At 67.2% G+C, this 57,671-nt stretch carries 45 protein-coding genes, 3 tRNA genes and 1 pseudogene (1 of these 49 running past the window's edge); 30 read left to right on the top strand and 19 right to left on the bottom strand.

Annotated elements, in window-relative coordinates; genetic code table 11:
* From QO259_RS14125 to eno, 4 genes are all read left to right on the top strand, one after another.
* Nucleotides 1-1,010, top strand: the 3' portion of a protein-coding gene (locus QO259_RS14125) for a solute carrier family 23 protein (RefSeq protein ID WP_285950435.1). The gene continues 301 nt to the left of window position 1, outside the view; the window shows 1,010 of its 1,311 coding nt (coding positions 302-1,311); the start codon falls outside the window, past its left edge; the stop codon is at nt 1,008-1,010.
* A 73-nt stretch (nt 1,011-1,083) separates the two neighbouring features.
* Entirely contained in the window at nt 1,084-1,791 is a 708-nt protein-coding gene (locus tag QO259_RS14120) for a gamma-glutamylcyclotransferase (protein WP_285950434.1), read from the top strand.
* Between the two features lie 138 nt (nt 1,792-1,929).
* On the top strand, nt 1,930-3,588 hold the full coding sequence (gene pyrG / locus QO259_RS14115) for a CTP synthase (RefSeq protein ID WP_285950433.1): 1,659 nt from the start codon (nt 1,930-1,932) through the stop codon (nt 3,586-3,588).
* Nucleotides 3,589-3,926: 338 nt separating this feature from the next.
* Entirely contained in the window at nt 3,927-5,219 is a 1,293-nt protein-coding gene (gene eno / locus QO259_RS14110) for a phosphopyruvate hydratase (protein WP_035475640.1), read from the top strand.
* A gap of 270 nt (nt 5,220-5,489) precedes the next feature.
* Here eno and fdxA read toward each other — a convergent pair whose 3' ends face one another.
* Together fdxA and mutS are read right to left on the bottom strand one after the other, a co-directional pair.
* The gene (gene fdxA, locus QO259_RS14105) at nt 5,490-5,813 is read right to left on the bottom strand and encodes a ferredoxin FdxA (protein ID WP_285950432.1); all 324 of its coding nucleotides are present in this window, start codon (nt 5,811-5,813) and stop codon (nt 5,490-5,492) included.
* Between the two features lie 287 nt (nt 5,814-6,100).
* Complete coding sequence (mutS, locus tag QO259_RS14100) at nt 6,101-8,683, bottom strand: DNA mismatch repair protein MutS (protein WP_285950431.1); 2,583 nt, start codon at nt 8,681-8,683, stop codon at nt 6,101-6,103.
* Between the two features lie 258 nt (nt 8,684-8,941).
* Here mutS and QO259_RS14095 point away from each other — a divergent pair, with 258 nt between their 5' ends.
* The 10 genes from QO259_RS14095 to QO259_RS14050 all read left to right on the top strand — a co-directional run bounded on the left by QO259_RS14095 (nt 8,942) and on the right by QO259_RS14050 (nt 17,229).
* Nucleotides 8,942-9,127, top strand: coding sequence for a hypothetical protein (locus QO259_RS14095; protein WP_285950430.1), 186 nt, complete (start codon nt 8,942-8,944; stop codon nt 9,125-9,127).
* A 167-nt stretch (nt 9,128-9,294) separates the two neighbouring features.
* The gene (locus QO259_RS14090; protein WP_285950429.1) at nt 9,295-9,822 is read left to right on the top strand and encodes a CinA family protein; all 528 of its coding nucleotides are present in this window, start codon (nt 9,295-9,297) and stop codon (nt 9,820-9,822) included.
* 268 nt (nt 9,823-10,090) lie between these two features.
* Nucleotides 10,091-11,161, top strand: coding sequence for a recombinase RecA (gene recA / locus QO259_RS14085; RefSeq protein WP_285950428.1), 1,071 nt, complete (start codon nt 10,091-10,093; stop codon nt 11,159-11,161).
* A gap of 73 nt (nt 11,162-11,234) precedes the next feature.
* Nucleotides 11,235-11,690 carry a regulatory protein RecX gene (locus QO259_RS14080; protein WP_285950427.1) on the top strand — a complete coding sequence of 152 codons (456 nt, stop codon included), beginning with the start codon at nt 11,235-11,237 and terminating at the stop codon, nt 11,688-11,690.
* 562 nt (nt 11,691-12,252) lie between these two features.
* The gene (gene alaS, locus QO259_RS14075) at nt 12,253-14,856 is read left to right on the top strand and encodes an alanine--tRNA ligase (RefSeq protein WP_207033024.1); all 2,604 of its coding nucleotides are present in this window, start codon (nt 12,253-12,255) and stop codon (nt 14,854-14,856) included.
* Nucleotides 14,857-14,943: 87 nt separating this feature from the next.
* Nucleotides 14,944-16,188, top strand: a complete 1,245-nt coding sequence (locus QO259_RS14070) for an aspartate kinase (RefSeq protein ID WP_035475539.1) — start codon at nt 14,944-14,946, stop codon at nt 16,186-16,188.
* Between the two features lie 229 nt (nt 16,189-16,417).
* Nucleotides 16,418-16,615, top strand: a complete 198-nt coding sequence (gene csrA, locus QO259_RS14065; protein ID WP_035475538.1) for a carbon storage regulator CsrA — start codon at nt 16,418-16,420, stop codon at nt 16,613-16,615.
* Between the two features lie 212 nt (nt 16,616-16,827).
* Nucleotides 16,828-16,920 (top strand) — tRNA-Ser (locus QO259_RS14060).
* A gap of 96 nt (nt 16,921-17,016) precedes the next feature.
* Nucleotides 17,017-17,093 (top strand) — tRNA-Arg (locus QO259_RS14055).
* Nucleotides 17,094-17,152: 59 nt separating this feature from the next.
* Nucleotides 17,153-17,229: transfer RNA gene (locus QO259_RS14050), tRNA-Arg, on the top strand.
* A gap of 140 nt (nt 17,230-17,369) precedes the next feature.
* Here the strand turns inward: QO259_RS14050 and QO259_RS14045 are convergent.
* The 7 genes from QO259_RS14045 to QO259_RS14015 all read right to left on the bottom strand — a co-directional run bounded on the left by QO259_RS14045 (nt 17,370) and on the right by QO259_RS14015 (nt 24,466).
* Nucleotides 17,370-18,353, bottom strand: a complete 984-nt coding sequence (locus QO259_RS14045) for a tRNA dihydrouridine synthase (protein WP_285952782.1) — start codon at nt 18,351-18,353, stop codon at nt 17,370-17,372.
* A 195-nt stretch (nt 18,354-18,548) separates the two neighbouring features.
* A complete protein-coding gene (locus tag QO259_RS14040; RefSeq protein WP_285950426.1) occupies nt 18,549-20,057 on the bottom strand; it encodes a tripartite tricarboxylate transporter permease in 1,509 nt (502 codons plus the stop codon).
* A gap of 22 nt (nt 20,058-20,079) precedes the next feature.
* A complete protein-coding gene (locus tag QO259_RS14035) occupies nt 20,080-20,610 on the bottom strand; it encodes a tripartite tricarboxylate transporter TctB family protein (RefSeq protein WP_285950425.1) in 531 nt (176 codons plus the stop codon).
* Nucleotides 20,607-21,629, bottom strand: coding sequence for a Bug family tripartite tricarboxylate transporter substrate binding protein (locus tag QO259_RS14030; RefSeq protein WP_285950424.1), 1,023 nt, complete (start codon nt 21,627-21,629; stop codon nt 20,607-20,609). The genes QO259_RS14035 and QO259_RS14030 overlap by 4 nt, the downstream gene beginning before the upstream one ends.
* A gap of 100 nt (nt 21,630-21,729) precedes the next feature.
* On the bottom strand, nt 21,730-22,260 hold the full coding sequence (locus tag QO259_RS14025) for a chromate transporter (RefSeq protein WP_035472583.1): 531 nt from the start codon (nt 22,258-22,260) through the stop codon (nt 21,730-21,732).
* Nucleotides 22,257-22,835 carry a chromate transporter gene (locus tag QO259_RS14020; protein WP_285952781.1) on the bottom strand — a complete coding sequence of 193 codons (579 nt, stop codon included), beginning with the start codon at nt 22,833-22,835 and terminating at the stop codon, nt 22,257-22,259. The genes QO259_RS14025 and QO259_RS14020 overlap by 4 nt, the downstream gene beginning before the upstream one ends.
* 2 nt (nt 22,836-22,837) lie before the next feature.
* The gene (locus QO259_RS14015) at nt 22,838-24,466 is read right to left on the bottom strand and encodes a gamma-glutamyltransferase family protein (protein WP_285950423.1); all 1,629 of its coding nucleotides are present in this window, start codon (nt 24,464-24,466) and stop codon (nt 22,838-22,840) included.
* A 212-nt stretch (nt 24,467-24,678) separates the two neighbouring features.
* Between QO259_RS14015 and QO259_RS14010 the strand changes: the two genes are divergently transcribed.
* Nucleotides 24,679-25,347, top strand: a complete 669-nt coding sequence (locus QO259_RS14010) for a GntR family transcriptional regulator (protein ID WP_502949152.1) — start codon at nt 24,679-24,681, stop codon at nt 25,345-25,347.
* 112 nt (nt 25,348-25,459) lie between these two features.
* Here QO259_RS14010 and QO259_RS14005 read toward each other — a convergent pair whose 3' ends face one another.
* Both QO259_RS14005 and QO259_RS14000 read right to left on the bottom strand, forming a co-directional pair.
* Nucleotides 25,460-26,077: an IMPACT family protein gene (locus QO259_RS14005; RefSeq protein ID WP_285950421.1), complete on the bottom strand. Its 618-nt coding sequence runs from the start codon at nt 26,075-26,077 to the stop codon at nt 25,460-25,462.
* Nucleotides 26,077-26,550, bottom strand: a complete 474-nt coding sequence (locus tag QO259_RS14000) for a LexA family protein (RefSeq protein ID WP_106419501.1) — start codon at nt 26,548-26,550, stop codon at nt 26,077-26,079. Before QO259_RS14000 ends, QO259_RS14005 begins: the two co-directional genes overlap by 1 nt.
* A 320-nt stretch (nt 26,551-26,870) precedes the next feature.
* Between QO259_RS14000 and smc the strand changes: the two genes are divergently transcribed.
* The 4 genes and pseudogenes from smc (at nt 26,871) to QO259_RS13980 (ending at nt 34,379) form a co-directional block, all read left to right on the top strand.
* Nucleotides 26,871-30,377, top strand: a complete 3,507-nt coding sequence (smc, locus tag QO259_RS13995; RefSeq protein ID WP_285950420.1) for a chromosome segregation protein SMC — start codon at nt 26,871-26,873, stop codon at nt 30,375-30,377.
* A gap of 210 nt (nt 30,378-30,587) precedes the next feature.
* The gene (zipA, locus tag QO259_RS13990) at nt 30,588-31,868 is read left to right on the top strand and encodes a cell division protein ZipA (protein WP_285950419.1); all 1,281 of its coding nucleotides are present in this window, start codon (nt 30,588-30,590) and stop codon (nt 31,866-31,868) included.
* A 104-nt stretch (nt 31,869-31,972) separates the two neighbouring features.
* Nucleotides 31,973-34,099, top strand: a pseudogene (gene ligA, locus QO259_RS13985) (NAD-dependent DNA ligase LigA); the annotation flags it as partial.
* Nucleotides 34,100-34,106: 7 nt separating this feature from the next.
* Nucleotides 34,107-34,379 (top strand): YheU family protein, encoded by a 273-nt coding sequence (locus QO259_RS13980; RefSeq protein WP_035476976.1) that lies wholly within the window; start codon nt 34,107-34,109, stop codon nt 34,377-34,379.
* 78 nt (nt 34,380-34,457) lie between these two features.
* On the opposite strand, the gene QO259_RS13975 is transcribed toward QO259_RS13980, so the two are convergent.
* On the bottom strand, nt 34,458-35,771 hold the full coding sequence (locus tag QO259_RS13975; protein WP_035476978.1) for a 2-hydroxycarboxylate transporter family protein: 1,314 nt from the start codon (nt 35,769-35,771) through the stop codon (nt 34,458-34,460).
* A 239-nt stretch (nt 35,772-36,010) separates the two neighbouring features.
* Between QO259_RS13975 and QO259_RS13970 the strand changes: the two genes are divergently transcribed.
* Both QO259_RS13970 and QO259_RS13965 read left to right on the top strand, forming a co-directional pair.
* Nucleotides 36,011-37,699 carry an ATP-binding protein gene (locus QO259_RS13970; protein WP_285950418.1) on the top strand — a complete coding sequence of 563 codons (1,689 nt, stop codon included), beginning with the start codon at nt 36,011-36,013 and terminating at the stop codon, nt 37,697-37,699.
* On the top strand, nt 37,696-38,430 hold the full coding sequence (locus tag QO259_RS13965) for a response regulator (protein ID WP_233076571.1): 735 nt from the start codon (nt 37,696-37,698) through the stop codon (nt 38,428-38,430). The genes QO259_RS13970 and QO259_RS13965 overlap by 4 nt, the downstream gene beginning before the upstream one ends.
* 105 nt (nt 38,431-38,535) lie before the next feature.
* Here QO259_RS13965 and mnmC read toward each other — a convergent pair whose 3' ends face one another.
* From mnmC to QO259_RS13950, 3 genes are all read right to left on the bottom strand, one after another.
* Entirely contained in the window at nt 38,536-40,548 is a 2,013-nt protein-coding gene (gene mnmC / locus QO259_RS13960; RefSeq protein ID WP_285950417.1) for a bifunctional tRNA (5-methylaminomethyl-2-thiouridine)(34)-methyltransferase MnmC2/FAD-dependent 5-carboxymethylaminomethyl-2-thiouridine(34) oxidoreductase MnmC1, read from the bottom strand.
* A 178-nt stretch (nt 40,549-40,726) separates the two neighbouring features.
* Nucleotides 40,727-41,026, bottom strand: a complete 300-nt coding sequence (locus tag QO259_RS13955) for a YciI family protein (protein WP_285950416.1) — start codon at nt 41,024-41,026, stop codon at nt 40,727-40,729.
* A complete protein-coding gene (locus tag QO259_RS13950; protein WP_035476989.1) occupies nt 41,026-41,577 on the bottom strand; it encodes a septation protein A in 552 nt (183 codons plus the stop codon). Before QO259_RS13950 ends, QO259_RS13955 begins: the two co-directional genes overlap by 1 nt.
* 101 nt (nt 41,578-41,678) lie before the next feature.
* Here QO259_RS13950 and QO259_RS13945 point away from each other — a divergent pair, with 101 nt between their 5' ends.
* Both QO259_RS13945 and QO259_RS13940 read left to right on the top strand, forming a co-directional pair.
* Nucleotides 41,679-42,620, top strand: a complete 942-nt coding sequence (locus tag QO259_RS13945; RefSeq protein WP_285950415.1) for a PHP domain-containing protein — start codon at nt 41,679-41,681, stop codon at nt 42,618-42,620.
* Between the two features lie 341 nt (nt 42,621-42,961).
* Nucleotides 42,962-43,582 (top strand): L-threonylcarbamoyladenylate synthase, encoded by a 621-nt coding sequence (locus QO259_RS13940; protein ID WP_207032988.1) that lies wholly within the window; start codon nt 42,962-42,964, stop codon nt 43,580-43,582.
* A 141-nt stretch (nt 43,583-43,723) separates the two neighbouring features.
* Here the strand turns inward: QO259_RS13940 and QO259_RS13935 are convergent, their stop codons facing one another.
* The 3 genes from QO259_RS13935 to QO259_RS13925 form a co-directional block, all read right to left on the bottom strand.
* Nucleotides 43,724-44,512 carry an HAD family acid phosphatase gene (locus tag QO259_RS13935; protein ID WP_285950414.1) on the bottom strand — a complete coding sequence of 263 codons (789 nt, stop codon included), beginning with the start codon at nt 44,510-44,512 and terminating at the stop codon, nt 43,724-43,726.
* A gap of 246 nt (nt 44,513-44,758) precedes the next feature.
* On the bottom strand, nt 44,759-46,447 hold the full coding sequence (locus QO259_RS13930; protein WP_285950413.1) for a methyl-accepting chemotaxis protein: 1,689 nt from the start codon (nt 46,445-46,447) through the stop codon (nt 44,759-44,761).
* 88 nt (nt 46,448-46,535) lie between these two features.
* Nucleotides 46,536-47,405, bottom strand: a complete 870-nt coding sequence (locus QO259_RS13925; RefSeq protein ID WP_207032977.1) for an ion transporter — start codon at nt 47,403-47,405, stop codon at nt 46,536-46,538.
* A 214-nt stretch (nt 47,406-47,619) separates the two neighbouring features.
* Here QO259_RS13925 and QO259_RS13920 point away from each other — a divergent pair, with 214 nt between their 5' ends.
* Together QO259_RS13920 and QO259_RS13915 are read left to right on the top strand one after the other, a co-directional pair.
* Nucleotides 47,620-48,183, top strand: a complete 564-nt coding sequence (locus QO259_RS13920) for a heme NO-binding domain-containing protein (RefSeq protein WP_285950412.1) — start codon at nt 47,620-47,622, stop codon at nt 48,181-48,183.
* Nucleotides 48,180-50,108, top strand: coding sequence for a GGDEF domain-containing phosphodiesterase (locus QO259_RS13915; RefSeq protein ID WP_285950411.1), 1,929 nt, complete (start codon nt 48,180-48,182; stop codon nt 50,106-50,108). The genes QO259_RS13920 and QO259_RS13915 overlap by 4 nt, the downstream gene beginning before the upstream one ends.
* An 87-nt stretch (nt 50,109-50,195) precedes the next feature.
* Here the strand turns inward: QO259_RS13915 and QO259_RS13910 are convergent, their stop codons facing one another.
* A complete protein-coding gene (locus QO259_RS13910) occupies nt 50,196-51,056 on the bottom strand; it encodes a CYTH domain-containing protein (protein WP_285950410.1) in 861 nt (286 codons plus the stop codon).
* Between the two features lie 128 nt (nt 51,057-51,184).
* Between QO259_RS13910 and QO259_RS13905 the strand changes: the two genes are divergently transcribed.
* From QO259_RS13905 to QO259_RS13885, 5 genes are all read left to right on the top strand, one after another.
* Nucleotides 51,185-51,865 (top strand): TIGR00153 family protein, encoded by a 681-nt coding sequence (locus tag QO259_RS13905; RefSeq protein WP_207032973.1) that lies wholly within the window; start codon nt 51,185-51,187, stop codon nt 51,863-51,865.
* 154 nt (nt 51,866-52,019) lie between these two features.
* Nucleotides 52,020-53,186 carry an inorganic phosphate transporter gene (locus QO259_RS13900; protein ID WP_502949112.1) on the top strand — a complete coding sequence of 389 codons (1,167 nt, stop codon included), beginning with the start codon at nt 52,020-52,022 and terminating at the stop codon, nt 53,184-53,186.
* A gap of 109 nt (nt 53,187-53,295) precedes the next feature.
* Nucleotides 53,296-54,606, top strand: coding sequence for an amino-acid N-acetyltransferase (argA, locus tag QO259_RS13895; RefSeq protein WP_035471346.1), 1,311 nt, complete (start codon nt 53,296-53,298; stop codon nt 54,604-54,606).
* Between the two features lie 981 nt (nt 54,607-55,587).
* Nucleotides 55,588-57,084: a sensor histidine kinase gene (locus tag QO259_RS13890; RefSeq protein WP_285950409.1), complete on the top strand. Its 1,497-nt coding sequence runs from the start codon at nt 55,588-55,590 to the stop codon at nt 57,082-57,084.
* A complete protein-coding gene (locus QO259_RS13885; protein ID WP_285950408.1) occupies nt 57,081-57,617 on the top strand; it encodes a hypothetical protein in 537 nt (178 codons plus the stop codon). Before QO259_RS13890 ends, QO259_RS13885 begins: the two co-directional genes overlap by 4 nt.
* Nucleotides 57,618-57,671: the final 54 nt, after the last annotated feature.

The raw sequence follows: 57,671 nt of genomic DNA, 5'->3' as shown, positions 1-57,671 counted from the left end.
GCGGCGCCAACCCCAATATCGGCGTGGCGCTGGGCGGTATCATCGCCTGCGGGGCGCTCTACGCCCTGGTCGGGCTGGTGGTGATGGCGCTGGGCACGCGCTGGATCGACGTGCTGCTGCCGCCGGTGGTGACCGGCGCCATCGTCATGACCATCGGGCTCAACCTGGCCCCGGTGGCGGTGTCCAGCGTCGCCGGCTCCACCTTCGATTCGCTCATGGCGCTGGTGACCGTGCTGTGCATCGGCCTGGCGGCGGTGCTCACCCGGGGCATGCTGCAGCGGCTGCTGATCCTGATCGGGCTGATCGCCGCCTATGCGATCTATGCCCTGGTCACCAACGGTTTCGGCTGGGGCACGCCGATCGACTTCTCGGTGATCAATGCCGCCCCCTGGCTGGGGCTGCCGACCTTCAGCGCGCCGCAGTTCGACCCCCACGCCATGGTCCTGATCGCGCCGGTGGCGGTGATCCTGGTGGCCGAGAACCTGGGCCATATCAAGGCGGTGGGCGCGATGACCGGGCGCGATCTCGACCCCTACATCGGGCGCGCCTTCTTCGCCGACGGCGTGGCTACCGTGGTCTCGGGCAGCGCCGGGGGCACCGGCGTCACCACCTACGCCGAGAACATCGGGGTGATGGCGGTGACCAAGGTCTACTCGACGCTGATCTTCGTCGCCGCCGCCGGCTTCGCCATCCTGCTCGGTTTCTCGCCGCGCTTCGGCGCGCTGATCCAGACCATCCCGGGGCCGGTGCTGGCCGGGGCCTCGATCGTGGTGTTCGGGCTGATCGCGGTGGCCGGCGCGCGCATCTGGGTGCAGAACGCGGTCGATCTGGGCGATACCACCAATCTGATCGTGGTGGCGGTGACGCTGGTGCTGGGCGCGGGCAACTTCTCGCTGGCCCTGGGGGGCTTTACCCTGGACGGCATCGGGACCGCCACCTTCGGCGCCATCGCCCTGCATGCGCTGTTGCGCTATGGCGTGGGCAGACGCCAGCCCGACGCCCAGTCCTAGAATTGGTACGCCAAGCCGGCCCGCTGCGGCCGCCCTGTCGGCGGCCGCTCGATCACTGCCAGGGGTGACCCGCATGAGAGATTCCCAAGCCAGCGACCCGCAGTCCGGCGAGCAGTCGCTCGCGATGACCCGCGAGGTGCTCGAACAGGACCGCCTGCGGCGCTACTTCGAGCGCACCTATCCCGAGGTGCCGCTGACCTCGCCGGCGGCGCTCGACGCCTCCGTGCGCGAGATGCTGGCGAACGTGCCCGAGCCCGCCCGCGATCTCGATGGCGTCTATCTGTTCGCCTACGGCTCGCTGATCTGGAACCCCTGCGTCGAGGTCGCCGAGCGCCATACCTGCCGGCTCTACGGCTACCACCGCGACTTCTGCCTCAAGCTGGAGCACGGACGCGGCACCCCCGACTCGCCGGGGCTGATGCTGGCACTGGCGCCGGGTGGTTCGTGCCGCGGGGTGGCGCTGCGGGTACCGGCGGCCAATCTCGAGCGCGAGCTGACCCTGGTGTGGCGCCGTGAGATGCTCACCGGGGCCTATCAGCCGCGCTGGGTGCGCCTGAGCAGCGATATCGGCGCGCTGTGGGGCATCGCTTTCGTGATCAATCCGGCCCACGACCGTTACATCGGGCGTCAGTCGGACGAGACGGTGATCCGGCTCCTGCGTACCGGCCGCGGCGTGCTCGGCTCGTGCCGCGAGTATCTCGACAACACGGTCAGCGATCTCCACGCCCTGGGCATTCGCGATCATCGTCTGGAGCGGCTGCAGCGGGCGGTGCACGGCTGAGCGCTGCGGTGGCCGCGCTTTCGCGCAGCGCAAATTGAGCCGCGGGCCGCTCTCTGGTAGTCTGGCGTCCCATCCTGGCCCGACTTTCTCCCCCGGGTCTTTCTCACGGCTTTACGACCACGATTCGACAGGTTTTCCATGACACGATATATCTTCGTGACCGGCGGCGTTGTGTCCTCCTTGGGCAAGGGCATTGCGGCGGCCTCGCTGGCGGCCATTCTCGAGGCCCGCGGCCTCAAGGTGACCATTCTCAAGCTGGATCCGTACATCAACGTCGATCCGGGCACCATGAGCCCGTTCCAGCATGGCGAGGTGTTCGTCACCGAGGATGGCGCGGAAACCGACCTCGACCTGGGCCACTACGAGCGCTTCATCCGCACCAAGATGACCCAGGGCAACAACTTCACCACCGGCCGCGTCTACGAACACGTGCTGCGCAAGGAGCGCCGCGGCGACTATCTCGGCGGTACGGTGCAGGTGATCCCGCACATCACCGACGAGATCAAGCACCGTGTGATCAAGGGGGGAGAGGGATACGACGTGGCGCTGGTGGAGATCGGCGGCACCGTCGGTGACATCGAGTCGCTGCCGTTTTTGGAGTCGATCCGCCAGCTGCGCAGCGAAGTCGGGGCCAGCCGTGCGCTGTTCATGCACCTGACCCTGGTGCCCTACATCAAGACCGCCGGCGAGACCAAGACCAAGCCGACCCAGCACAGCGTCAAGGAGCTACGCTCGATCGGTATCCAGCCGGACATCCTGATCTGCCGCAGCGAAGTCGAGCTGGAGGAGAGCGAGCGGCGCAAGATCGCGCTGTTCACCAACGTCGAAGAGCGCGCGGTCATCCCGCTGCAGGATGCCGACACCATCTATCGCATTCCGCTGATGCTGCACGAGCACGGCCTCGACGACATCGTCTGCGACAAGCTGCGCCTGGACGCGCCGGCCGCCGATCTGGCCGAGTGGGTCCACGTGCTCGATGCCAAGCTCAACCCGCTCAAGTCGATCAATATCGCCATGGTCGGCAAGTACATGGAGCTGCTCGACGCCTACAAGTCGCTCAACGAAGCACTGATCCACGCCGGTATCCAGACCCGGGTCAAGGTCAACGTCGAGTACATCGACTCCGAGCTGATCGAGCGCCACGGCACCGAGCGCCTGGCCGGCAAGGACGCCATTCTGGTGCCCGGCGGCTTCGGCGAGCGCGGCGTCGAGGGCAAAATCGCCACCGCCCGCTTCGCCCGCGAGAACGGCATCCCGTATCTCGGTATCTGTCTCGGCATGCAGGTGGCGGTGATCGAGTTCGCCCGCCACGTGGCCGGCTGGGCCGATGCCAACTCCACCGAGTTCACCCGTGATACCCAGCACCCGGTGGTCGGCCTGATCACCGAGTGGATCAACGCCGAGGGTCAGATCGAGCTGCGTGACGAAGCCTCCGACCTGGGCGGCACCATGCGCCTGGGCGGTCAGGAGTGCCAGCTCGCCTCCGGCTCGCGGGCACAGGCGATCTATGGCCTGGATACCATCACCGAGCGCCATCGCCACCGCTTCGAGGTCAACAACCAGTTCATCGGCGAGCTGGAGCAGGCCGGTCTGGTGATCTCCGGCAAGAGCGGCGATCAGTCGCTGGTAGAGATGATCGAGCTGCCCGATCACCCCTGGTTCGTGGCGTGTCAGTTCCACCCGGAGTTCACCTCCACGCCGCGCGACGGCCATCCGCTGTTCACCGGCTTCGTCAATGCGGCGCTGGAGCACAAGGCGAGCCGCCAGCGGCAGCAGGGCGCGAGCCACCAGGAGTGACCACGGCGGGGGATGAAGCGATTCATCCCCCGCTCTCGTTGTGCAGGGCTCATACTCTTTCGTCTGGACTCGTGCTGCCTTTCCGGGCCCATGCTGCCTTCTTTCCGGACCCATGCTGCCTTCTTTCCGGACCCGTGCTGCCTTCTTTCCGGACCCGTGCTGCCTTTTCGGGATGCGTATTCTTGTCGGTACGCGTACGGGAGCATGAAACGCCACGCGGCGTCTCGTCGCGCCGGCGAAAGCTGGTAACATGAATCCGCTTTTCCGCATCCGGCGCACGCCGTGCCGGACGCTTCACGCTCACTGCTTGAGTTTTTCAACCGACAGGACGACGTAACATGGCTGAGATCGTTGATATCCGCGCCCTCGAAGTGCTCGATTCCCGAGGTAACCCGACCGTTCAGGCTCAGGTCGTGCTGAGCGGTGGCATCAGCGCCAGCGCCTGCGCGCCGAGCGGTGCCTCCACCGGCTCGCGGGAAGCGCTCGAACTGCGTGACGGCGACAAGGGCCGTTACCTGGGCAAGGGCGTGCTCAAGGCGGTGGAGGCCGTCAACGGTCGGATCCGCGAGCGCCTGGTGGGGATGGATGCCAGTGACCAGCGTGCGCTGGACCAGGCCATGCTCGATCTCGACGGCAGCGACAACAAGGCCAACCTGGGCGCCAACGCCATCCTCGCGGTGTCGCTGGCGGCGGCCAAGGCGGCGGCGATCGCCAAGGGCGTGCCGCTCTACGCGCACATCGCCGAGCTCTACGGCCAGCCGGGCCACTACCTGATGCCGGTGCCGATGATGAACATCCTCAACGGCGGCGAGCATGCCGACAACAACGTCGACATCCAGGAGTTCATGGTCCAGCCGGTGGGCGCGCCCAACTTCCGCGAGGCGCTGCGCATGGGCGCGGAGATCTTCCACGCGCTGAAGAAGGTGCTGTCGGCCAAGGGGCTCTCCACCTCGGTGGGCGACGAGGGCGGCTTCGCCCCCAACCTGGCCTCCAACGCCGAGGCGCTGGCGGTGATCAAGCAGGCGGTCTCCGACGCCGGCTACACCCTGGGCAAGGACGTCACCCTGGCCCTCGACTGCGCTTCCAGCGAGTTCTACAAGGACGGCACCTACGACCTTTCCGGCGAAGGCAAGTCCTATGACGCCGCCGGTTTCGCCGACTACCTGGCCGAGCTGTGCGACGCCTACCCGATCGTCTCGGTCGAGGATGGCATGGACGAGTCCGACTGGGACGGCTGGAAGGCCCTCACCGAGAAGCTCGGCGACCGCGTGCAGCTGGTCGGCGACGATCTCTTCGTCACCAATACGCGCATCCTCAAGCGCGGCATCGACGAGCAGATCGGCAACTCGATCCTGATCAAGTTCAACCAGATCGGCTCGCTCTCCGAGACCCTGGATGCGATCAAGATGGCCCAGGACGCCGGCTTCACCGCGGTGATCTCGCACCGCTCCGGCGAGACCGAGGACACCACCATCGCCGACCTCGCCGTGGGCACCGCCGCCGGCCAGATCAAGACCGGCTCGCTGTGCCGCTCCGACCGCGTGGCCAAGTACAACCGCCTGCTGGTGATCGAGCAGGAGCTGGAAGGCAAGGCGGCCTATCCGGGGTTGAAGGCGATCAAGGGCCAGTAACGCTCGTCAGCCGGGCACGTCCCAGACGGCCCGGCTCGCCACAGTTGCCCGTGATCGGGCACGGTTCGCTCAGCGCAGGACCCAACGCAAGAAGGCCGCTCGATGAGCGGCCTTCTTGCGTTCTTCGGCAGTAAGCGTCCGATGGAGGCCGATTTGCGTCATGAGCGCAGGCCAGACAAGGCGAAATCAATCGAAAAAGCGGAGTTTACGAGGTGTAAATGAGCACTTTGAGATTGATTTCAACACAGTATGGCCAAGCGTAATGGCAAATCAGCGTTCGAGCAGCTCGATCTTGCCTGGCTTGCCATCCCACTCCTTGGCATCCTCCGGCGGGTCCTTCTGCTCGGTGATGTTGGGCCACACCTCGGAAAGCTCCGCGTTCAGCTCGATGAACTTCTCCTGTCCCGCCGGCAGCTCGTCCTCCGAGAAGATCGCTTCGGCGGGGCACTCCGGCTCGCACAGGGCGCAGTCGATGCACTCGTCCGGATGGATGACGAGGAAGTTCGGGCCCTCATAGAAGCAGTCCACCGGGCAGACTTCGACGCAGTCGGTGTATTTGCACTTGATGCAGTTCTCGGTGACGACGAACGTCATGGGTGATCTCTCCTATTGCCGGGGCGGATGCGCGGCTGGCCCCTCTTTTTCTCGGTCACGGTCACTGGGTCGCGGCCTCTGCCGGCCGCTGTTCTTGCGTTTGCTGCCCGCTCACGACCACCCACGCCGGTCGTGCCCGGGTATCCGCCATGCGCACGCGGATGCCACGTTGGAATGGCGCCATATTCTAGGCGTCGCCCGGCGGCAGCGGCAAGTTGAGGCTGGGAACGTCTGGGAATGGCGTTATGCCGTGGCGGGCCGAGCCGGCCCGCCACGGCGCCAGCGGACTACTGCTTGGCCTTCCACTCGTAGAGCAGTTCCAGCGCCGCGCGCGGCGTGAGCGCGTCGACGTCCAGCGACGCCAGCGCCTCCACCAGCGGATGCACCGGGGCCGCGAACAGGTCCGCCTGCTGCGGCGCGGCGGCGTGGGTGGCCGCGCTGCGCTCGGCGGGGGCGGTCGGTGGCTGCTCGAGGCTGGCCAGCTTCTCGCGGGCACGCGCGATCACCGGCTGCGGCACGCCGGCCAGCTGGGCCACCTGGAGGCCGTAGCTCTGGCTCGCCGGCCCCTCTTCGACCCGGTGCATGAAGACGATGCCCTCCTTGTGCTCGGCGGCGGTGAGGTGGACGTTGGCCACCGTCTCCTGCTGCTCGGCCAGCGCGGTCATCTCGAAGTAGTGGGTGGCGAACAGGGTGAAGGCGCGCGCGCGGGCCAGATGCTCGGCGCTGGCCCAGGCCAGCGAGAGGCCGTCGAAGGTGCTGGTGCCGCGGCCGATCTCGTCCATCAGCACCAGGCTCTCGGCGGTGGCGTTGTGCAGGATGCTGGCGGTCTCGGTCATTTCGACCATGAAGGTCGAGCGGCCGCCGGCGAGATCGTCGCTGGAGCCGATACGCGTGAAGATGCGATCCACCGGGCCGATCTCGGCGCGCTCGGCGGGTACGAAGCTGCCGGTATGCGCGAGCAGGGCGATCAGCGCTGCCTGGCGCATGTAGGTCGACTTGCCGCCCATGTTGGGGCCGGTGATAACCAGCATGCGGCGGGCGTCGTCGAGTACCAGATCGTTGGGCACGAAGGGGTGCTGGCTGACGTGCTCGACCACCGGGTGGCGGCCGCCGATGATCTCGACGCCGGGCGTCTCGCCGAGCTGCGGGCGCACGAAGTCGAGACTCCGCGCGCGCTCGGCGAAGGTGCACAGCACGTCCAGCGAGGCCAGCGCCCGGGCGGTGGCCTGCAGCGCGTCGAGCTCGGCGTTGAGGGTCTCGATCAGCCCTTCGTAGAGCAGCTTCTCGCGGGCCAGGGCGCGCGACTTGGCCGACAGCGCCTTGTCCTCGAACTCCTTGAGTTCGGGAATGATGAAGCGCTCGGCGTTCTTCAGCGTCTGGCGCCGGATATAGTCCACCGGCACCTCGCGGGCCTGGGCCCGGGGGATCTCGATATAGTAGCCGTGGACCCGGTTGTAGCCGACCTTGAGCCCGGCCAGGCCGGTGCGCTCGCGCTCGCGCAGTTCCAGCTTCACCAGATAGTCGCCGGCGTGCTCGGCCAGGCCGCGGTACTCGTCGAGCTCGGCGTCGAAGCCCTCGCGGATCACGCCGCCGTCGCGGATCACCACCGGCGGGTTGTCGATCAGCGCCTGGCTGAGGGTCGCCGCCGTCTCGGGGTAGGGCCGAATGTGCCGGGCCAGATCGTCGAGGGCGCTCTCTCCCTCGATCGCGCCCAGCGCGCTCTGCAGCTGGGGCAGCGCATTGAGCGCGTCGCGCAGGCGGGCCAGATCCCGCGGGCGGGCGCTGCGCAGGGCGACCCGGGCGAGGATGCGCTCGACGTCGCCGACCTCGCCCAGGATCTCGCGCAGTGCCAGATGGTCATCCTGTTCCAGCAGCAGCTGCACCGCCGCCTGGCGCGCGCTGACCTGGGCGCGATCGCGCAGCGGGCGGTTGAGCCAGCGCTTGAGCAAACGCGAGCCCATCGGCGTGGTGGTGGTGTCGAGCACGCTGGCCAGGGTGTTGTCGCCGCTGCCGCCGAGATTGATGTCGATCTCCAGATTGCGGCGGCTGGCGGCATCGATCACCACCGCGTCGTCGCGGCTCTCGATACCGAGGGCGTTGACGTGGGGCAGGCGCGAGCGCTGGGTGTCGCGGGCGTAGTCGATCAGCACCCCGGCGGCGACCAGCGCGACCTCCAGATGGGTGCAGCCGAAGCCGCGCAGATCGGCCACCTGGAACTGGTCGCACAGCAGGCGGTTGGCGGTCTCCAGGTCGAAGTGCCAGTCGTTCTGGCGACGCAGCCCGGTGCGCTCGGCCAGCGCCGGGGGCAGGTCCTGGGTCTCGGCGGCGAGCAGCTCGGCCGGTTGCAGGCGATGGATCTCGGCCTGCATGTCGGCCTCGCCGTCGACCTCGAGCACGGCGAAGCGGCCGCTGGATAGCTCCAGCCAGGCGATGCCCCAGCGCTCGCCGTGGCGGTGCAGGGCCACCAGCAGATTGTCGCGGCGCTCATCGAGCAGCGCCTCGTCGTGCAGCGTGCCGGGGGTGACGATCCGCACCACCCGGCGCTCCACCGGCCCCTTGCTGGTGGCGGGGTCGCCGATCTGCTCGCAGATCGCCACCGACTCGCCCGAGCGCACCAGCCGCGCCAGATAGGACTCGGCGCTGTGGTAGGGCACGCCGGCCATGGGGATCGGCGAACCGGCTGATTGACCGCGCGCGGTCAGGGTGATGTCGAGCAGCTTGGCGGCGCGCTTGGCGTCGTCGTAGAACAGTTCGTAGAAATCGCCCATGCGGTAGAACAGCAGCACCTCGGGGTGCTCGCGCTTGATCTTGAGGTACTGCGCCATCATCGGCGTATGCTGCTGGGCTTTGCTGGCGGCCGTATCCTGCATGGCGTTACGAGGCTCTCTGGGTATCGTGGGGCATCATGGCGGCACGCGCCTCGCCGGGGCCGGCGAAGCATGAAACATGAAACATGAAACATGAAACATGGAGAAAGGCCGAAGGTTACCACGGGGGTCAGCGTTGCTGCATCGCCGATCGCCCGTGCCGGGGTGACGCCGGTTCATGCCCGAGGTGTAGTGTTTTCAGTCTCGCCCGCGGCGGGCGAATCGTTACAGTGGGTGAAATCGGCATCCGAGGACCCCCTCATGGCCCGGCTGGTGCTCAATCACCTCAGCGACTCCACGTTCAGGCTGCTCTCGATCGAGGCCAACCGGCGCAACGTCAACGTCAGCGAACTGGCGGTCATCCTGCTCGAGATCGCGGTCGCCGATCTGTGTGCCGGGGGGCACGCGCAGCCGCTGCCGCCCACCCATCCGCGCGACGCCGAATAGTCGCCCGCCGGGGCGCGCTTGTGCTGTGCGTCGGCCGCGCGCGTTGCGTCGACGCGCAAAGCTCGCATACTACTCACCTGAGACCACTCGCATGCCACCACTGGCATGACACGACGCGCCTGCCCGGCAGACGAGACCGGTGCGGCGCTCGAGCCGCAGGAGACCCCATGAGCTTGCCCACCGACCATCCGCTGCCTCCCGGCAGTGATCAGGACCCGCAGGTGCTTGCCCGACGCCTGGGCGAGGCGTGTCTGGCCGCCGGCTGTTTCGTCACCACCGCCGAGTCGTGCACCGGGGGCGGCGTGGCCGAGGCGATCACCGCGATCGCCGGGAGCTCGGGCTACTTCGCCAGCGGTTATGTCACCTACGCCAATGCCGCCAAGCAGCGCATGTTGGGGGTTTCGGCGCAGACGCTTGAGCAGCATGGGGCGGTCAGCGCGGCCACCGTGCGCGAGATGGTCGCCGGCGCCTGCCGCGACAGCGGCGCCGAGCTCGGCGTGGCGATCAGCGGCGTGGCCGGCCCCGGCGGCGGCAGTGCCGAGAAGCCGGTGGGGACGGTGTGGTTCGCCTGGGGCGATGCCGAGGCCCAGCGAGTGGCGTGTTTTCGGCTGCCGGGGGAGCGTGCCGCGGTGCGCGCCCAGGCGGTGGCGATCGCCCTGGCGGGGCTGCTCGAATCGCTCGTCGCCGAGGCCTGAGCGGCACTTGGCGCTGGCCTCTCCCGGCGCGATCCCGGAAAATGCAGCGACGCAGGCGGAAAATCGACGCGAGGATATAGGCGCGGGCGATTTTTTTCGCCATACTACTGGCTAATCATACAGTGATCGGGCGGCCTGGCCGTCTCGCCCGTCGCCGAGGTCGCCTCTCCCACAGGGTGGCCCTATGCGACGGGCTCACTTTTCCGGCCGCCATCCCACGACGCCAGCTTTCCAAGGCTCGTCTTCGACGCACTCACAGGAGACTTTCATGGCACAGGACGAAAATCGCAGCAAGGCACTCAGCGCGGCTTTGTCGCAGATCGACCGCCAATTCGGCAAAGGCACCGTGATGCGTCTGGGCGATACGCCGCGCACCGCCATCCCGGTGGTCTCGACCGGCTCGCTGGGGTTGGATATCGCCCTTGGGGTGGGCGGTCTGCCCTACGGCCGCGTGGTCGAGATCTTCGGCCCTGAATCCTCGGGCAAGACCACCCTGACCCTGTCGGTGATCGCCCAGGCGCAGAAGCAGGGCAAGACCTGCGCCTTCATCGACGCCGAGCACGCGCTCGATCCGAGCTACGCCGAGAAGCTGGGGGTCGACCTCGACCAGCTGCTGGTGTCGCAGCCGGACACCGGCGAGCAGGCGCTGGAGATCTGCGACATGCTGGTGCGCTCCGGCGGTGTCGACGTCATCATCATCGACTCGGTGGCGGCGCTCACCCCGCGCGCCGAGATCGAGGGCGAGATGGGCGACTCCCACGTCGGCCTGCAGGCACGTTTGATGTCGCAGGCACTGCGCAAGATCACCGGCAACATCAAGAACGCCAACTGCATGGTGGTGTTCATCAACCAGATCCGCATGAAGATCGGGGTGATGTTCGGCAGCCCCGAGACCACCACCGGCGGTAACGCGCTGAAGTTCTACTCCAGCGTGCGTCTCGACATTCGCCGCATCGGCTCGGTCAAGCAGGGTGACGAGGTCACCGGTAACGAGACCCGGGTCAAGGTGGTCAAGAACAAGGTGGCGCCGCCGTTCCGCCAGTCCGAGTTCCAGATTCTCTACGGCAAGGGCATCTACCATGCCGGCGAGGTGATCGACCTGGGCGTGCAGTGCAGCCTGGTCGACAAGGCCGGTGCCTGGTACAGCTACAAGGGCAGCAAGATCGGCCAGGGCAAGGCCAATGCGGCCCAGTACCTGGAAGAGAATCCGGCGATCATGACCGAGATCGAGGATCAGATTCGCGCCCAGCTGCTGGCCGTTGCCGCGCCCAAGGAGAAGGACAAGGAGAAGGAAACGGAAGCCGCGGCCACCGACGACGCCAACGACTCGCTGCTGTAGCGCGAGGCGGGGCAGGCGGTTGGGTTGAAGACGCGCCCGATGTTCAGGGCGTTGCCGAGGAGGAGAACACGCCATGGCTGACGCTGCGGAGATCCCGCCCCGGGAGCGGGCGATCGCCCTGCTGGCACGCCGCGAGTACAGTCGCGCCGAGCTCGAACAGCGTCTGGCGGCCAAGGGCGTCGAGCGTGATGAGATCGCCGTCACGCTGGACGCGCTGGCGGCGGACGGGCTGCAGTCCGATACTCGCTTCGCCGAGATCTTCGTGCGTTCCCGGGTGCAGCTCGGTCACGGCCCGGTGCGGATTCGCGGCGATCTGGCTCAGCGCGGCATCGACGACGCCCTGGCGGCGCTGGCCCTCGAGGCGGAGGCGCCGGACTGGCAGGACCTGGCGTGTCAGGCCCTGGCCAAGCGCTTCTCCGGGCCCGGCAGCACGCCCCGTGAGCGGGCCAAGCGCGAACGCTTCCTGGCCGGACGCGGGTTCGGCTTCGATCAGGTGCGCCACGCCATGCGCCACGCCTGGGAGGATTGAGCTCTCGGGCTTTATCTTCGACCTTGCCGAGCCTGGCGGCACCCCTGGTGCGTCGCGCTGTCAGCGTAGCGCACCGGACTGCGAGACTTCTCACCCTGGCGCTTCACAGCCGCGCTTTCCTCGTTGCGCCCGCGGCACGCGCTTCTCTTTTCCTGTCCTCTTTCCGCGCTTCCCATCAGCCCATTTTTCCCGGCTTCATCTTCCCCAGTTCTCCTCACCTGCTCCCGCTTTCCCAGCTCTCTTGCGTCCTTTTCCCGTTCCGATGTCATCCATGACACGCGTCTCGTGCAGACCTGGTCTGGCGTTACCGGATCGGGTGGTCCGATTCGCCCGAGGGCGGCGAATGTCGGCGACATGGGTGTCGCACTCGACAGACTCACAGTCGACCACGTTATACTAACGCGCCTTGCGATGGCCGCAGGAGCAGCACATCGCTGCCGAGACGGCCGTCTGCGCGTCGCCACGTGGTCCGTTTGCCGCCGTGGGCACGCCTATCGTCACGGACTTTCGCCAAGATCCGTCGTCACGGATTTTTGCCACGGACTCTCGCTACGGATTGTTTATGAAAAGCGCAGCTATCAGACAGGCTTTCCTGAACTACTTCGAGGAGCGCGGACACACCATCGTGCCTTCTGCCTCTCTGGTGCCGGAAAACGACCCGACCCTGCTCTTCACCAACGCCGGCATGGTGCCGTTCAAGGATGTGTTCCTGGGGCGCGACCCGCGGCCCTATGTGCGAGCGACCTCGGCCCAGCGCTGCGTGCGCGCCGGTGGCAAGCACAACGACCTCGACAACGTCGGCTATACCGCGCGTCACCACACCTTCTTCGAGATGATGGGCAACTTCAGCTTCGGCGACTACTTCAAGGCCGATGCCATTCGCTTTGCCTGGACCTTCATCACCGAGGTGCTGGGGCTGCCCAAGGAGCGCCTGTGGGTCACCGTGCACCACAGCGACGACGAGGCGGCGACCATCTGGGTCGACGAGATCGGGGTCGACCCGGCGCGGCTGTCGCGACTCGACGAGGACAACTTCTGGCAGATGGGCGACACCGGCCCGTGCGGCCCGTGCTCGGAGATCTTCTACGACCACGGCCCTGAAGTGTGGGGCGGCCCGCCGGGAAGCCCGGAAGAAGACGGCGACCGCTACATCGAGGTGTGGAATCTGGTCTTCATGCAGTTCGACCGCGATGCCAGCGGCGAGCTGCACCCGCTGCCCAAGCCGTCGATCGATACCGGCATGGGCCTGGAGCGCATGGCGGCGGTGATGCAGGGCGTGCACTCCAACTACGAGATCGATCTGTTCCAGGCGCTGCTGGCAGCTGCCGCCGAGGTCACCGGCCATGCCGATACCACCACGCCGTCGCTGCGCGTGATCGCCGACCACATCCGCTCCTGTGCCTTCTTGATCGTCGATGGCGTACTGCCCTCCAACGAGGGGCGCGGCTACGTGCTGCGTCGGATCATCCGCCGTGCCATCCGCCACGGCCACAAGCTCGGCGCCAGTGGCACCTTCTTCCACAAGCTGGTGGCGGCGCTCGATGCCGAGATGGGCGAGGCCTACCCGGAGCTGCGCCAGGCGCGCGAGCAGATCGAACGCGTGCTGCTCAAGGAAGAAGAGCAGTTCGCGCGGACGCTGGACCACGGCATGGGGCTGCTCGAGGCGGCGCTCGCCGATCTCGACGGCGACGTGCTCCCGGGCGAGACCGTGTTCAAGCTCTACGACACCTACGGCTTCCCCTATGACCTGACCGCCGATGTCTGCCGCGAGCGCGGCGTGACCCTCGACGAGGCCGGCTTCGAGCGCGAGCTGGAAGCGCAGCGCCAGCGCGCCCGCGCCGCCAGCCAGTTCGGTGGCGACTACGAGGCCGCGCTGAATCTCGAGGGCAGCACCGAGTTCACCGGCTACGACCGGCTCGAGGATCAGGCCCGGGTGACCGCGATCGTCGACGCCCAGGGCAACGAGCGCGAGCGCCTCGAAGCGGGCCAGAAAGGCGTGGTGGTGCTCGACCGCACGCCGTTCTACGCCGAGTCCGGCGGCCAGGTCGGCGATACCGGCTATCTGCACGGCGACGGCGCCCGCTTCCAGGTCACCGACACGCGCAAGCAGGCGGGTCACCACCTGCACGAGGGCGTGCTGCTCGAGGGCGAACTGAGCGTGGGACAGACGCTCGCGCCGCAGGTCGATGCCTCGCTGCGTCAGGCCACCATGCGCAATCACTCCGCTACCCACCTGCTGCACGAAGCGCTGCGCCGCACCCTGGGCGACCACGTGCAGCAGAAAGGGTCGCTGGTGAGCGCTGAGCGTTTACGCTTCGACTTCAGCCACTTCGAGCCGGTGACGCCGAATCAACTGGCGGAAATCACCCGCATCGTCAACGCTGAGATTCTGGCCAACGCCCCGACCCAGACCGAGCAGATGACTCTCGATCAGGCCAAGGCCAAGGGCGCGCGGGCGCTGTTCGAGGCCAAGTACGCCGACGCCGTGCGCGTGCTCACCATCGGCAGCGACGGCTTCTCGATCGAACTGTGTGGCGGCACCCACGTGGCGCGTACCGGCGATATCGGGCCGTTCCATATCGTCGCCGAGTCCGGCACCGCCGCCGGCGTGCGGCGCATCGAGGCGGTCACGGGGGAAGGGGCCCTGGCCTGGTTCGATGCCCAGGAGCGCCAGCTCAACGCCGTGGGCGAACGTCTCAAGGCGCGCCCGGAGCAGGTGGTCGAGCGTCTGGACAGCGTGCTCGAGCGCCAGCGCACGCTGGAGAAGGAGCTCGAGCGGCTCAAGGCCAAAGTGGCCAGCGCGGCCGGCAACGAGCTGCTCGACGCCGTGCGCGAGGTCGCCGGGGTGCGCGTACTCGCCACGCGTATCGAAGGGGTGGGTGGCAAGGAGCTGCGCGGCCTGCACGACCAGCTCAAGCAGAAACTGGGTTCCGGCGTGCTGGTGCTCGGCGCCGCGCAGGAAGGCAAGGTCAGCCTCATCGCTGGGGTCACCGACGACCTCACCGGGCGGCTGAAGGCGGGGGAACTGGTCAACCACGTGGCGGCCCAGGTCGGCGGCAAGGGCGGCGGGCGTGCCGACATGGCGCAGGCCGGCGGCAGCGACCCGAGCCAGCTGCCCCAGGCGCTCGACAGCGTGCATGCGTGGGTGGCCGAACAGCTGGGCTGAATCGACATACGCATTTGGGTGGAACCGACATACATGTGGCCGCCATCCCAGGGCGGCCCACAACGCTAGGGAGTGACGAACAGACTCATGGCGCTATACGTACAAAAGTTTGGTGGGACCTCGGTGGGCACCGTCGAGCGGATCAAGGCGGTCGCGGAGAAGGTCAAACGCTTCCGTGACGACGGTCATCAGATCGTGGTGGTGGTCTCCGCGATGAGCGGCGAAACCAATCGCCTGATCGATCTCGCCAGCCAGATCAACGAGGACCCCACCCCGCGCGAAATGGACATGCTGGTCTCCACCGGCGAGCAGGTCACCATCTCGCTGCTGGCCATGGCCCTGCATCAGCTGGGCGTACCGGCCACTTCCTACACCGGGGCGCAGGTGGGTATCCGCACCGACAGCGCGCACACCAAGGCGCGTATCCAGCGCATTGAGACCGACGACCTCAAGGAAGATCTGGCCGAGGGTCAGGTCGTCGTGGTCGCCGGTTTCCAGGGGGTCGACGAAGAGGGCAACATCACCACCCTCGGTCGCGGCGGCTCCGACACCACCGGCGTGGCGCTGGCCGCGGCTCTGGGCGCCGACGAGTGCCAGATCTACACCGACGTCGACGGGGTCTACACCACCGACCCGCGGGTCTGCTCCAAGGCGCAGCGCCTGGAGCGCATCACCGTCGAGGAGATGATCGAGCTGGCCAGTCTCGGCTCCAAGGTGCTGCAGATCCGTTCGGTGGAGTTCGCCGGCAAATACAATGTACCGCTTCGCGTGCTGTCGAGCTTCGAGGAAGGGCCCGGCACGCTGATCGTGGCAGACGAGGAAATCGAATCGATGGAAGAACCGCTGATCTCCGGTATCGCCTTCACCGCCAACGAAGCCAAGCTGACGCTGCTCAACACCCCCGACGTTCCCGGGGTCGCGTCGCGCATTCTCGGCCCGATCGCCGATGCCAATATCGAAGTCGACATGATCGTGCAGAACGTGGCGCCGACCGGCGACTACACCGACTTCACCTTCACCGTGGGCAAGGGCGACTACAAGCAGACCATGCGCATCCTGCAGGATGACGTCATCCCGGCACTGGGCGGCGGTGAGCTGCGCGGCGACGACAACATCGCCAAGGTCTCGCTGGTCGGCGTGGGCATGCGTTCGCACGCCGGTGTGGCGTCCAAGATGTTCCGCGTGCTGGCCGAGGAGAACATCAATATCCGCATGGTCTCGACCTCCGAAATCAAGATCTCCGTGGTCATCGACGAGAAGACGATGGAACTCGCCGTGCGCGCGCTCCACACCGCCTTCGGCCTCGACAAAGACAGCATCCAAAGCGAATAACCGAATAAACCTTCAAGAATGTCTCAGGCGTTCTACGCTTAGGGTGAGTTGGACGAAGTGAAAGGAAGCGAGCGCTTCTTCAACGTAGCCGAGGGTTGTCATGGAACGGCGTCATTGGCCTGGTAGGCCTTATGACGCATAATCGCTCCTCGGGCGGTGAGCGACCGCCGCAAGCGGCCCGAGAGCGTGACCCGAGAATGGAAGAAGGCCCTGAGAAGGAGATCAGACAATGCTCATCCTGACCCGTCGAGTGGGAGAGACTCTCATGATCGGCGACGATATCACCGTCACCGTCCTGGGAGTGAAAGGGAATCAGGTGCGCATCGGCGTCAATGCGCCCAAGGATGTGGCCGTCCATCGCGAAGAGATCTATCAGCGCATCCAGCGTGAGAAATCCGAAGACGAAGATGGCGGTCCCGGCGTATAGCGCAGCGCGCATACTGGAACCGTCTGGGCTGGTGAAGTCGTCCCCTTTATCGGCTCGGGCTCGTCTCGGAACACTCCTCGACGCTCTCTATCCCACGCTACGCCTCGCCTCTCGCGGTAACCCGTTCATCCTTTGAGGTTTTTTTGGAAAAAAGTTTGGGCTTCGACTGGACAAGCCCCGGCGAAATGGGTAACCTACGCGCCGTCGATCAGGGAGAGGTGGCCGAGTGGCTGAAGGCGCTCCCCTGCTAAGGGAGTATGGGGTTTATAGCCTCATCGAGGGTTCGAATCCCTCCCTCTCCGCCATTGACCTTTGGGTTCGACCCGAGAGTCACGGCAAGGATCGACAAACGCAGCGATAGCTCAGGCATCGCCTGCGACTCGCGACAGAGTCAGTGACAAGCGCCCGTAGCTCAGCTGGATAGAGTACCTGACTACGAATCAGGTGGTCGGAGGTTCGAATCCTCCCGGGCGCGCCACTCACTTGAAGCAGTGTCGCGCAGCAGTACCAGAGACCTGACGTCTCGAACGATTTCAAGCGCCCGTAGCTCAGCTGGATAGAGTACCTGACTACGAATCAGGTGGTCGGAGGTTCGAATCCTCCCGGGCGCGCCATACAGATGACACCCGCATGCTTCGGCATGCGGGTGTTTTCGTTTGCGTGTCGCGCAGCATCTGCAAGCGCATGGCGGGAAGCGCCGAGGAGGTCGCGCCGGCAAGGCGGGCGGCCAACGTGGCGGGTGCCCGCCAGCGTCTTATACCAGCGCCGTGGCCGGGGCGGGTTCGCTCAGCGCCGGCTGTGCCAGGCCGGCCAGCAGCGGCGCCAGCGCGGTCTCCCGGCGCAGCGCGGTGAAACGCGCGGCGGCCTCGGCGTCGCGTCCGCGCATGATGTTGAGCCACTGCTTGAGCAGCGCGACGATGAATTTCTCCGCCATGCCCGCTGCCTGCTTGCGCGCGGCGTAGCGGCACAGCACCTCGGCGCGGGCCGCCCAGGGCGTCGTCGCCAGGCGCTCGCCGCCGCTCGCCTGCCAGTGGCGGATGCGGCGCGCCAGCCAGGGGTCGGCGAGCATGCCGCGGCCGAGCATGACGTCGGCGCAGCCGGAGAGCGTCCGCGCCTGCCAGTACGCCTCGAGCGTCCAGATATCGCCGTTGACCACCACCGGTACGTCGACGGCGGCGCGAATCCTGGCGACCCACTCCCAGTGCGCCGGCGGGCGGTAACCCTCGCGCCGGGTGCGCGCATGCACCACCAGCTCGTGGGCACCGCCGTCCTCGGCGGCCAGCGCGCAGGCCAGCGCCACCCGGCGGTCGTCGAAGCCCAGGCGCAGCTTGGCGCTCACCGTGGCGCCACGAGCGGCAGCCACTTCGGCGACTGCCGCCACCGCCCGCGCCACGCGCGCCGGCGTACGCAGCAGCGAGGCGCCGCCATCGTGGCGATTGACCGTCTTGGCCGGGCAGCCGAAGTTGAGATCGAGCCGGGTGGCGCCCAGGGCGATCGCCTGCTCGGCATTGGCGGCCAGGGCGGCCGGGTCGGAGCCGAGCAGCTGCAGCGTCACCGGGGTCGCGGTCGGGGTCTGTGGCCCCGCTGCATCGGCCTCGGCCAGCTCCGGGCAGTGGCGCAGGAAGACCCGCGGTGGCAGACGCGCATCGACCACGCGCACGAACTCGGTGACGCACCAGTCCAGCGCGCCATCGGCGCTGAGCAGCGCCCGGGTATCGGCGTCGATCACGCCCTCCATGGGCGCCAGACCGAGACGCCCGCGCGGGGTGGCATCCATGGGAGCATCGGTGGCGGCGTGAGAGGGGGCGGAAAAGGGGTGTCGTGCCATGTGGCCTCCAAGGATCTGGCGGGCGCTAAACTAGCACAACCGTGGCGGTATGCCATGCCCCGATGAAGCGCCCCCGGCGGGCGGGTCGAGCCGGGGGCGCGGCGCTCAGCGGGCGGCGGCGCGGTGTCTGTCGCGCAGCACCCGGCGCACGCTGAACGCCACCGAGAGTGCGGCCAGCACCAGCAGCGCCAGCGAGATCGGGCGGGTGAAGAACAGCGTCCAGCTCTCGTCGGCCATCAGCGCACGGCGCAGGTTGGTCTCGGCGATCGGCCCCAGGATCACCCCCAGCACCAGCGGCGCCAGCGGATAGTCGAGCTTGGCCAGCAGATAGCCGAACAGCCCCACCCCGATCAGCAGATAGAGATCGGTCACCCGGTTGTTGAGCGCCAGTGCGCCCACCGCGCAGCACACCAGCACCACCGGCACGATGATCGACTTGGGAATCTCGGTGATACGCAAGAACCAGCGCAGGCTGAGCAGGCAGAACACCAGCACCATGCCGGCGGCGAGGAACATCGCCAGGAACATGCCGTAGACCAGGTCGGGGTTGTCCATGATCAGCCGCGGCCCGACGCTGATCCCCTGCACCATCAGCGCCGCCATCAGTACCGCATCCACCGCGCTGCCGGGGATCCCCAGTGCGATCATCGGGATCAGCCCGCCGCCGGCGGTGGCGGAGTTGCCCGACTCCGAGGCGACCACGCCGTCGGCGATCCCGGTGCCGAAGCGCTCCGGGGTCTTGGAGGCGCGCTTTGCCTGGTCGTAGGCGATCAGATTGGCGATGCTGCCCCCGGCGCCGGGGACCGCGCCGATCACCACCCCCACCAGCGACGAGCGCAGCAGGTTGAGCGGGCGCGACAGCACCTCGCGCATCACCACCAGCGGCCTGACCGTGAGGCGCCCCTGGATCAGCGCCTGGCCCTGGCGCAGCTCGTCCGGGTTTTCCACCTCGCCGGCGAGCTGGCTGACCGCGAAGATCCCGATCAGCACCACCAGAAAGGGCAGGCCCGCGGCGAGCAGGTCGAGATCGAAGGTGAAGCGCGGCACGCCCATCATCGGATCGGGCCCCACGGTCGCCACGAACAGCCCCAGCAGGCTCATCATCAGCCCCTTGAGAATCGAGCGGCCGACCAGGCTGGCGACCACGGTGATGGCGAACAGGATCAGCGAGAAGTACTCCCACGGCCCCAGCTTGACCGCGATCAGCGCCAGCGGCGGGGCCGCCACGATCAGCACCAGGGCGCTGATCAGCGCGCCGAAGAACGAGGCCCAGATGCCCAGGCCCAGGGCGCGGCCGGGCTCGCCGCCGCGGGCCATGGGGTAGGCGTCGAAGGTGGTCGCCACCGACGAGGGGGTGCCGGGGATACCCAGCAGGGCGGCACTGATCAGCCCGCCGGAGCAGCCGCCGACATACACCGCCAGCATCGTCGCCACGCCCTGCAGCGGCGGCATGCTGAAGGTCACCGGCAGCGTCAGCACGATCGCCATGGTCACGGTGAAGCCGGGGATGGCGGCGGCGATCACCCCGGCGACGACGCCGATCAGCATGCTGATCAGGGTCGCCAGCGAAAACAGCTGTTCCACGCTCGACAGCAGAGCATCGGTCATTGGCATGCGCGTGTCTCTCGTTGTCGGGCTACCAAAGCCGCCCGGCGGGTAGCGGGATCTGGAAGACCTGGCCGAACAGCAGATGGAGGCCCAGACCAAAGGCCACCGCGACCACTGCCGCCACCAGCAGGCGTCGCCCGCGCCGGGCGCCGAGCAGCCACTGCACCGCGAGCAGGAAGCTCAGCGAGGCGAGCGGAAAGCCGAGCCACGGCATCGCCAGCGCATAGAGCGCGAACGCCGCCAGGGTGGCGAAGGCCAACCGCCGCTGATAGAGCCAGGCGAGAGTGCCCCCGCCGCGTGGGGCGTGGCCCAGCGCCATGGCTGCCTGCAGCGCCAAAGCCAGGTTGAACAGGATCAACGCGCCCAGCACCAGGCGCGGAAAGGCGCCCGCGCCCAGCGGCTCCCACATCGATGACGGCAGCTCGCCGGCATCGATGAACAGCGCCGTGAACAGCGCGGCCAGGGCAAGATTGAACAGCAGGTTGGCCAGCACCGCGCCACGGGTGCCGTCGGCCGCCGGCCCAGTGGGGGCGGCGGCCGATGGATTGTCGGCGCTCATCGGGCCAGCTTGCCGGAGAGACGCTGGACGGTGTCGTCGACCTCGGCCAGGTAGTCGGCGTAGGCGCCAGGGCCCATGAAATCGACCCCGGCGCCGAGCGCGCGCATCTTGTCGATGAAAGCGGGGGCTTTCGACATCGCCTCGAAGTCCGCCGCCAGCGTCTCCACCTTGGCCGGGTCGATCCCCTTGGGGGCGACGATGCCACGGTTGATGCTCAGCTTGAGGCCGGGATAGCCGAGCTCCTTGAAGGTGGGCACGTCCGGAGTCTGTGCCGGCCGCTGGGGGGTGCCCACGGCGAGAAAGCGCAGGTCGCCGTTGTCGACGAAGCCCAGCGAGGAGGAGATATCGCCGATCGCGGCGTCGATATGACCGCCCACCAGGCCGCGGATGCGCGCCCCGGTGCCTTCATAGCCGACGTAGCGGAAGGATGTGCCGATGGCGTCCTCGATCATCGCGCCGTGGACGTGGGGAATGCCGCCGAGGGTGGCACCGAAGCGCACCTTGCCGGGGTTGGCCTTGGCGTAGGCGGCGAAGTCGGCAAAGGTCTCCCAGCCGCTATCGGCGTTGACCACCAGATACTGGGGCGACGAGGCCAGCGAGGCGATCGGCTGGAAATCGTCCCAGTCGAGCGGGGTGAGCCCGGTGGCGTGGGCCGCCATCAGCCCCTCGTGGATCTGACCCAGGGTATAGCCGTCGGGCGCTTTCTGGGCCAGTGCCTTCAGCCCCAGGGTGCCGCTGACCCCGGGCATGTTGATCACCGGCAGCGGCTGGCCGAGGTACTGCTCGGCGGCGTTGGAGATCACGCGCATCAAGGCATCGCTGCCGCCGCCGGGTGACCACGGCACGATGAATTCGATCGCATGATCTGGGTAGTCGTCGGCCTGGGCGGCGGGGCTGGCGCCGAGCATGCCCAGTCCTAGCGAGCCCAGTCCCAATCCGGTGACGAGAGAGGCGATGGCGGCGCTGGCGCGGAAGCGCCGGCGCGCACCGGCGGAGGTCTTGATCGGTCGAGTGAACATCGAATCGTCCTTTATTGGCATTGGAATGGCGTCGAATGTCGTCTAGCGCAGATTGTCGTTGTAGACCGGTGCGCGTGCTGCGATCACCGGGGCGGCCGGGTCAGCCGAGCAGTAGTCCTCCATAGATGAGTCCGAGCAGCACCGCCCAGATCGGGTGAAGCTTGAAGCGCCACAGCAGCAGCGTGGCCGCGGCGCCGATGATCGCCACGTGCAGCCAGCCGGCGTTGTCCACGCCTTCGGCGGCGAACGACCATGTGAGATAGGCCATCAGCACCATGATCACCGGGCGCACCCACTGGCTCATCGACTTCACCTTGATCGAGTCGCGGTAGCGGTAGAGGGTGCCCAGCGCCACCAGCATCAAAAGCAGCGACGGCGCCACGGTGGCGAAGGTGGCGATCGCGCTGCCACCGATGCCGGCGACGTCATAGCCGATATAGCCGGCCATCTTGGTGGCGATCGGGCTGGGTAGGGTATTGCCCAGTGCCAGGGTCTCGGCGAACTGCTGCGAGGTCATCCAGCCGTAGCGGCCGACTACCTCGTTCTCGATCAGTGGGATGATCGCCGGGCCGCCGCCGTAGCCGACGATGTTGGGGATGAAGAACGCCAGAAACAGCTCCCAATAGATCATGAGCTGGCCTCCTTGCGCCGCCGGTTACGCTCCGGGCGCAGCAGCGCCGCGATCAGGATGGCGCCGATCACCAGGCCCGGATGGATGTCGAGCCCGTAGATCAGCCCGCCGGCGACCGCGCCCATGATCAGGCTGGCGATCCAGCCCAGCGCGCCCCGGGACTTCTGCCAGAAGTCCCAGGTCAGCTGCGCCATCATCACCATCACCACCGGCACCACGCCCTGGCTCATGCCCTCGATCCAGCGCTGGTCGCGGTAGCGGGTGAACAGCCCCAGCAGCGCCACCATGGCCACGATGCAGGGCAGGATCTGGGCCAGCACGGCGATCACGCAGCCGCCGAGGCCGCCGACCCGATAGCCGATATAGCCGGCCATCTTGGTCGCGATCGGCCCCGGCAGGGTGTTGCCGATGGCCAGCACGTCGCCGAATTCGGCGTCATCCATCCACGCGTAGCGGGTGACCACTTCGGCCCGCACCAGCGGGATCATCGAAGGACCACCGCCGAAGCCGAGCAGGCCGACGCGCAGGAAGGCGAGAAACAGTTGCCACTGGGTGCGTATGCCCTGAGTCCGCATGGTCATAGCACCGCGATGCTGGAGTCGGTGCGCGGCTCGGTGCCGCCGCAGTAGACCCCGGTGTCGGGGTGGCGCAGGATGATCTGGCCGCGGCCGTAGCTGGTGCTGTCGATCGCCAGCGAGACCTGATGGCCGCGCGCGGCCATGTCACGCACCAGATGCAGCGGATAGCCGGGCTCGATACCCACCTGACGCTCGCCCATCCACTGCCAGCGCGGGGCGTCCAGCGCTGCCTGCGGGTTGAGCCCGTAGTCGATCAGATTCATCACCACCTGCATATGTCCCTGTGGCTGCATGAAGCCGCCCATCACCCCGAACGGCCCCAGGCCGATACCGTCGCGGCTGATAAAGCCGGGAATGATGGTGTGGAAGGTGCGCTTGCCGGGGGCGAGCACGTTGACGTGGTCGGCATCGAGGCTGAAGCCGTGGCCGCGGTTCTGCAGCGAGATACCGGTGTCCGGCACCACCACGCCGGAGCCGAAGCCGTGATAGTTGCTCTGGATGTAGGAGACCATGTTGCCGTCGGCGTCCGCGGTGGCCAGATAGACCGTGCCGCCGGCCTGGGGCTGGCCCGGCTCGGGGTCGATGGCGGTGGCGCCGATCAGGCGCCGGCGGGTGTCGGCGTAGGCGTCGCTGAGCAGTGCCGCCACGCTGGTGCGCATGTGGCCGCCATCGGTGATGTGGTGGTGGCCGTCGGTATAGGCGAGCTTCATCGCCTCGATCTGGCGGTGCAGCAGCTCGGGATCGTCGCGCACGCTGGGGTCGAAGCCCTCCATCATCCGCAGTGCCATCAGCGCCACCATGCCCTGGCCGTTGGGCGGAATCTCCCACACCTGGTAGCCGCGATAGTCGGCGGCGATCGGCTCGACCCACTCCGGGGTGTAGCCGGCCAGATCCTCGGCGCGCAGATAGCCGCCGGTCCGGCGCGAGAAGGCGTCGATGGTCTGCGCCAGGGCACCGCGGTAGAAGCTCTCGCAGTGGCTCTCGGCCAGCGCTTCCAGGGTGCGCGCCTGGGCCTCGTTGCGATGCAGCTCGCCGGGGTGTGGGGCACGGCCCAGGGGCGCGAAGGCGTCGAGCCACGGCGCCACCGCGGGATCGTCGGCGCGGGCGCGGAACTCGCCTTCGGCACGCTGCCACAGGGCGCTGATCACCGGTGATACCGGGAAACCCTCGCGGGCGATGCGGATCGCCGGTGCCAGCAGGGTGGCGAAGTCGAGCTTGCCGAAGCGCTGCGACAGGGTTGCCCAGGCCGCCGGCGTGCCCGGCACCGTGACCGGCGTCCAGCCGTGCAGCGGCATCTCGCTGTGGCCCGCCGCGCGCACCGCCTCCGGGGTCAGGGCGGCGGGCGCATGGCCGCTGGCGTTGAGGCCGTGGAGCTGACCGCGGCCACCTTCGCTTGCCATCCACACCAGCGCGAAGGCGTCACCGCCGATGCCGTTGCCGCTGGGCTCGACCACGCTCAGCACCGCGGCGGTGGCGATCGCAGCATCCACGGCGTTGCCGCCCTGGGCCAGCATGTCGCGCCCCGCCTGGCTGGCCTGGGGCTGCGAAGCGGCGACCATGCCGCGCTGGGAGTAGGTCGCGCTGCGGCGCGAGGGGTAGGGGTTGTTGTGGTCGAAGGCGAGGCTCATGGCGGTGATCCCGAAGGTTCTTGTCGTTGAGGTTCGTAACCCTGGCGTTGGCACCGCGAGGTGCTGCGGTGGTGCGAGCACGTGGTCGACACGGGGTACGATCGGTTATGCTGAAAAAATCGATTTTTACTATGACGTCGATTTTGTACGAGGGTCAAGCGCTACCGGGCCGAGGAGTACGCCATGGATCGACAGCAGGACACCGCATGAGCATGAGACAGGCGCCGACCAGGGCGCTGGATGCCACCACCGCGGCGAGTCAGGTCTACGCCGCGCTCAAGCGTGATCTGATTCGCGGACGCTTCGTCGCCGGCGAGAAGCTCGCGATCAGCCATCTCCGGGAGACCTATGCGGTGGGCCTGAGCCCGCTGCGCGAGGCGCTCAACCGCCTCGCCGCCTACGGGCTGCTGGCGCAGGAGAACCAGCGCGGCTTTCGCGTGCCGGCGCTGAAGCGCCGCGAGCTCGACGATATCGCCGGGCTGCGCCAGCAGTTCGAGGTCCAGGCTCTGGAGGCGGCGTTGCGCCATGGTGATGCCCAGTGGGAGGCGGAGCTGCTGGCGGCCTTTCACCGACTCAAGCGCGCCGACGAGCAGCCCGATGCGCTCGAACACTGGGAACAGATGCATCTGCAGTTCCATCGGCGCCTGCTCGAACCCTGCGGCTCGGTGTGGCTCTTGCGCTTCATCGAGCAGTTGCATGACCAGTTCGATCGCTACCGGCGCATGGCCCCGGCGCATCAGGATCTTCGCGCCCAGCTCGACGTGCAGCACGCCGAGCTGGTGGAGCTGGCGCTGGCGCGGGGGATCGCCGCGGCGCGTGAGCTGATCCACGCGCATATCCAGCTCTCCTACGATGTGGCCAAAAGCGCCTGCAGCGAATGAACGGGCGCCCATGGCAAATATGGGCGCGTGCGGCGAGTGAATGAACGTCTGTGGCAAATACGGGCGCCTGCAGCGAGTGAACGGGCGCCCGCAGCGAGTCGATGAACGCCGCCTACTCGTCGAGGCACTCCAGCTCGCCCCGCAGACGCTGCGCCAGCAGCGCCAGATCGAGACTGTCGTCGGCGGGCCAGGCCAGCGTCAGGGTGACGCCCTGGCCGTCGTAGTCGGCGGCGTCCACCGGGACCTCGTGGGCCTGCAACCAGTGGCGCGCCTGGGCTTCGAGGGCGAAACCGACACGCACCCGGCGCTGCATGCGCTCGGTGAATTCGCGCCGTGGCAGGCTTTCCAATGCTTGGGTCACCGCCTGGGTATAGGCGCGCACCAGGCCACCGGTGCCCAATTTAATGCCGCCGAAGTAGCGCGTGACGACCACCGCGACCTGGCCCAGGCCGCTGCCCTCCAGGGCCTGGAACATCGGCCGGCCGGCGGTGCCGCCGGGCTCGCCGTCGTCGGAGAAGCCGATCGCCACCTGCTCGCCGGGGGCGCCGGCGATGAAGGCGGAGCAGTGGTGGCTGGCATCGGGGTAGGTGGCGCGTGCCTCGTTCAGCAGGCGGTCGAAGGCGGCGGCGTCCGGGGCATGGGCGACCCAGGCGATGAAGCGACTCTTGTCGATCTCGAGGCTGTGGCTGTGGATCGCCCCTGGCGCAAGCGCGGGAATCGCATAGCGCATCAGGCCGCCTGGGGCGGATTACGCATGACACCCATCACCAGCCCGAGCACCTGCACGTCCTCGTTCTTGAGAAAGATCGGCGCCATGGTGTCGTTGGCCGGCTGCAGGCGCACGCCGGATTTCTCGATGAACAGCTTCTTCAAGGTCACTTCCTGGTTGTTGATCAGGACCACCGCGGTCTCGCCATTCTCGGCGGATTCGTAGCGCTCGATGATGATGATGTCGCCATCGAAGATATTGCAGTCGATCATCGAGTCGCCGCGCACGCGCAGGGCATAGGTGTTGCGCCGCACCAGCTGGGCGGGCACCTGGACGGTGGCGTCGTCCAGGCACGCCTCCATCGGCAGGCCGGCGGCGACCTGGCCCAGCAGCGGAATCTCGACCAAGTCGGTGGCGTCCACCGACTCCCAGTGGCCGTCGATCAGGGGCAGGTGGGGCTGGCGCTGCAGAAAGCTCGGTGCGGAATTTGTCATCGTCTTCTCCCGAGGAAACGGCTTCATCATAGCAAGCCGGCGGTGGGCGGCAAGGCGCGCCGACGGCGGCCGGGCTGGATATCGCCCACGCGGTGGCTTAGGCTCTGCCGATTCGTTTCGCGGTGCGCTGAGCGCCCATTTCCAAACCCTATGACGGTGGGCGCCGGGGACAGGGCAAAGCGAGGGTCCTTTGCCAGGGATGGCAAAGGTAGCGCCCAGGGAAGGGTTCACAGCGCCCTCGCGACGCCCTGCCGCCGGATAAGCCCCTGTCGTCTAGCGGTTGTGAAAGGTGTTCGTATTCAAGGAGTCGTGCAGTCGGCATGCGCCTCAAGTCGATCAAACTGGCGGGTTTCAAATCGTTCGTCGATCCGGTCACGGTACCGTTCGACGGCAACATGACCGCGATCGTCGGCCCCAACGGCTGCGGCAAGTCCAATGTCATCGATGCGGTGCGCTGGGTCATGGGGGAGTCCTCGGCCAAGACCCTGCGCGGCGAGTCGATGACCGACGTCATCTTCAACGGCTCCAGCGGCCGTGCGCCGGTGGGTCAGGCCTCCATCGAACTGCTCTTCGACAACCGCGACGGCAGCCTCGGCGGCGCCTACGCCGACTACGCCGAGATCGCGGTCAAGCGCCAGGTCACCCGCGACGCCCAGTCGAGCTACTTCCTCAACGGCCAGAAGTGCCGCCGCCGCGATATCGCCGATATCTTCCTCGGCACCGGCCTGGGTCCGCGCTCCTACGCCATCATCGGCCAGGGCATGATCTCGCGCCTGGTCGAGGCGCGGCCGGAAGAGCTGCGCACCACCCTCGAAGAAGCGGCCGGTATCTCCAAGTACAAGGAGCGCCGACGCGAGACCGAGAACCGCCTGCGGCGTACCCAGGAGAACATCGAGCGCCTCGACGACATCCGCGAGGAGCTCGACAAGCAGCTCGAACGGCTCAAGCGCCAGGCCGATGCCGCGCGCCGCTACCGCACCCTGAAAGAAGAAGAGCATCGCCTGCGCGGCGAGCTGGCGCTGCTGCGCGAGCGCGCGCTGCGCAGTCAGCAGCGCGAGGAGGCGGCGCGGGTCGCCGAGTACGAGACCCAGGTCGAGCGCGAGGTGCTTGGCCTGCGCCAGTGCGAGACCCGTCTGGTCGAGGGGCGTGAGCAGCACGACGAGATCGCCGCCGAACTGGAGCAGCATCAGGCTGCTTTCTATCAGACCGGGGCCGACATTGCGCGCCTGGAGCAGTCGCTAGAACACGTGCGTCAGCGCGACCAACAGCTCGCCGCCGATCTCGACGCCGCCCGCCGCGAGCGCGAGTCGCTGGCGGCGCTGGCGGGCGAGGACGACGCCCGCGGCGAGGCCCTCGCCGAACGCCTCGAAGCGCTGGCACCGGAGGCGGAACTGGCCGACGAGACGCTGCTGACGCTGGCACAGAGCCTGGAAGAGGCCGAAGCCGAGGCCGAGGCGCACCAGGCCGAGTGGGAGCGCATCGAGCAGCAGGCCGGCGACAGCCGCCACCGCGCCGAGCGCGAGCAGGAGGCGATCCAGCGCCTGGAGCGCCAGAGCGAGGAGCTGGTGGGCGAGATCGAGCGCCGCCAGCAGCAGCTTGCAGCGCTGCCCGATGTCAGCGCGCTCGAGGCCGAGCGGGACGAGCTGCAGGCGGCGCTGGCGATCTTAGACGAGCGCCAGGAGACCCTGACGATCCGGCGTGAAGCGCGCCAGGAGGAGCGTGAGCAGGCGCGTGAGGCGCTCGCCTCGGCCCAGCGTGAGCGCGATGCCCTGCGCGAGCGCCACCATCGCGCCCAGGGCGAGATCGCCTCGCTGGAGGCGCTGATCGAAGCCGCGCTGGCGGATGACGACAGCGCCCTTACCGAGCAGCTGGCAGCGCACGCGCTGGACACTGCCCCCCGGCTTGCCGAGTGCCTCGAGGTGGAGACGGGCTGGGAGCGCTGCGTGAGCTGGGTGCTGGCGCCCTGGCTCAAGGCGCGGGTCGCCGATCTGACGCCGGCACGGGAAGCGCTGGAACAGCTGGCCAGCGGCGAGCTGCCGCTGGTCGCCCCGGGGGCATCGGCCGCGCCGGCGCCGGCGGATTCGCTCGCGGCCAAGGCCCGCGGCAGCGCGGCGCTGGGCGCCCTGCTGGGAGGCGTGCGCTGCGTCGACGATCACGCCAGCGCCTGGGCCGCACAGCCCGCGCTCGCCCCCGGCGAGAGCGTGATCACCGCCGACGGGCTGTGGCTCGGCCATGGCTGGGTGCGTCGGCTGGGCGCGCAGGACGCCCAGGGCGACAGTGTGCTGCTGCAGCGTCAGCGGCGCGAGGCACTGGCCGTCCAGGTAGCGGAGATCGACCAGCGCCTGGCGGCGCTGACGGAGAGCCTCGAGGCGGGCGAGGCGGCGATCGAGGAGAGCGAGCGCGGGCTGGAAGCGCTGCGTCAGGCCGAGCTCGACCTCTCGCGTGAGCGCCAGCAGCAGGCCACGCGGCTTGCCACCCTGGAGAGCCGGCTCGAGCACAGCACCGCGCGGGCCGCCGAACTCGCCGCCGAGAGCGAGGCGCGTCAGGCGCGCCTGGAAGAGACCCGCGAGACGCTGGAAGAGACCCGCGAGCGCTGGCAGCAGGCGCTGGCCGAGGTCGAGGCGGGTACCGGGCAGCGTGCCGCCATCGACGCCACCCGCCAGCAGGCGCGGGAGCGTCTGGCCGAGCTGCGCCGTCAGCAGCAGCAGGCGGGGCAGCGCCAGCAGCAACTGGCGCTGGAGCGCCAGCGGCTCGAGACCCAGCGCGGTGAACTGGCGCAGCAGGCGCAGCGCAGCCGCACCCAACTGGCCGCGCTGGAAGAGCGCTGTGCGGGGTTGGCGGCCGAACGCGAGCGCCTCAACCAGCCCGATGACGACCAGCAGCAGCGCCTGGCCGAGCTGCTCGAGCGGCGCAGCCAGCAAGAGAGTGCCCTCAATCAGTGTCGTGACCGCGCCAACCAGCTCGGCGAGATGCTGCGCCAGAGCGAGCTCCAGCGCCAGCAGCACGAGCGCGATCTGGAAGGGCTGCGCACGCGCCTGCAGGAGGGGCGCATGCAGCTCCAGGCGCTGGCGCTCAAGGCCGATGCCCAGGCCGAGCAGCTCGCCGAACAGCAGCACGACGCCGAGGCCCTGGGTGCTGCGCTCGACCCCAACGCCACCGAGTCGGCGTGGCAGACCCGGCTCGAGGAGACCGGTGAACGCATCCGCCGGTTGGGCGCGATCAACCTGGCGGCGATCGAGGAGTACGACCAGCAGGCCGAGCGCCGCGACTACCTCGAGGCCCAGCACGCCGAACTCAGCGAGGCGATCGAGACCCTGGAGCGGGCGATCCGGCGCATCGATCAGGAGACCCGCACCCGGTTCAAGCAGACTTTCGAGCAAGTCAATCAGGGCCTGATGGCGCTTTTCCCCCGAGTCTTCGGCGGCGGGGCCGCGTGGTTGACCCTGACCGGGGAGGATTTGCTGGAGACCGGGGTGGCCATCATGGCGCGTCCGCCGGGCAAGAAAAACAGCACCATTCATCTGCTCTCCGGCGGCGAAAAGGCACTGACCGCACTGTCGCTGGTGTTTGCCATCTTCCAGCTCAATCCGGCGCCTTTTTGCATGCTCGACGAAGTCGACGCGCCGCTGGACGATGCCAATGTGGGGCGCTACGCGAAACTGGTGAAGGAGATGTCCGAGAGCGTGCAGTTCATCTTCATCACCCACAACAAGATTGCCATGGAGGCCGCCGAACGATTGATGGGGGTGACCATGCAGGAGCCAGGTGTCTCACGCCTGGTCGCTGTCGGGGTCGACGAGGCGGCGTCGATGGCAGAGGCGTCCTGAGTTTGCCCGAAATAGCCAAAGCGGCTATCGGCGTAATAGGATGTCGAGCATTAGGGAAAATTGAAGGGCGGTTGCTGGCGGGCAAAAACTTTACTTGACAATGAAAAAAAGTCGCCCATTTTAGGAAAATCACGCTATGCTAGAGCCCACATGCCGCAAGCATGTTGTCCTCTACCCGCATAGTGGCACCGCGAACAGGCAAGACGACCCATGGAACTAAGAGAGTGGCTGATCATCCTGGGGCTGGTTTTGGTGGCGACCATCGTGATCGATGGCTTCCGCCGTCTACAGCGCCAACGTCGTGTTCCGCGCCTTGACCAGGCGATGGAATCCAGCGGAAACGACGCCGAATCCCACGTGGATCCGGAAGAGGAGGCCCGTGCGGCCGAGATCAACTGGGAATTGCCCAATGGAGGGGCACGTGTCGTCCGGCCGGCGACGTTCGAGCGCAGCAGTGATGGCGCCGAACCCATCCGCCCGGCCGAGCCCAAGCGTCAGGAGCGGATTCCCGACGACCAGATAAAGAGCAGCGTGTTCGGCCGCTACAAGTCGCGTACCTCGTTCGCCGACATGCAGGAGAACGTCAAGAGCGCGATGAAGGCCGGCGCCAAGCGGGTTAGCGACTCTGCCCATCGCCTGGGTCAGAAACGCGACGATGCCGCCGCCGCTCGGGCACATGAGCGGGCGCACGAAGAGCCGCGCCTGTCCGCCGCCGAGGCTGGCGGCGACGCGCGCGCCGAGACCCCCGAAGTCCGCGTCAACGCCGACACGCCGCATCTCGACCCCTCGCGTCTGCAGATCACCGCGCTGACGCCGGCCGGCGGGATGCCGGCGTCGAGTGAAGCGCCAGCGGCGGCCGTGGATGAAGCCGAGCTGCACGGCGCGGCCGATGCGCCGACCTTCGATCAGGCAGCCTTCGATCGAGCGGCTTTCGACCAAGCACCCCGGGATGACGCGCCGCGGCGCGACGTGGTCACCACGCATCCGGCGGTGGAGCGTGCCAAGCGCCATCACGTCAGCGCTGCGCGGGCCCGTGAGACGCTCTCGAATGCCGAGGAAGTCATCGTCATCAGCGTGCTGGCGCGGACCGAAGAAGGGTTCGACGGCACCACGCTGCTCAACCTGATGCTGGCCTGTGGTCTGCGCTTCAGCGAGATGGGCATTTTCCACCGCTACGAGACCGAGGCGGACGACAGCGAGCTGCAGTTCTCGATGGTCAACGTGCTCAAGCCGGGCGTGTTCGATCTCGACAAGATGGACGAGATCGTCACCCCGGGGGTTACCTTCCTGATGCCGCTGCCCGGCGCCAACGACACCGCCGCGGCGTTCGAGGCGATGCTCGAGACCGCGATGGTGCTGGTGCGTCATCTGGGCGGCGAGCTCAAGGACGAAAACCACAGCGTGATGACCGCGCAGACGATCGAATTCGCCCGCCAGCGGGTGCAGGAGTTCGAGCGTCGCCACCGGCTGCATCGCTATCAGGCCAACTGATACGGCCTGACGCCGAACGCGGTAGCGGTATCGATGACGGGGCCTTCGGGCCCCGTCGTCGTTGGTGGGCCCTGCCTGCGGGATGGCCCCTGCACGTACCGGCAGTGGTGTCACCGATAGCGTTCATCGATGGCGTTCGGCCTGCCCGCTGCCTTCCGCTACAATGCCACCACCCTGTCAGCGATCGAACCGGACGCCATGAGCCAGACCCCCAAGCGGCGCAGGAGCGCGCCGCGACCCTGCGTCAGCAGCTCGAAGACGCCAACTACCACTACTACGTCGAGGACGCGCCGCAGCTCACCGATGCCGAGTACGACCAGCGCCTGCGTGAACTGCAGACGCTGGAAGCCGAGTATCCCGAGCTTGCGACCCCCGACTCGCCGACCCAGCGAGTCGGTGCCAAGCCCGCTGCAAAGTTCGAGGAGGTTGAACATTCGGTTCCCATGCTCTCCCTCAACAACGCACTAGACGAGACGGAGCTGCATGAATTCATCGAGCGCACTGCCATCAGATTGGAGCGCAGCGCCGATGCCATTGAGTTCTGTTGCGAGCCCAAACTTGATGGTTTGGCAGTCTCGCTGGTTTATGAGAACGGGCGTCTGGTTCGGGGGGCGACACGAGGGGACGGTCAGACCGGCGAGGATGTGACCCAGAACCTTCGGACTTTGCGCTCTATTCCTCTAGAGCTGAAGGGTAGCGACTACCCTGACCTATTCGAGGTTCGTGGTGAAGTCTATATGCGCCACTCCGGGTTTGAGGCGCTCAATGCTCGCGCCCGTGAGGATGGCAGCAAGATTTTTGCCAACCCGCGCAACGCCGCCGCCGGCAGCCTGCGACAGCTAGACCCCAAGATTGCTGCAAGACGCCCTCTGGAGTTCTGCGCTTACCAGTGGGTGGCTCGTGACGCTGCCAGTATTGCCAACATTGATGCCTCACATAGTGAGCAGATGCGCTGGCTCAGGTCTTGGGGTTTCCCTACCAGCGAGCTATTGGAAGTCGTGAGTGGGCCAGAGGGTGCTATTGGCTACTGCCGTCAGTTGGGTTCGCAGCGTGAGTCGCTCGACTACGATATCGACGGCGCGGTACTGAAAGTAAATAGTTTGCGCGATCAGCGTGAGCTGGGCTTCGTCTCGCGCGCGCCGCGCTGGGCGATCGCCTTCAAGTACCCCGCCCAAGAGCAGGTCACGCGGCTGCTCGACGTCGAGTTCCAGGTCGGGCGTACCGGCAAGCTGACCCCGGTGGCCAAGCTCGAGCCGGTGCAGGTGGCCGGGGTCACCGTCTCCAACGCCACCCTGCACAACATGGATCAGATCGCGCGGCTGGATCTGCGTATCGGCGACAGCGTGAGGATCTATCGCGCCGGCGACGTGATCCCCAAGGTGGTCGAGGTAGCGCGCGAGCAGCGTCCGGCGGATGGCCGCGAGATCGTGCTGCCGGAGAGCTGCCCGGTGTGCGGCTCGCGGGTCGAGAAGCTCGACGGCGAGGTCGACGCGCGCTGCTCTGGCGGGCTCTACTGCCCGGCCCAGCGCAAGGAGGCGCTCAAGCACTTCGCCAGCCGCCGCGCGTTGGATATCGACGGCCTGGGCGAGAAACTGATCGACCTGCTGGTCGAGCGCGAGTGGGTCGAGACCCCCGCCGATCTGTTTCGACTCGAAGCCGCACGTCTCGCCGAGCTGCCGCGGCTGGCAGAGAAGTCCGCCAACAATCTGGTCAACGCCCTGGAGACGGCCAAGCAGACGACGCTTGCGCGCTTCATCTATGCCATCGGCATCCGCGAGGTGGGCGAGACCACCGCAGCCAATCTGGCGCGCCATTTCGGCAGTCTGGAGGCGCTGCGCCACGCCGAGCTGGAGGCGCTGGAAGCGGTCGCCGACGTCGGCCCGGTGGTGGCCCACCACGTGCACACCTTCTTCCGTCAGCCCCATAACCAGCAGACGCTGGACGATCTGATCGCCGTCGGCGTGACCTGGGACGAAGAAGAGATCGGCGAGCGTCCGCAGCCGCTGGCGGGGCAGACCTGGGTGCTCACCGGCAGCCTGGAGAGCATGACCCGCGACGACGGCAAGGCGCGCCTGCAGGCGTTGGGGGCCAAGGTCGCAGGCAGCGTCTCCAAGAAGACCACCGCGGTGGTCGCCGGCGAGGCGGCGGGGAGCAAGCTGGAGAAGGCCATGCAGCTCGGAGTCGAGGTGATCGACGAGGCCACCTTCATCCAGCGCCTGGCCGAGTGGGAGGGGGAGAATGAGTCGTTTCGTCGAAGTCCCCCACCGCATGCTGCCGGCGGAGACGCTGGACGCGCTGCTCGAGACCTTCGTCACCCGTCAGGGCTACGACACCACCGATGTCGCCAGCGACATGCACGACTGGGTGCGCGAGCTGCGGCGCCAGCTCGAACGCGGCGAGCTCTTGATCGTTCACGACTTGCAGACCGAATCGACCGAGGTGATGACGCTGGCCCAGTGGCAGAGCTTCGGCCGCGCGGTGGCCGATGACGAAGAGGAAGGCGACTGGTAGCCACCCGGCGTGTGACTGCAAGCCATAAACGACAACGGCGCCCGCAGGCGCCGTTGTCGTGTGGCGGGCTTCAACGAGTCAGGTGAAGAACAGCGGCACCACGATGCTCGAGATCAGCAGAATCAGTGCGCCACCGAGGCGCGAGGAGATCTGCGCGAACGGCATCAACTGCATGCGCTTGGCCGCGGAGAGCACGGCGACATCGCCGGTGCCGCCCATGTTGGCCATGCACAGGCCGGCGGTGATCGCCGACTCGATCGGGTAGAAGCCGACCAGCTTGCCCACCAGCCCGGCGCCGAAGGCTGCACCGGCGACCACCGCGAAGACGATCAGCACATAGGTGATCGAGATCGCGTCGATGACCTGGCCGAGGTCGGTGTAAGCGATGCCGATACCGAACAGCAGGGCGAAGGTCCAGTTCTTGGCGACGAACTTGAACCACTGCGAGGCGGCCTCGTTGACCGATTCCGGCACCAGGTTGGCGATCTTGAGCACGGCGACCAAGACGATCATCAGCGCATAGGGGTGCAGCGGGATGAAGTCGCCCAGGATCTCACCGGCGACGAAGAAGGTCAGCGCCGCGACCAGGCCGATACCCAGCTTGGAGAGATCGGGTTTGCTCTCGCGCTCTTCGATCTCCACGCCCGGCATCATCTGACCGTTGCCGGTCAGGCTCGGCATGCGGTTGGCCAGGCCGTTGAGCAGGCCGGCGATGATAATGGCGAAGACGTTGCCCAGCGCCAACGCCGGCACCAGGATCGAGATGTAGTAGCTCGCCGGCTGGCCCAGCAGCTGCTCGTAGATCTGGCTCATCGGCACCGCGCCGGCGCCCATGCCGCCGCCCATGATCGGCAGGGTGATCACCACCACCGCGTCCTGGGGCGAGAAGCCCAGCAGCCAGCCCACCGCCACCGCGAACAGCGCCGCGAACAGCACCGCACAGACCAGCGGCAGGGCGTAGCGCGAGCCGACCTTGACCAGCACCTTGGAGTCCATGCCCAGGATGCTGCCGGTGATCAGCGCGGCGATGTAGAAGTTGAGAAAGCCGCCGCTCTTCATGAACTGGGTGACATTGTCGGTGACATCGGCGGGCAACCAGTTGACGTAGACCAGCGCCGCGGCGCCGAAGATGGCGAGAATCGCGCCACCGCCGAGATAGCTCTTGATGATCGGCAGGCGGTCACCGAGAAAGCCGAGCAGCTCGCCGAAGATCATCATCACCAGCAGGGCGCCGATCATGCCGGTGGGGATCGTGTCCGTGGCGATGGCGGCGATCAGCACCAGCGCGGCGATGGCGAACAGCGGTAGCGGAATGCCGAAGATCGGCGTCGACAGCCAGTGGCGCGGTCGGGCCGACTCGGCGTGAGCGTTTTGCGTCACGGTTGCGGTCATGGTTCACTCCCAGGATTGCGCGCCCTGCCGGGCGGGTAGGCGGCAGGATAAGAAGCCAGGCCGCGGCGGCCAAACTTTCTGAAGTTAACTAAGCCTTAATAAAATATTGAAAGGGAGCGGCGGGGTGCTGGCACAAAGTGCCGGGCTGGGGAATACCCCCTTGGTCTAAAACTTCAGCCTCGAGCCGTGATGCCGGATCACGCTCCCCGATATGCGCGTGCTGCCCTCGGATAACCCTCGTGAAACGACTGCGTCTCAGTGCCCAGATCTTCATACTCGTCGCCAGCATGATCGTGCTGACACTGGGGGTGGCCTTTCTGCTGTTCGACTATCAGCTCAAGGAGAACCTCGAACGCGCCCAGGGTGAGCGGGTGATGGGGCTGGCGGCGGTGCTCGCCGACCGCAGCGACATTCGCCGCGCGCTCGAGGCCACGCCGATCGTCCACGATGCAGGCTCGGCGCTGCGCCGGCACATCGAAGTCCTGCGCGAGCGTCTGGGAGTCGACTTCATCACCGTGATGGATCGCGACCACCTGCGTCTGACCCACCCCGACCCCAACGAGGTCGGGCGTCACTTCCGCGGTGGCGACGAGGGGCCGGCGCTGGCGGGGGAGTCCTATGTGTCGCGTTCCGAGGGTACGCTCGGGGTGAGTATCCGCGGCTTCGCCCCGGTGCGCGCCGCCGATGGCCAGGTGATCGGCGCGGTGGCCACCGGCGTCACTCTCTCCCGGGTCGGGCTGCTGCTGGCCGAGAAACGCCAGGTGGTGCTGTTGGGCACGCTGCTGCTGATGCTCGTCGGCGGTCTCGGCGCCTGGTGGCTGGCGCGCTATATCAAGCGCATCCTGCTCGGCTTCGAGCCGCATCAGATCTCGCAGTGGGTGCAGGAGCGCCAGGCGCTGCTGGCCTCGCTCCACGAGGGCGTGCTGGCGATCGACGCCGGCGGTGAACTGAGCCTGATCAACCCGGCGGCGCGTGAGCTGCTGGCGCCGGTGGGGGCGGCGCCCGCCACCGGTGTGCCCGCCGCTACCCTGGCTCAACTGTTCGGCGACGGTACCCCGGCGATCAACCAGCGCCTGACCCTCAACGGCCGCGCGCTGATCGTCAACCGGGTGCAGATCCGGGCGCCGGCCCGGCCCCGCCGACGTGGGCGCGTGGTGGCCGCGGAGAGTGGTGCAGAGAGTGGTGCAGAGAGTGGCGCGAAGCGCGTCGACGAGACCCGCAGCGGTGGCAGCGTGGTGACCCTGCGCGATCGCAGCGAGGTCAATCGCCTGGCCGAGGAACTGACCGGGGTCAGCCGCTACGCCCAGGCGCTGCGCGCCTCCACCCACGAGTTCAAGAACCGCCTGCATGTGATCCTGGGGCTGGTCCAGCTGCGCGACCTGGGGCGCCTGGAGCGCTATCTGCACGAACTCGACGATACCCTGATCGCCCCCGCCGCGGAGCGCGTCTCCGGGGTCAAGGACCCGGTACTGGCGGGCTTTCTGCTGGCCAAGGGCAGCGAAGCGCGGGAGCGCCGGATCGAGCTCGAGGTCGAGCTGGAGAGCGATATCCCGGCGGCGGCCGAGGAGGAGGTGTGCCACCTGCTGGTGACGATCATCGGCAACCTGCTGGAGAACGCCTTCGAAGCCGTCGCCGGACGCGATGAGCGCCAGGTCACCCTGACGCTGGGGCTGGATGCCGGGGCGCTGTCGCTGCACGTCGCCGACAGCGGCTGCGGCATGGACGCGGGCCAGCGCGGCGCGGTACTCGAACAGGGGGTGTCGACCAAGGGCGAGGGGCGTGGCTATGGTTTGGCCATGGTGCGGGCCCATATCGACTCCCGCGGTGGCCATCTGGCGATCTATTCCACGCCCGGACGTGGCACCCTGGTCGAGGTGACATTACCCTACGCGGTGGCCCCATCCTGGATTACCGACGGAGTGACATGAGCATGCGTGTACTGGTGGTAGAAGACGACCCGATGGTCATGCGGCTCAACGTCGAGTTCCTCAATCGTATCGAGGGCGCCAGCCTGGTCGCCCAGTGCGAGGATCTGCCCGCCGCGCGAGACGTACTGCAGCGCGAGTCGGTGGATCTGCTGCTGCTGGATGTCTTTCTGCGCGAGCATAACGGCCTGGCGCTGGTGCGCGAGCTGCGCCGCCAGGCGCGCGACATCCAGATCATCCTGATCACCGCCGCCTCGGAGATGGAGACGGTGCGCGAGGCCAAGCATCTGGGGGTCGACGACTATCTGGTCAAGCCGTTCGAGTTCCAGCGCTTCCAGGAGGCGCTGAGCCACTGCCTGGATACCCACCGGCGGCTGGCCGGGTTGCCGGCGCGCGCCCATCAGCGCGACGTCGATGCGCTTTTCCGCCGCGACAGCGCCGCGGTGGCGCCGCCTCAGCGTCCCGGCGACCTGCCCAAGGGGCTCACTCTCAACTCGCTGTCGCAGGTGGCGCGCGCCGCCGCCGAGCACCACGAGGCGACCTTCACCACCGAGGCGCTGAGCGAGGATACCGGGATGTCGCGGGTCTCGGTGCGCAAGTACCTCAAGCACCTGGTCGATCAGGGCGTGCTCGAAGAGTCCTTCCACTACGGCCATATCGGCCGCCCCTCGTTCACCTACCGCTGTCTCGACGCCGAGGCGCTGGCGCGGCTGGGCGGTACGCCGACCGCCTGAGCGGCTGCTTCATCACCGCAGATACCCGCTGCAGATGACCGGCTGTTTCAGCTGAACGGTCGTGCCAGTCGATAGACAACGGTGCCAGCACGCGCGGGTGTCTGCTCACGCCTGGCGGATCAGCTCGGCGATCAGCCGCCGCCCTGGGTGCAGGTGATCGACCAGCTCCCGTGCCAGCGGCAGCGGTTCGTCATGCAGGCGTGAGGCGATCAGCTCGGCGCACAGCGGCGCGCTGACCAGCCCGCGCGAGCCGTGGGCGGTACTCATCCAGAGACCCGGATGGTGACGCCCGGGGGCGGTAAAGCGCTGCCGGGCATCCTTGGCCAGTGCGGCGTAGCCCTCTCGCCAGGCGGCGCTGTCCGGCAGTGGCCCGGCGTAGGGCGTCTTGTCGGGGCTGGCGGCGCGCACGCTGGCACGGCCATCGAGTGCGGCCAGGGCCGACGCCTCGCCATCGGCGCAGAGTGCGGCGTGCAGCGCCGGGGCGGTACGCGACAGCTCCTCCAGGTTGCGCCGCTGGTCGGCCTCGCGCAGCTGGGTGTCGCCATCGTTGGGGGTGAAGGTGGCGCCGAAGGTGAGCCTGCCGGCATAGGGCGGCAGCACATAGCCTTCGCCGCACAGCACCTGCGCCGGTGCGCCCGGTGCGGCCCACTGAAGGCTCGAGATCTGGCCGCGGACCTGCTGCAGTGGCAGGCCGTCGAGCCAAGCGCCACTGGCGTGGCCGCTGGCGAACACCACCTGATCGACCTGGAGCTGGCCATCGGAGAGCGTGAGCTGCCAGCCGCCGTCGTATGGCGCGAGCGAGTCGAGCGCGGCGCGCCGGAACTCGACCCCCGGCGTCTGCGCCAGCCGTTGGCACAGCGCCACCGGGTCGACCCAGCCCGCCAGCGGATAGGCCAGCGCCGCGTGCGCCAGCGGCGTCCCTGCCAGCGCGCTGGCACGAGTCGCGTCGCAGCCGCTGACCACGGACTCGGGCAGGGCGTGGTTGGCCAGGAAGCGCTGCTGGCGGCGCTGCTCGCGCTCACCGCTGGCGAGCGCGAGCAGGCCGCTGTCGCACCACAGGCTGCGCTCGGGGTCGAGGGTGGCCAGCCAGCGCTGGACGTAGAGCAGGGCGGCCAGGTAGAAGCGGCTCTGGCGGTTGCTCTCCGCGGCCAGCTTGACGTAGAGCGCCGCCTGCGGGTTGCCCGAGGCGCCGCTGGCGATGCCTTCACGGTCGATCAGACTGACCCGGCTGCCGCGGCGCGCCAGCGCCTCGGCCACGCTGGTGCCGGCGATACCGGCACCGATCACCGCCACGTGGGCGGCGCGACGCGGCGGTGGCGGCGTGAACCAGGGCGTGGCGGCGCGCGAATCAGCGCGCGGAGGCGGCGGCGTAGCCGGCTGCCATTCACCGCGCAGCATCTCGCGCTTGCGTCCGAACCCCGGCACCTTGCGCCACTGAAAACCCTCGGCGGCGAGGCCGCGTCGCACCAGACCAGCGCAGGTGAAGGTGGCGAAGGTGGCCCCCGGGCGGCTGGCCGAGGCCAGCGCGGCGAACAGCGCCGGCTGCCACATATCCGGGTTCTTGGCCGGGGCGAAGCCATCCAGGAACCAGGCATCCACCTGGCCGTCGAGCTGTGCCAAGCAGGCGGCGGCATCGCCGAAGTGCAGATCCAGGGTCACCCGTGGCGCCAGGCGCAGGCGGTGCACGCCGGGTACCGGCTGTGGCCACTGGGCGATCAGCGCCCGGGCGCGGGCGGCGAAGTCCGGCCAGCTCTGCCATACCCGCTCGAGTGCCTCGCGCGACAGCGGGTGTTTCTCGGTGGAGACCAGATGCAGCCGCGCCGTGGCCGGCGCGTGCTGTTCGAAGCACTCCCAGGCGCACAGCAGGTTGAGCCCGGTGCCGCAGCCGGTCTCGCCGATCACGAAGGCGCGCGTGGCATCCCAGGCGCGGAAGCGGCGCGGCAGGTCGTTGTTGTCGAGGAACACGAAACGCGTCTCCTCGCGGCCGTTGTCACGCGAGAAGTAGACGTCGTCGTAGCGGGTCGAGAAGGGCGCTTCCTGCTGCGCGTCATCCTGGCGCCAGTCGAGTTCCGCCGGCTCCAGGCGCTCGCCGAAGGCGGCGAGTCGGTTGTCGGTCATGGGGGAAAAGGTCTCGCGTTGCCCGGGGTTGCCACACCAGGGTGATCAAAAAGTGATCGACTCACGCCAGCGGACGTCGTTTCGGGGACAGCGAAAGGCGTCCGCGGGATCTTCACAACGTTATCCACAGTAGCTGTGAAAAAGCTCACACCGGCGTTTGTGGATAACGCCCGAGCGTTCAGGGCAGGACGTGCTTGAACGGCTTGACCTCGACCTTGGCATAGACCCCGGCGGCGACATAAGGGTCGGCGTCGGCCCAGGCCCGGGCGGCTTCCAGCGATTCGAACTCGGCGACGATCAGGCTGCCGCTGAAGCCGGCCTCGCCCGGATCTTCGCCGTCGATGGCGGGGAAGGGGCCGGCCAGGATCAGGCGGCCGTCGTCGCGCAGCGCTTCCAGGCGCGCCAGATGGGCCGGGCGCGCCTCGCGGCGCAGCGCAAGGCTCGAATCGTTGTCGTGACCGATGATGGCGTAGCGCATCAGGAGGGCTCCTCAGGGGTTGAGCGGGACATGTGACGTGCCAGGAAGAGCGCCTGTCCGATCACGAACAGCAGCGTCAGTCCGAGCATGCCGAACAGCTTGAAGTCGACCCAGGTCGCTTCGTCGTAGTGGGTGAAGACAAAGACGTTGAGGATCGCCATGGCGAAGAAGAACAGCACCCAGGCGAGATTGAGCCGTCGCCACACCGTCGCCGGCAGTGATACCGCCTTGCCCATCATACGCTGGGCCAGGGTCTGCCCGCCGAACAGCGGCGAGAACAGGAAGGCGATGCCGAACAGGGCGTTGATCACGGTCGGCTTCCACTGGATGAACGCCGGATCGCGGAAGGCGATGGTGGCGCCGGCGGAGGCGATCACGATGATCGAGGTGATCAGCAGCATCTTCTCGATGCGCCGCTGGCGCCACCACACCACGCCGAGCTGAATCACGGTGGCGGGGATCAGGATGGCGGTGGCGGTGATGATATCGCCGGTCAGATGATAGACGGCAAAGAAGATCGCGATGGGGAGAAAGTCGAACAGCAGTTTCATGCGCAGGGCTCCGAGAGGGCGGGGCGCGGATTGACCGCGACGGCGGCGGCCCTCACCATGTGCGACCTATTCTGACAAAGACGCCCCCCGGCGTCATGCCCATGTCCCTTGCTGCCAGTGATTCCGAGAATACCGCCGCGCCGTCCGAACGCGCGCCGTTGACTGCCGCCACCTCGCTGGACGAGGCTCGCGGCATCGATCTGCACCTGCACTCCAGCGCCTCCGATGGCCGGCTCACGCCCACCGAGCTGGTCGATCTGTGCCATGCCAAGGGGCTTTCGCATATCGCGCTGACCGACCACGACACCCTGGCGGGGGTCGCGGAGGCGCGTGAACGCTGCGCTCACCACGGCATGCGCCTGCTGTGTGCCAGCGAGCTGTCGTGCCAGTGGCGCGGCATGACGATTCACATCGTGGCGCTGCTGCCCCAGGGGCCGAACGCGGCGTTCACGGCCAGTCTCGAAGGGCTGGCCGAGGCGCGGGTCAAGCGCGCCGAGGAGATCGCCCGGCGGCTGGAAAAGCTGGGGCTCGACGACGCCCTGGCGCGGGCGCGGGCGATCGCCGGTAGTGAGCGCCCACTGGGGCGCCCCGATTTCGCCCAGGCGCTGGTCGATGCCGGGCTGGCGGCGGACCGCCAGGCGGCGTTCAAGCGCTATCTGGGGGCCGGCAAGCGCGGCGACGTCAAGACCCACTGGCCGGCGCTGGAGACGGTGGTCGGCTGGATCGTCGATGCCGGCGGCGTCGCCGTGGTCGCGCATCCGCTGCGCTATGGCATGACCCGGCGCAAGCGCGACCTGCTGTTCGAAGCCTTTATCGGCGCTGGCGGGCAGGCTGCGGAGTTGGTGAGTGGTTACCAGAACCGCGATACCACCTTCGACCTTGCGCGTCAGCTCGCTCACCACGAACTCTACGGCTCGCTCGGCAGCGACTTCCACTTCCCCGGCGGTGCGTTGGCTCCGGGCACGCTCAGCCCGGCGCCGCGCTCCCACGTGCGTCCGGTGTGGGCGCATCCGGCCTTGGCCGATTTCGTCGCACCCCTCTAAGAGGGTGTTTACAAAATGCCTGCGCTCGGCAATACGGCGTTAAAATCGGCCTAAAAATGCTCATTTACCCCGTGTAAACTCCGCTTTTTCGACCGATTTTGCCTTGTCTTGCCTTCGCTCGCCGAATTTGTAAACACCCTCTAAGCGCCTGCCACCGAGCCATCTCCAGCCGAGCCGTCCTCGACCCGAGCCTGCGGCGAGCCGAACCCTAGCGGCAGGCGCCGGGCGCGGCATCTGTTACGCTGAGGTTGAATGGTGCCGTTCGCGGCGCCTTGCGTGATACCGGCGTGCCGCCAGCGTGCGGCCGCCGTGGCGGGATCCGACCCCAAGGAGGGCATGACATGACCCAGTTTTTCCAGATTCATGCGCAGAACCCGCAGAAGCGCCTGATCGATCAGGCGATCGGTATCCTGCGCCAGGGTGGCGTGGTCGCCTATCCGACCGACTCCGGCTACGCGCTGGGCTGCTGCCTGGGCGAGAAGAAGGCGATCGAGAAGATCAAGTGGCTGCGCCAGCTCGACGACCGTCACAACTTCACCCTGGTGTGCTCCGATCTTTCCGAGATCGGCACTTACGCCAAGGTCGACAACAGCGTCTTCCGCCTGCTCAAGTCGCACACCCCCGGGCCCTATACCTTCATCCTCAACGCCACCAGCGAAGTGCCGCGTTTGCTGCTGCACCCCAAGCGGCGCTCGATTGGCGTGCGCGTGCCCGACCACCGTATCACCCATGCGCTGCTCGAGACCCTGGGTGAGCCGCTAATGAGCGTGACCCTGATCCCGGTGGACGAAGAGCTGCCGATGACCGATGCCGAGGAGATTCGCGAGCGCTACGGTGCGCATGTCGATCTGATCATCGATGGCGGTGCCTGCCACCTGGAGCCGACCACGGTGGTCGATCTGCGCGAGATTCCGCCGACACTGGTGCGCGAAGGTCGCGGCGACCCCGCGCCGTTCCGCTGAGCCGCGTAACGCAGCTATTCGCTCGTGCAGGCATTTATGCAGTGATTCCCTAATAAAGCGCCCCCGCCGGTAAAGCCCGGCGGGGGCGCTGTGTTGCGCGCACTGTGATCGGCGACCGCCTGAGCCTGGCCGCCCGTATGATCAGTTCGTCTCGAGCGGTGCCGCCCACGCTTCCAGGGTCGCGTCGCTCCAGCTGCCATAGCTGGCATTGGGGAACATGATCCAGTCGTCGCCGAAGTGCGCCGCCTGCTCGGCCACCAGGCGCTTCTGGGTGGCCAGGTCGGCGTGGTGGAAGTCGCCGGAGAAGTCGGCCAGCGAGTCGCCGAGCTGCAGCACCAACTGATAGTCGCGCTCGATGGCGGCGCGACGCTCCGCCTTTGAGGGCCCCAACAGACGCACCTGGGCGTCGTTGACCTGAGGCAGGCGCAGCGCTTTCAGCGTCGCCAGGGTGGCGGCCTTGTTCTCGTCGTAGCGGTCGGAGACATAGAAGATCGTCACGCCATGGGCGTTGGCATAGTCGAGAAAGGCGCGGGCGCCGGGGATCAGACGCGGATGCCCCTCGCGCTCCCATACCTTCCAGGTATCCCAACTGGTGAAGTCGTGACACGCCTGCATGTCGCGTACCAGCAGCGCACTGTTGTCGATCACCGTCTCATCGAGGTCGGTCATGATCGCCAGGTTGGTGGCGTCGGGGTGGGCGGCGATCTTCTGTGCCAGGCGCATCGTGGCCAGCGCATAGTTCTGGCGCTGCAGCGCCTGGATCTCCGCCGACTGCTGCTGATAGCGCAGCGCCATGGCGTACTCCTTGGGTGCGCACTCGCCGGCGCTTGCCGTGGGTGCCGTCTGTGCGGTTGCACTGGCGGCGAATAGCAGGCCGCTGAGCAGCAGGGCGCCGGCGACGCCGCGACGGGTATGAGTGTGGGTTGTCATCTTTTGTTCTCCTGACTGCGATAATGTCTGACATCGACTCTGCCCGCGCAGGGCGGGCGACCCAGCTACCTTAGAGAAGCGCCGATAAGGCTTCAAACCGCGCCATGCGCGGTTTGCCGGGGTGACGTGCTTTCTCGTTCGCGATCGCCGGCCACGATTGCCGGTCACGACTGCCGGTCACGACCGCCGGTTATCGCTGTGCCGGTTGCCGCGGCCGATCAAGGCACCCCGGCCCGCTAAACGAGCCTATACCGAGAGCGCTTCCAGGCGGCGTCCGCCCGCTCGGCGTGCCGCCGGGCGTTCATCGGCGCTGGGGTCATTGGCCGGGGTTCGGGACGCCATTCCGATATCGCCATCGGTACCGGTCTCCCGTTCGGATAGGGTGTCCGTGGCCTCAGCGGCGCCGAGTCGGAACGCCTCGACGCTATCACGCTGACGCTCGGCGCGGGCTTCGATATCCCGGGTGGCGTCGAGGGTCTGCGCTGCCAGCTCGACGTTGCGTTGGGTCGCCGAGTCGATCTCGGCGATGGCCTGGTCGATCTGAGCGATGCCCTCGTGCTGCTGCTGGCAGGCGCTGGTGATGCTGTCGAGCAGCTGGCTCATCTGGCGGCTGGAGTCGACCGCTGTCTCCAGTGCCTGACCGGCCTGAGTGAGCACCTCGGCACCTTGCTGGACCTGCTGGTGGGTGCCTTCGATCTGCTCGCGGATGGTCTGCGCCGCCTCGGCGGAGCGCGAGGCGAGATTCTTCACCTCGGCGGCGACCACCGCAAAGCCGCGGCCGTGGCTGCCGGCACGTGCGGCTTCCACCGAGGCGTTGAGCGCCAGCATGCTGGTTTGGTAGGCGAGCGAATCGATCATCGCGATCACTTCCAGCGATGACTGGGAGCGTGCCTGGGCGGCTTCCATCTCGCTCACCGCGGTGGCCATTTGCTGGCCGCTGTGCTCGAGCTGCTGGCGGCTCTCCTCGGCCAGATGACGACCACGCTCGGTATGCTCGGCGGTATGCCCGATGGAGGCGGTGATCTGCTCCATGCTCGCCGAGGTTTCCTGCAGCGCCTGAGCCTGCTGCTGGCTTTCGTCATTGAGCGCATGGCTGGCCTGCGACAGCCGGCCGGCGTCATCGCGCAGGGCGCTGCTCTCTTGCTGCAGCTGGGCGACCAGTGCCGCCAGCGACGCCTGCATCGTCGCTACGCCCTGCTTGAGCTGGCGCATCTCGAGCATGCCACTGGCGGCCAGTTGCTGCGCCAGGTCGCCAGAGGCGATGCCGGTGAGATGCTTGCGCACCCGACTCAGCGGGGTCAGCAGATGGCGATTGACGCTATGGAAGGCCAGCGCCAGCAGCAGCAGGGTGACGCCGCCGGCGATGGCCAGTCCCAGCGTCATGATCTCGACGTTGCGCTGCATGGTGGTGACACCATGGGTGGCGTTGGTGGCACCGACTTCGGTCAGCGTGTCCAGCGCCTGGTCGAGATCGGTGGTGAGCGCGTTGGTCTTTTTGACGCTTTGCTGGTAGGCCGCCAGGTTCCAGCTCTTGAGCGCGGCGAAACCGGGCTGGATACCGTCGTCTATCAGCTTCTGGAAGTGTGCCTTGAGCGCCACGTCCTCGGCCTCGCTCGTGGCCAGGGTGTCGAGGGTCTGGCGGGCGCGGGCCAGGGTCTCCTCGGCCTTGGCCCAGGTCGCCTTGGCGGCCTTGACCTTGAGCCGGTTGTAGTCGGTCTGGTAGCTGTCGAGCAGCACCCGGGTCTGCATCAGATCGGCATAGAGCGCGCGCGCCGTGCCCAGACGCTCGACGTTGATATGGTAGACGGAGGCGAAAGCTGCCTGCGCCTGTTTCATGGCGAGATAGCTGCCGCCGCCGATCAGCCCGATCAGCAGAGCGAAGATCGCAAGCAGGGTGATCAGCCCGCTGCGGAGGGTAAGGCGAAAGGGTTTCATGACAGGCTCCTGAGGCAAGCGTCGATGCCCGGAAGAGTCTGTGCAATGATTGTCACAAAACGATGACAAACGGTAACATGTGGCGGTTTCAGCCGTCCGCGGATGTCTCCGGCGTCGGTGCGTTGGGATCCTCGCTCTCCTCGTCGAGCCAGGTACCGCACAGGCGGCAGTAGCGTGAATCGCGCTCGTGGCCCTCGTGGCCGCAGCCGGGGCAGGCCTCTTCGGAGTAGCGCTCCTCGCGGATCGAGCGAATCACCTCGGCCGAGAAGACGCCGGTAGGGACCGCGAGGATCGAGTAGCCCAGCACCATCATGAAGGCGGAGATGAACTGACCGACCGGCGTGACCGGGGCGATGTCGCCGTAGCCTACGGTGGTCAGGGTGACGATGGCCCAGTACATCGAGCGTGGCATGCTGGTGAAGCCGGCTTCCGGCGGCTCGATCATGTAGATCAGGGCGCCGAAGATGGTGATGATCAGCAGTACCGTGATCAGAAACAGCAGGATCTTGCGCTGGCTGCGACGCAGCGCCTGCATCAGCATGCGCCCTTCGCCGACGAACTCCATCAGCCGCAGCACCCGGAACACCCGCAGCACACGCAGGATGCGCAGCACCAGCAGCGACTGGGCCCCGGGCAGGAACAGGCTGAGCCAGGTGGGCAGAATGGCGATCAGGTCGAGCACGCCGTAGAAGCTTTTCAGATAGCGCAGCGGCCGCTCCAGACAGTAGAGCCGCAGCACCAGTTCGAAGGTGAAGATCAGGGTGAAGATCCACTCGGCCAGCAGGAACCACTCGCCGTAGTGCTGATGCAGGTGGGGTACGCTATCCACAAAGACCACCACCACGCTGAGCAGGATCAGCGTGATCAGCGCAATGTCGAAGGCCTTGCCCGCACGGGTATCCGATTCGAAGATGATCTGAAACAACTGCTTGCGAAAATTGGATTCCCCAGACTGCATGATGGGCAGGCCTTGTGCATGGATGGAGTGGGGCCCAGGCGCTGGGACCTTGTGCGCCGGCTAGCGTTAAACTTCGGCGAACCGTGGCCGATAATCCCGGATATCACGGCTTGCGCCGACTGGCGATGTCACTGTGCCGGGCATGGATTGCTGCGGCTGCCAGTCGAACTCGAAATCAGTGTAACCGTGTCCTCTATTTCAGGCAGCCTCGTTCATGATTGGATTGATTCAACGGGTACTGATCGACCATATCGAAGCCACGCAGGGCGAAGCGGCGATGCGCCAGCTCGCTGCTGCTGCCGGTGTCGAGGAGCCCGGGCGCCGCATCGACACCGATTATGACGATGCCGAGTGTCTGCGCCTGTTCGAGGCCGCCGGCCAGGTGTTGGGACTCGATCGGGAGGCGCTGATGGCGCTGTATGCCGATATCTTCGTCAAGTGGACGCTGGTGCACTACCCCATGTTCTTCCAGATGGCTGACTCGGCCCAGGCGTTCCTGGCCCGCCAACCTGCCATTCACGCCTCCATGGGGGCCGGCATCCGCGATGCCCAGCTGCGTGCGCGGGTCAACGACAAGTTCCGTATCGTCGAGCAGCGTGCCGGCCGTCTGGTGGTGGAGTACCGCTCGGACAACGGCCTCTGCGGCCTCTATCGGGCGCTTTTCCAGCGCCTGCTCGATCACTATGAAGAGCGTGGCCTGTGTGAGGAGGCGTGCTGTATGCACCGTGGCGATACCTGCTGCCGCTTCGTGATGCACTTCGAAGAGCGCCCGGCATGAGCGCGTCGTCTGAGCAGGAACCGCAGTGGCGCGATGTACTGGTCGCCCAGATCGACGCCATCGGCAATCAGCTGTGCCAAGCGGTCGACGGCACCTTCGATTTCTACGTCCATACCGACAGTGACGAGATCGCGATTCAGAAGCTAGCCCAGCTCAACAACTTCACCCTCGATGCGGTGCGCCGCACCATTGGCGAGCTGGAACAGACCCGGCGCGAGCTCGAGATGCGGGTCGAGGAGCGTACTCAGCGCCTCAATCTGATCCTGAGTGCGACCAACGACGGCGTGTGGGAGTGGGAGATCGATTCGGGGTACGTCACCTTGTCACCGCGCTGGGCCAGAATGCTGGGTCAGGACGCCGTCGAGATTCGTCAGCCCTTGGAGAGCTGGCTGGCACTGATTCATCCTTCCGATCGCTCGGCGGTGGAGCGCGCCTTCTACCGCCATCTCGACGGGCTCAGCGACGCGGTCGATATCGAGTATCGCTTGCGCAACTCGCGTGGTGCCTGGCGCATGATGCTGTGCCGTGGGCTGTGTCAGCGTGACGATCAGGGCCGCGCGCTGCGCATGGCCGGGACGCTGAGCGACACCACCGAGCAGCGCCTGACCGATCCGCTCACTGGCCTGCCCAACGGCGCCTATCTCGAGCTGCTGATGCAGGAGAGACTGCACGCTCTGCCGCGCCCGCCGCTGTCGCTGGTCAAGTTCCAGCTGCTCAATGTGGCCCAACTGTTCGACGGCGTGAGTGTCGAACACGCCATCGCCGCACTGCGCGATCTGGTACAGCGGCTGCGCCGGCGCTTGCCTGCCAGGGTCGCGTTGACCGCGCTACCCGAGCACACCTTTGCCATGGTGTTGGAGCTCGACGCCGTGGCCGAACTCGACCGCGTGCTCGAACCGGTCGAGGCGCTGCTCGCCGAGCCGGTGGAGATAGAGAGCAGACTGGTGTGGCTGTCGCACGTCAGCGGAGTGGCGATCGTCGACCTGCACGAGGCCGCCAGTGCCGACGAATGGCGCCGCCAGGCGCGCCTGGCGCTGGCCAGCGCGCGTCAATCGGATGTCGGCACGCGCTGCTACTACAGCGAGTCGCTGCGCCAGTGGGAGCAGCACCAGGGGCGGGCCGAGCAGATGATCCGCGGCGCGCTGGCCAATCGCGGGGTGCGTTGTTTCCTGCAGCCGATCGTCGACATCGTCGCCGGCACGGCGCGCGGCTTCGAGGCGCTGATGCGTCTGGAGGACCCGGTAGAGGGGCTGGTCAATCCGGGCGCCTTCGTCGAGGTGGCGGAGCGCACCGGGCTGATCGCCCCGCTGTGGGAGATGCTGATGGATCAGGCGCTGCCGGTGCTCAAGGACCCGGGCATGCGCGAACGCTTCGGCGAGACCTTCCTGATCAGCATCAACCTTTCGCCGCGCCAACTGATGGACCCGGGGCTGCTCGAGCTGATGCTGGCCGCCTGCGCGCGTCACGGTGTGGCGCAGTCGCGGCTGCAGGTCGAGGTGACCGAGAGTGCGGTGCTCAGCGACCCGGTGCGCGCCTCACGCATGCTCGAACGTATGCGCGAGGCCGGTATCCAGGTGGCGATGGATGACTTTGGCAGCGGTTACTCGTCGCTGGCGCAGCTCACCTCGCTGCCGCTGGACACGGTCAAGATCGACCGCAGCCTGGTGTTCGACGTGAACACGCTGCCGCGCAAGCAGCATGTGCTGGCGGCGGTGGTGGCGCTGTGTCAGCGTCTTGAGCACGGCGTGGTAGTGGAAGGGGTCGAGGATTGGGAGACGGTGACGCTGCTGCGCCAGTGGGGCGTGCGCGATATCCAGGGCTTCTTCTACGCCCGGCCGATGCCGATGGCGCAGTTGATCAAGCAGTTCGAGCTGCCACTGCCGCTGGTGCCTTCCGACGACCCGCCGGCGGTGGCAACGCGCTGAGACGCGGCGCTGGCACGCTTCTCTTTTATTTCACACGCCATCTTTGCCTTCACAGGCCGCCTTTGCCTTCACACGCCAGGTGAACTTTCACCGACTGCGTAACGTCAGCCACGCCGTGCTCTCCCACGGCATCTCGCCGCCGCTCAGGGGCGTCGACAGGGCTGCCAGTGCCGGGTGTGAGCTCTGGGTGGCGAGGGCGGCCAGGCGCGTCTGGGCGCAGCGCAGCCAGGCCGGGTCGCCGCTGTCCTGCCACACGTCCAGCGCCTCGATCAGCGTATCCAGGCTCGCCTCGGGCGCGTGTGCCGGCGGCCGCGGCCAGCCGTGGCGTAGGGCGCCGGCGCGGCTCGCCTTGCTGTGATTGGCGGGGCGTGCAGCGAGCGGCGTGCCACCGGCACCGACCGGCTGGCACAGCGTGTCCGCCAGCCGCCACAGCGCCTCGGGCGGCCCCGCCTTCAGCTCCAGCTCCAGCTCGCGGATCGGCAGAGTCGCGCCATCGGCGTGGATCTCGCCCTGATCGAGGGCGATCTCGATCTCCGCCTCGCCCTCACGGAAGCGCCAGGTGCGGCGCTCGAAGTCGGTGGTGAAGGCCGGGCGCAGCTGCGTCAGATCGACCCCGGCCAGGGCAGGATGCTCGAGCTCGCGCAGCCCGGTCTCGTCGAGCCCCACGGCGTTGCAGACGCGCTCGCCGAGCGGCCACTCCCACTCGCCGCGGCTCGACAGGCCGCCGTGGCTGGCGGCGGCGCTCTTGAGCGTCTGCACGCGCTTATCGCCGATCCGGCGTACGCGCAGCGCGACCCGGGCGGCTTCCAGGGCGCCGTCCGGGGTATCGTAGTAGCAGTTGCCGAGCGTATTCGTGGCCGAGGCCAGCGTCGAGAGCAGCGGATGCGCCGCCAGCGCTGCCGGCGCGGACTCGGCGAGCGCCAGTTTGAGTTCGATTTCGTCGCTCATGTGCGCTCCCGCATGGGTCTGAAGGTACAAAGCGTAAGCCTGCGTGTCGCGTTCATGAATTTTTCATGACGCCCCGAGACGCAATCATTATACTGGCGCCGCCACTTCCAACGCATCCAGGCCACGTTATGGTGAGTACCAATCCGTTCTCGGCGCTGTTTGGACGTTCGCCGTTCCAGCCGCTGTTGGCCCACATCGTCAAGACCAGCGAATGCGCCGGTCAGCTTCTGCCGTTCTTCGACGCGGCGCTCAGCGGCGATTGGGAAGCGGCGCGGGGCTACCGCGAGGCGATCACCCAGCTCGAGCACGAGGCGGACGAGCTCAAGACCCAACTGCGGCTCAACCTGCCCAACACCATGTTCCTGCCGGTATCGCGTTCGGATCTGCTCGAACTGATCAGCGTGCAGGACAAGATCGCCAACAAGGCGCGCGATATCACCGGCATCATGCTCGGCCGCAACATGAATATCCCCGACCTGCTGGCCGAGCCGATGCGCGACTACCTGCGCACGGCGGTGGCCACGGTGGACCAGGCGCGCAAGGCGCTGGAGGAGCTCGAGGACCTGCTCGAGTCCGGGTTCGGCCGCAACGTCTCCGACGTGATGCAAAATCTCATCCGCGAACTGCACGAGCTCGAGCACCAGGCCGACGACCAGCAGATCGCGATCCGTCGCCAGCTGTTCCAGCTCGAAGCCGAGCTGCCCCCGGTCGACGTCATCTTCCTCTACAAGATCATCGAATGGATCGGCGAGCTGTCCGACCGCGCCGAGCGCGTGGGTAGCCGCCTGCAGATTCTGACGGCCCGCTGATCGCGGGTCTTCTTTTTACGCCTTCGTCACGCCACTCATAGCGAACTGAGCCTATGTCCATCATTGCGCAATACGGTGATGTCTTCATCATTCTCGCCTGTGTCTTCGGCTTCTTCATGGCCTGGGGGTCGGCGCCAACGACGTCGCCAATGCCATGGGGACCTCGGTCGGTTCCAAGGCGATCACGATTCGGCAGGCCATCGTCATTGCGGTGATCTTCGAGTTCCTGGGCGCCTGGCTTGCCGGTGGCCAGGTCACCGAGACCATCCGCAAGGGCATCATCGACGCCAGCCTGCTGCAGCAGGACCCGCAGATGCTGGTCTACGGCATGCTCGCCTCGCTGCTGGCGGCGGGGTCTTGGTTGATGATCGCCTCACTCAAGGGCTGGCCGGTCTCCACCACCCACTCGATCGTCGGCGCCATCGTTGGCTTCGCCATCGCCGGGCTGGGCGTGGATTCGGTGCACTGGAACGCAGTCGGCACCATCGCCCTGAGCTGGGTCACCTCACCGCTGATCGCCGGGGTGTTCGCCTATGTGCTGTTCCGCTCGGTGCAGGTGCTGATCTTCGACAACCCCGACCCGTTCGCTGCGGCCAAGCGCTACGTGCCTGGCTATATCTTCCTGGTCGGTTTCATCGTCTCGATGGTGACCCTGGTCAAGGGGCTCTCGCATGTCGGGCTCGAACTGAGCTTCGGCGAGAGCCTGCTGCTGGCCACCGCCTTCGGCGTGGTGATCATGATGTTCGGGCTGCTGCTCGAGAACCGCATCAACCGCGGCGAGCGGCGCTCGCGCGGGCAGTACGACTTCTCCAGCGTCGAGCGCATCTTCGGCGTGCTGATGATGTTCACCGCCTGCGCCATGGCCTTCGCCCACGGCTCCAACGACGTCGCCAACGCGGTCGGCCCGCTGGCCGCGGTGATCAGCGTGGTCGAGAGCGCCGGCAGCGTCGGCGGGTCGTCGGCGATGCCGTGGTGGGTTCTGGTGCTGGGCGGCGGCGGTATCGTGGTCGGCCTGGTCACTTACGGCCACAAGGTGATCGCCACGGTGGGGACCGGGATCACCGAACTCACCCCGAGCCGGGGCTTTGCCGCCACGCTCTCCGCCGCTTCCACCGTGGTACTGGCCTCGGGCACCGGGCTGCCGATCTCGACCACGCACACGCTGGTCGGCGCGGTGCTCGGGGTCGGTCTGGCCCGCGGTATGGCAGCGCTCAACCTGCGTGTGCTTGGCTCGATCGTGCTCTCGTGGCTGATCACGCTGCCCGCCGGGGCGCTGCTGTCGATCATGTTCTTTTTCATGTTCAAGGGAATGTTCGGTTAAATTTAGGACGTCATCCAAACCTGCCTCAGCGCCGACGCGCGGGCACGACGCTCTGGTATAGTGATGGCTCGATCCCCCGAGCCAACCCACTTGCCGGAGCGTCTCTCCATTGGATTCGCGTTTCCCCTTCGTCGACTGGTTCCGTAACTCGTCCCCTTATATCAATGCCCACCGCGGCAAGACGTTCGTCATCCTGATCGAAGGCGCGGCGATGGCGTCGTCGCGCTGGGACCAACTGCTGCAGGATCTGGCGCTGCTGCACACCCTGGGGGTGCGCCTGGTGCTGGTCTACGGCATCCGCCCGCAGGTGAGCGCGGCGCTGGAGGCCGAGGGTATCGAGGTGGAGCGGGTCGAGGGGCGCTGGGTGGCGCACCGCGGCATCATGGACCATGTCGAGCGGATCGCCGCGCGCCAGCGCCTGGACATCGAAGCGCATCTCTCGCTGGGGCTGCCCAACACGCCGCTGCACGGGGTCGAGCTCACCGCGGTCTCTGGTAATCTGGTCACCGCCAAGCCGCTGGGCGTGCGCGGTGGCATCGACTTCGACCACAGCGGCGAGGTGCGGCGGGTGCGCAGCCAGGCGATCGAGAGCCTGCTTGCCGGGGGGAATCTAGTGATCCTGCCGCCGCTGGGCTACTCGCGTACCGGTGAGGTGTTCGATCTCGACGCCGCCGATATCGCCCAGCACGTGGCCGTGGCGCTGAAGGCCGACAAGCTGATTCTGCTCGGCGAGTCGGCCGGGCTGCATGACGACGACGGCCGGCTGCAGCGCCAGCTCGGCCCGGCCCAGGGCGAGAGCCTGCGCCAGCAGGCCGACCCCGGCAGCGAGCTGTGGCGGCATCTCGGCGCCGCCTGCGAGGCGGCGCGCCACGGCGTGGCGCGTACCCACCTGCTCTCCTGGCATGATCACGACGCTCTGCTGGGTGAGCTCTTCACCCGTGACGGTGTGGGCACGATGATCACCCAGAACCGCTACGAGCAGCTGCGCCAGGCGGTGCTCGACGACGTTGGCGGGCTGCTGGCGCTGCTCAAGCCGCTGGAGGCGCGCGGCATGCTGGTGGCGCGGACCCGCGAGCGGCTCGAGCACGAGATCGACGACTACGTGGTGATCGAACGCGACGGCATGATCATCGGCTGCGCCGCGCTGCATCGCTTTCCCGACGCGGCGATGGGGGAGCTTGCGTGTCTTGCCGTACACACCGACTACCGCCGCGGCAGCCGCGGCGACACCCTGCTCAGCGAGGTCGAGCGCCGCGCCCGGCGCCACGGCTTCACCCAGCTCTTCGCCCTGACGACCCACACCACGCACTGGTTTTTCGAGCGTGGCTTCGAACTCTCCACCACCGAGTCGCTGCCGAGCCTCAAGCGCGAGGCCTACAATCAGGCGCGACGCTCCAAGGTGCTGCTGAAGTCGCTATAGACACTGCCCGAGTGGCTACAGGCGTCGTGAGTCGCTACAGGCGTCGTTGCAGTCGCTAAAGGCGTGTTGAGGTCGCCACAGACGTGTTGAGATCGCTACAGGCGTCGTTGTAGTCGCTGGAAAGAGACACCTTTCAGCCCCGGTTCCGGCCGGGGCTGTCTCTTTTTTGAGACTTCATATCCTATTGATAAAGCTGAGTTTTAGGTAAATATTCAGAAAAGCGTCGGCTATCGGCGACGTTTTTCCTTGCCCATCTGCATGATTTTCGCCGCCGGCCGTCCCCGGGCCGTACCCTGGTCATGTGTGCCAATAATAAGTATTTGATTTTCAATAAAAAATAAAAAACTGGCACGCCCCTGGCAATATCATTTCCCGAGAGCGACGAGACGAGTCTTCCGAGCTTGTCTCATCGAGTCTCGCCGCGGCCCATCATCACCCTGTGCCGGGCCCGGTGAGCTCGAGAGCGTCCGCTCCACGCGATGTGTGACTTAGGTTGCGATGAGACGGGTGCGGCCTGCGGGCAAGGAAATGCACCTTTAGGGCAAGGATGCCCCGGCAAGGATGCCTTCCCCCTCCTGCGAGGGGACCCATGATGACCGGCCGCTACGGCGACCGGTTCAGGACTGGGACAGGCGGTTCGCCGCCACGCGCCACGACAGCCCCTGATTGGCCAATGTCGTGATTGCGGTTCCAGGGGCCTCGCGGCCCGCGGTACGCCTTCGAACAGCTGATTCAGGCAGTTTTTCAAGGGCGTTCCAGTAACCCTTCAGTTCCCTGCGTACCTTGGGCCGGCTCTGCCGGCCCTCTTTTTTTGCGGCTGTTGGGTTCTATGCAGCTACTAGATTTTTCACGGCTGCCAGCAGCTTGCGGCCGGTAAGGCCGCGGTGGGGCGCCTGCGTCGCCGCATGGGCATTCAATAAAAATGTTATCCTTGCGGAACGATCCATGACTCGAATGGGCCTCCTGCACAGAGCCACGCTTATGACTTCCGAGCTCTCCCGGCGCTGGCGCCCGCGCTCACTGATGCAACTGGTACTGCTGGCGTTTCTCTTCGTCATGCTGCCGATCGCCATCCTCATGTTCCAGGCCGGCCAGGCGCTGTCCCAACTCTCCTCGCTGGCCGACCAGAGCGCGCGTCAGGCGGTGGAAGAAACCCGCCGTGCGCGCATGCTCAGCTCGCTGGCGCTGCAGATGGAGCGCAGCGCGCGCCAGTACGCGGTGATCGAAGAAGAAGGGCTGCGCGATATCTACAACGAGAAGTCGCGCCAGTTCGGTGAACTACTGTCCCAGCACCGGGCGCTGATGGGTGACAACCCCGATTTCCAGTCGCTGGCGGCGCGCTATGCCCAGCTCGCGGTGCTGCCGCAGATGCCCAGCGACGATATGAATGCCTTCCTCGATCGCTTCTCCGGCTTCGCCAGCGAGTCCGATGCCGTGCGCGAGGCGACCAACACCCTGATCGACGAGCGCATCGCCAATATCCGCGAGCAGGCCAATGCGGTGAAAGCGCGGCTGTGGATGCAGTCGGCGGCGCTGGTCTCCGCCAGCCTGATGCTGATGCTGTTCTTCACCTGGCTGATCACACGCCCCATCCGCCAGCTCGAACAGCGTATCTTCGGGCTCGGCAGCGGTGAGCCGGAGACCACGCCGGTGCGTATTCAGGGCCCGGCGGAGCTGGTCCAGCTGGGTGAGCGCCTGACCTGGCTGGCCCAGCGGCTCTCCGAGCTGGAGGCCCAGAAACAACAGTTCCTGCGCCACATGTCGCACGAGCTCAAGACCCCGCTGGCGAGTATCCGCGAGGGCACCGCGCTGCTCTCCGACGGGGTCGCCGGTGAGCTCAACGAGCGTCAGGACGAGATCGTCGGGCTGATCGACGACAACGGCCAGGAGCTGCAGCGCCTGATCGAGCAACTGCTCGACTACAATCTGCTGCAGAACAGCCGCTGCGTGACGGTGACCCACTTCGATCTCGCCACGGTGATCCAGGAGGTGCTGGCCAAGCACCGCCTGGCGCTGGACAGCAAGGGAATGCAGGTGACCAGCCCGCACCACCCGCTGGTCTGGCAGGCCGACCGCGAGCGCACCGCGCGCATTCTCGACAACCTGATCTCCAACGCCATCGCCTACGGCGAGGATGGCGGCCGCCTGACCATCCGCCTGGCCCAGCAGCGCGACTGGCTGACACTCGACGTGGCCAACAGCGGCGAACCGATCGCCGAGGCCGACCGCGAGCATCTGTTCAAGGCGTTCTACCAGGGCAGCGCGCGGCGCAAGGGGCCACTCAAGGGCTCGGGGATTGGGCTCTCGATCGCCGCCGACTGCGCGCGCCTGCAGCAGGGCGATCTGGCTCTGGTGGCGGATACCGAACTACCGGTCTGCTTCCGGCTGACCCTGCCCTGGGTCGAGCCGGCAGCCGACGATAACGAGGTCAGCGGCTCCACGGGCACGCTGACCCATGACGCAAGGACGACGACATGAACATGCGAATGAAGGGCGTGCTGGCACTTGCCGCGCTGGCCCTGCTCAGCGGCTGCCAGTCGCTGGCCGAAACCGACGCGCCGCCCCCGGGCTGCGGCGAGCTGCCCACCTTTGCCGACAACGTCTGCCTGCTCGATTCGTGGGTCGCCTTCGGGCTCGATGCCCAGCGCGGCGATACCGAGTGGCGCGAGATGATGCTCGAGCGGCTGGACGGCTCGCGCGCAGATCAAAAGGCCGCACGCGCGGTGGTGCTGGCGTGGGACGCCCCCCAGGACTGGCGCCGGGCCTCCGAGCTTTACAAGGCGAGTATCAGCAGTGCACCGACGCGCCTGCAGCCGCTCTTGCAGCAGTGGCTCAACGAGCTGGAGAAGCGCCGCCAGCTCTATGCCCAGCGCGCCGGCAGCAGCGGGGGCGGCAGCGTCAATCAGGCGCTCCAGCGCGAGAACGAAGCGCTGAAACAGCAGCTCAAGGAGATGTCGGACAAGCTCGACGCGCTCACCGATATCGAAAGAACGATCAACTCACGCGACTGAGCCATCGGCTCGCGCGGCGGCTCAGACCCCGCGCGGTCCCGTCACACCGAACGT

The sequence above is a fragment of the Salinicola sp. JS01 genome (genome assembly GCF_030284585.1).
Classification (GTDB): domain Bacteria; phylum Pseudomonadota; class Gammaproteobacteria; order Pseudomonadales; family Halomonadaceae; genus Salinicola.
Note: the sequence above shows the minus strand (reverse complement) of the source record. Positions and strands in the feature narration are given on the sequence as shown.

Coding starts and splice junctions, on each gene's coding strand:
- mnmC (WP_285950417.1), bottom strand. CDS start 40,548: ATGACCGACAACCGACTCGCCGCCTTCGGCGAGCGCCTGGAGCCGGCG.
- QO259_RS14090 (WP_285950429.1), top strand. CDS start 9,295: ATGAGCTTGCCCACCGACCATCCGCTGCCTCCCGGCAGTGATCAGGAC.
- QO259_RS13940 (WP_207032988.1), top strand. CDS start 42,962: ATGACCCAGTTTTTCCAGATTCATGCGCAGAACCCGCAGAAGCGCCTG.
- QO259_RS13955 (WP_285950416.1), bottom strand. CDS start 41,026: ATGCGCTACGCCATCATCGGTCACGACAACGATTCGAGCCTTGCGCTG.
- QO259_RS13885 (WP_285950408.1), top strand. CDS start 57,081: ATGAACATGCGAATGAAGGGCGTGCTGGCACTTGCCGCGCTGGCCCTG.
- QO259_RS14010 (WP_502949152.1), top strand. CDS start 24,679: ATGAGACAGGCGCCGACCAGGGCGCTGGATGCCACCACCGCGGCGAGT.
- QO259_RS14045 (WP_285952782.1), bottom strand. CDS start 18,353: ATGGAGGGCGTGATCGACGCCGATACCCGGGCGCTGCTCAGCGCCGAT.
- zipA (WP_285950419.1), top strand. CDS start 30,588: ATGGAACTAAGAGAGTGGCTGATCATCCTGGGGCTGGTTTTGGTGGCG.
- mutS (WP_285950431.1), bottom strand. CDS start 8,683: ATGCAGGATACGGCCGCCAGCAAAGCCCAGCAGCATACGCCGATGATG.
- QO259_RS13910 (WP_285950410.1), bottom strand. CDS start 51,056: ATGAGCGACGAAATCGAACTCAAACTGGCGCTCGCCGAGTCCGCGCCG.
- QO259_RS13925 (WP_207032977.1), bottom strand. CDS start 47,405: ATGCAGTCTGGGGAATCCAATTTTCGCAAGCAGTTGTTTCAGATCATC.
- QO259_RS14095 (WP_285950430.1), top strand. CDS start 8,942: ATGGCCCGGCTGGTGCTCAATCACCTCAGCGACTCCACGTTCAGGCTG.
- QO259_RS13890 (WP_285950409.1), top strand. CDS start 55,588: ATGACTTCCGAGCTCTCCCGGCGCTGGCGCCCGCGCTCACTGATGCAA.
- QO259_RS13965 (WP_233076571.1), top strand. CDS start 37,696: ATGAGCATGCGTGTACTGGTGGTAGAAGACGACCCGATGGTCATGCGG.
- alaS (WP_207033024.1), top strand. CDS start 12,253: ATGAAAAGCGCAGCTATCAGACAGGCTTTCCTGAACTACTTCGAGGAG.
- QO259_RS13980 (WP_035476976.1), top strand. CDS start 34,107: ATGAGTCGTTTCGTCGAAGTCCCCCACCGCATGCTGCCGGCGGAGACG.
- QO259_RS13915 (WP_285950411.1), top strand. CDS start 48,180: ATGAGCGCGTCGTCTGAGCAGGAACCGCAGTGGCGCGATGTACTGGTC.
- QO259_RS13975 (WP_035476978.1), bottom strand. CDS start 35,771: ATGACCGCAACCGTGACGCAAAACGCTCACGCCGAGTCGGCCCGACCG.
- QO259_RS14035 (WP_285950425.1), bottom strand. CDS start 20,610: ATGAGCGCCGACAATCCATCGGCCGCCGCCCCCACTGGGCCGGCGGCC.
- QO259_RS13930 (WP_285950413.1), bottom strand. CDS start 46,447: ATGAAACCCTTTCGCCTTACCCTCCGCAGCGGGCTGATCACCCTGCTT.
- pyrG (WP_285950433.1), top strand. CDS start 1,930: ATGACACGATATATCTTCGTGACCGGCGGCGTTGTGTCCTCCTTGGGC.
- QO259_RS14070 (WP_035475539.1), top strand. CDS start 14,944: ATGGCGCTATACGTACAAAAGTTTGGTGGGACCTCGGTGGGCACCGTC.
- QO259_RS14030 (WP_285950424.1), bottom strand. CDS start 21,629: ATGTTCACTCGACCGATCAAGACCTCCGCCGGTGCGCGCCGGCGCTTC.
- QO259_RS14120 (WP_285950434.1), top strand. CDS start 1,084: ATGAGAGATTCCCAAGCCAGCGACCCGCAGTCCGGCGAGCAGTCGCTC.
- csrA (WP_035475538.1), top strand. CDS start 16,418: ATGCTCATCCTGACCCGTCGAGTGGGAGAGACTCTCATGATCGGCGAC.
- eno (WP_035475640.1), top strand. CDS start 3,927: ATGGCTGAGATCGTTGATATCCGCGCCCTCGAAGTGCTCGATTCCCGA.
- QO259_RS13900 (WP_502949112.1), top strand. CDS start 52,020: ATGGGGACCTCGGTCGGTTCCAAGGCGATCACGATTCGGCAGGCCATC.
- recA (WP_285950428.1), top strand. CDS start 10,091: ATGGCACAGGACGAAAATCGCAGCAAGGCACTCAGCGCGGCTTTGTCG.
- QO259_RS14020 (WP_285952781.1), bottom strand. CDS start 22,835: ATGCGGACTCAGGGCATACGCACCCAGTGGCAACTGTTTCTCGCCTTC.
- QO259_RS14005 (WP_285950421.1), bottom strand. CDS start 26,077: ATGCGCTATGCGATTCCCGCGCTTGCGCCAGGGGCGATCCACAGCCAC.
- smc (WP_285950420.1), top strand. CDS start 26,871: ATGCGCCTCAAGTCGATCAAACTGGCGGGTTTCAAATCGTTCGTCGAT.
- fdxA (WP_285950432.1), bottom strand. CDS start 5,813: ATGACGTTCGTCGTCACCGAGAACTGCATCAAGTGCAAATACACCGAC.
- QO259_RS13950 (WP_035476989.1), bottom strand. CDS start 41,577: ATGAAACTGCTGTTCGACTTTCTCCCCATCGCGATCTTCTTTGCCGTC.
- QO259_RS13945 (WP_285950415.1), top strand. CDS start 41,679: ATGTCCCTTGCTGCCAGTGATTCCGAGAATACCGCCGCGCCGTCCGAA.
- QO259_RS13935 (WP_285950414.1), bottom strand. CDS start 44,512: ATGACAACCCACACTCATACCCGTCGCGGCGTCGCCGGCGCCCTGCTG.
- QO259_RS14040 (WP_285950426.1), bottom strand. CDS start 20,057: ATGCCAATGACCGATGCTCTGCTGTCGAGCGTGGAACAGCTGTTTTCG.
- QO259_RS13920 (WP_285950412.1), top strand. CDS start 47,620: ATGATTGGATTGATTCAACGGGTACTGATCGACCATATCGAAGCCACG.
- QO259_RS13905 (WP_207032973.1), top strand. CDS start 51,185: ATGGTGAGTACCAATCCGTTCTCGGCGCTGTTTGGACGTTCGCCGTTC.
- QO259_RS14025 (WP_035472583.1), bottom strand. CDS start 22,260: ATGATCTATTGGGAGCTGTTTCTGGCGTTCTTCATCCCCAACATCGTC.
- QO259_RS14015 (WP_285950423.1), bottom strand. CDS start 24,466: ATGAGCCTCGCCTTCGACCACAACAACCCCTACCCCTCGCGCCGCAGC.
- QO259_RS14080 (WP_285950427.1), top strand. CDS start 11,235: ATGGCTGACGCTGCGGAGATCCCGCCCCGGGAGCGGGCGATCGCCCTG.
- QO259_RS14000 (WP_106419501.1), bottom strand. CDS start 26,550: ATGACAAATTCCGCACCGAGCTTTCTGCAGCGCCAGCCCCACCTGCCC.